Genomic DNA, 45,402 nt, shown 5'->3' with positions numbered 1-45,402 from the left:
ACGATTCATTATCCCTCAACTGGGACAAACCGACTCTTTAAATGCATCGGTAGCGGCGGGGGTTGTGTTGTATGAGGCAACGAGACAACGAATAGCGAATAGCAAATAGCGAAAAACAAATATTAGGATCAAGAGGTTAAGAGCGAAAAATGAAGGCCTCGAGAGTGCTTTTCGTTTTTCGCTCTTCGCTTTTCGCTAATCCAGCTCACTTATCTTACGAATCACTTGATATAAACGAGTATGTTCGTTCACATCTTCAGTGAATGGATCATGCTCGAGGTGATTGGCAGAAATCATTTTCAGGCGAGTCACACGGCCATTGCGATCGGTGATTTTTTGTACGTGTTTGACCCAGATGCTGCCATTGTGTTTCACGGCGTAAATCTTGTTGTCCCGCACTTCACTCATGCTTTGAATTTCGCGACAGATCACTACATCGCCATTGGCAATGATGGGTTCCATACTGTTTCCTTTGATGGGAAAAGCAACCAAACCACCGCCAGCCAGGCCTGGAATATTGAAATAATCGATATCTTCAACGGCCCAACCATCCTTCCCTACAGTAGATCCTGCAAAAGCTTCCTCGGATGTAAACAAAATATTGCCTATCTTTAGGTTTGCCTCATCAGAAGGGGAAGGTTTTGGCAAATCGAACCCAAAAGGAGTACCTACCCCGTCGATGAGGTAAGATTCATTTACTCCGTATTCACGGCATAATGTTCGGGCATGACGATAATCCAGGCAACGTTTGTCATCAGGATTGAGGAAAGCCCGGATGATGTGGCCATAAGCCCGATTGCCGAGGATTTTGAGGGCAAAGTCGCCGATACCTTTGCCACTCCGGTCGTTGGGTTGAATGTCGCCACGTTCTACCAGCAAGTCAAAAACCTTGCGGAAGCGCTCATTCAACGATATACGATCTTCACGAATCATGGAGTGTGATTTAAATTCTAAAAATAATAGTGCCGAATTGTACGCAAGGTAAACAAAAAATTGTTACCAACAAATATTTGCAAGACATTTTTTTTTGTTGAAATAGGATTATTTTTGCGTTTACGCTGCTTGGCAGCACACAACAGTTATTCATTATGGCGGCAAAAAAGAAAAAAGGACAACTTTCACTCCGGTTCACTGAAGATGAACGCATCCCTAAGTTGATGGGAGTGCTATTGTTGTTTTTTGCCCTTTACCTATTCATTGCGTTTACTTCCTACCTGTTCACCTGGCAAATAGATCAGGACCGGGTTTTTCACTTTTCCTGGGAGCGTTTGTTGGACAGCCGTTACGAAATGGCCAACTGGCTGGGACGGCTGGGTGCGATTTTATCCAACTTTTTCTTTTACTACCTATTTGGTTTACCTTCTTTTTTGTTGGTGTACCTGCTTGTCCTGATGGGCACCGCCCTGATTCGGCGCATTTCTCTGTACCGATTCACTAGTCGAATTCGCTACACCGTTATATTAATGGTCTTTTTATCAGTGATTTTTGAGTTTTTGTTTGGCACCTTTGGTTTTCCCTGGGGTGGCGCTTTAGGAGACACCATCAATCAGTGGTTGTACCGTTTTGTGGGTACAGCAGGTCAGCTTGTTTTGTTTGGTAGCATTGCATTTAGTTTGGTCGTTTGGCGGTTTAACCCCAATTTTGATCAGTTGTCCTTTGGGCAGGCCATGCAGGAAATTTACTTTTACTTTGAAGCCCTGATCCAGGGGAAATTGTTTCGGCGGGCCAAACCTGGCAACCTGCAAGAAGCACAAGCAAAGTTGCGCCCTGGCCTAAAAGCCCAAAAACGCGTCAATACCAATACGGGTACAACAGAAGGCCAAGACGAAGCGGAAGATTTTGATGAGGAAGAAGATATGCCGCTTCCCGATGTGGAAATGCCACCAGTTCCTGCCCTGAAAGGCGGCCAGTTGGCTTTTGACCTGAACAAAGCAGCCAATCGACCACCTGTAGCCAATAGTCCCGCTGACCTGGAACTGGAAATGGGCTTTACGGAGCCGCAGGAACGCCAACCTATTGTGGAAAACGCCCCAGACCTGAACCTGCAACCACTGGATCTGGCCCAGGAAGAAAACCCGGACCACAGTGAACCCTACGATCCTACGCTCGAGTTGTCCTCTTACGAGCACCCCGTACTGGCCCTGCTCAATGACTATTCAGATCAAAAAGTAGAAATAGACCGCGAAGAACTGGAAGCAAACAAGGACCAGATCATTGAAACCTTGTTGCACTACAAAATCGAGATCACCAAAATCCGCGCCACCATTGGGCCAACGGTTACTTTATACGAAATCATTCCTGCACCAGGGGTGCGCATTTCACGCATCAAAAACCTGGAAGACGATATTGCCCTGAGCCTTTCGGCCCTGGGTATCCGCATCATTGCACCGATTCCCGGCAAGGGCACCATCGGGATTGAAGTACCCAACAAAAAGAAACAGATCGTTTCGATGAAAGAGGTACTCATGCACGAGAAGTTCAAAAAGGCCAAAATGGACTTACCCATCGCCCTTGGTAAAACCATTTCCAACGAAGTTTTTGTAGCTGACCTGGCCAAAATGCCCCACTTGCTGGTGGCCGGTGCCACTGGGCAAGGTAAGTCGGTAGGGATCAACTCCATTTTGATTTCCTTGTTGTACAAAAAGCACCCTTCACAAGTCAAACTGGTGCTGATCGACCCCAAAAAAGTGGAATTGTTCCCTTATGCCAAACTGGAGAACCACTTCCTGGCCTTTTTGCCCAATCAGGATGAACCCATCATTACGGATACCACCAAGGTGATCCACACCCTCAATTCCTTGTGCATTGAGATGGACAACCGTTATGATTTGTTGAAAAAGGCTTCGGCGCGGAACATCCGGGAATACAACGACAAGTTTGTACAACGCCGCCTGAATCCACAAAAAGGCCACAAGTTTTTGCCCTTTATCGTACTGGTTATCGACGAGTTTGCCGACCTGATCATGACGGCGGGCAAGGAAGTGGAATTGCCCATTGGCCGTCTTGCGCAACTGGCGCGCGCGGTGGGTATTCACCTGGTGATTGCCACGCAACGCCCTTCGGTGAACATCATCACCGGGGTGATCAAGGCGAACTTCCCGGCGCGGATTGGATACAAGGTAACTTCAAAAGTAGACTCCCGCACCATCCTGGACGCTGGTGGCGCCGAACAATTGATTGGTCGCGGCGACATGTTGCTCTCCGTAGGTGGTGAAATGATCCGCTTGCAAGGCGCCTTCATCGATACGCCCGAAGTGGAAGAAGCCATTGATTTTATTGCCAAACAACAGGGTTACCCTGAGCCTTACTTCTTGCCTGAATACTACGGCGACGACGAGCCACCAGGCCAAAGCGACTTGAAATACACCGATCTGGACGAAATGTTTGAGGATTCTGCCCGCCTGATCGTACAAAGCCAACACGGCTCTACTTCCATGATTCAACGCCGCCTGAAACTGGGCTACAACCGGGCAGGGCGGATTATGGATCAGTTGGAAGCCATGGGTATCGTGGGACCAAGTGAAGGCAGCAAGGCCAGAGAGGTGCTGTTTTTTGATGAGGGGGAATTGGAAAGGTTTTTGGCGGACTTGCGGGCGCGGAAATAAGCCGCGTCATGCAAATTAAGCGAACCATTTTTGTGGATGAAAAGGAGTTTAGGCGGTTTTTAGAAAGCCATCCTGAAGCTGGCTATTACGCATATAATGCACATTATCAAATGCTTGACGTAAGAGATGTCGAGTAATTTAATCTTGAACAAATCATCCTGGATTTTGAACCATTCAAACAGTTTTATTTATTGAGGAATCCCCTTGATAATCATTTGTATTTGGGGGATATCAATCTGGGTGGACATGGTGCAAGGTTCAGGATTATGAGAATAAGGAGGAAGGATTTATCTACAAATTTGGAAGAACTTAATTCTTGGTATGATAATTTTTCAGAAAGGATGTGGAGATAAATATGATAAAATTGTATCAACGGTTTTGTGCAAGTGGAGCCTACACTTTAAATTAGTTACACTGCAAAATCATCCACATCCGATCAAATCTTCGCGCCTTTAAATCTTCAGTTTTTATCCAAAAATAGAGTCTTCCTGAATCTCCCCACATCATCTCTGCTTCATCATTGCTATCAATTTGCAAGAGTAAACGCCAGTTTTTTGCGTTGGGTTCCAGGGTTTTAGCCAATGGGCTATTGTATCCAGAAGAATCGCCACAATACAGGCCATTGCTAACCAATTCACATTCCAATTCCATTTCATTTTGAATGACATCGGCATGACCTAGAACTTTATTGATGAAAGCATGTCCTTCGAAATGCTCGTAAAATTGAAAGTCTCTCTCGGCTTTAAAAATATTGTGTATGAGTTCAAGGGATGGTAAACTTGTTGCCTGGCTGGCTTCTACTCGACAAGGTTTGTATTTTCCAAAATCAGGTAGGTCGGGGGGAAAGTTTATCCGCTTTAAATTTGAGCTATCTCCATCATAAAACAAAACCCGGAATTTGTCCTTTTGTGCAGGGTCATAGCCCCAACTGTCTTGGTCGGAACAATAAAAAAAATAGGCTATGCCTCTACTTGGTAGCAAGTCATCGGTATCCAATCCTTTGATTTCAGCAAAATTGATCTGAGCGATGAAGGAAAGAGGTCTTACCTCGACTGAACTGACCTTTTTGCCAAAGAAGAAGAATTGCCTTTTCGCTTTTGTTCTCGTTTCGCTCGGCCAAGTCAGCGTATCTGGCAAGTCGGGCAGTCCACCAATTTTACTCACTCCAATTGGAATATCACTTTCCTGTTGCGCACTTATCTCAAGATGGATTGCATTGCGAAGATGGGGCTTTAATTGTTCAAAATAAGCGCCTAGACCCAAATGGGTCAGCTTTTCGATTAATTTTTGTTCGGTCATTCAATTAAATCTTGAACTTTTATTAATTCCTTGTCTCTTATCTTACTGACTAGCCCTGAAAGGGCGCCATCTCCCCAAGGAAGGGCAGCGCCCTTTCGGCCCCCATGCGCCATACACTCCTGTCCATACTGGGAGCCCTGAAGGGGCGGCATAATCCGCCGGATGATGTCGCCCCTTCAGGGCTGCTTAACTTATCAGAGGATGTACCGCTTAGAATGGGCACGGCCCATTCTTGGAGTGATGTCGCCCTTTCAGGGCTAGCTCATATTCCAAGCGCTGAGCCTATATCTGCTGACCTTCTCCGTGCTCATCACCCAAAGAAGGCCAACCCACTCTACCTACAAATTCCTTTTCTTCAACTCCCCCACCGCATAATCCGCCGCTCTCGCCGTAATCGCCATATACGTCAGCGAAGGATTCACACAAGAAGCCGACACCATACACGCGCCATCGGTCACAAACACGTTTTTGCAGGCATGCACCTGGTTGTACTTGTTCAGCACCGAGGTTTTGGGATCGTGGCCCATCCGTGCCGTACCCATCTCGTGGATACCCAGGCCCATGTGGGTATCGCGGTTGTAAGTGCTGATGTTTTTGAAACCTGCTGCTTCCAACATTTCAGCACCTGCCACCATGATGTCGCGGCGCATGGCCAGGTCATTTTCGCTAAAGGCCGCGTCGAACACGATCATCGGGATGCCCCATTGGTCTTTTTTCTCTGGGTCGAGGTAGATGCGGTTGTTGGGGTCGGGCAGGATTTCTCCGAAACCGCCAAAACCGAGGGTCCAGCCGCCGGGTTCGGTGAGGCTTTTTTTGAACTCAGCCCCAAAGCCATCCATACCTACTCCCCGGTTCCAACCACTACGGCTGGCCCCGCCCTGGTAACCAAAACCTCGCAGGTAGTCTTTCCGGTTGTCGCCGTCCCAGTTGCGGAAGCGTGGAATGTAAAGCCCCGTGGGCCGGGATCCAAAGTAATAATCATCCTCAAAACCCTCCACGGTGGCGGTAGCACCCGAGCCCAGGTGATGGTCCATCACGTTGCGGCCCAGTTGGTCGCTGTCGTTGCCGAAGCCATTGGGGAAGCGGCTGGATTTGGAATTGAGCATCAAGGCTGCTGAGTTCATAGCACCAGCCGTGACAAAGATGATTTTGGCAAAATAGTCGGTTACCGTTTTGTCCACCTGATCGATCACCCGTACCCCCGTAGCCTTTTGTTTCTTTTCGTCGTAAATCAAGGACTTCGCAATCGCGTTGTGCCGGATGGTCAGGCGTTTGGTTTGCGCCGCAGCGGGAATGGCCCCGGCCATCGAGCTGTAATAGCCACCGTGAGGGCAACCCCGCACGCATTTGTTGCGGTACTGGCAGGAAGCGCGGCCCAGAGCGGTATGGATGGGTTGCGCCTGCGAGAGGTTGGCAATCCGGCCAATGGTTACCTTGCGGTTCAGCTTTTTCATCACCGCATCCTTGAAGTGGATTTCGGGTGGCAGCATGGCCATGGGTGGCAGGAATTCGCTGTCGGGAATGATGTCCCAACCTTCCTTTTGGCCGCTGATGCCCACAAACTTTTCGATGTAGCTGTACCAGGGCGCAATGTCTTCGTAACGAATCGGCCAATCGATGCCAACTCCCTCCTTTGCGTTGGCCTCAAAATCGTGTTTGCCCCAACGGTAAGATTGGCGGCCCCAGTGCATGGATTTGCCGCCGGTATGGTAAGCCCGAATCCAGTCGAAAGGCCGTTTTTCGATGAAAGGGTTTTGTTTGTCATTGGTGAAAAAAGGGCCTGATTCTTCGTTGGCGAGGGTGCCAAAGCGGTTGTTTGACCAGTATTCTTCGGCAGAGTTGATGGGCACCTTGCCGCGGTGGTCGAACTCCCAGGGGGCTTTGTTGGCCGTATCGTAATCTTCGGGGTGTTTGATTTCGCGGCCACGCTCCAGCATGAGCACTTTGAGCCCCTTCTGGGTGAGCTCCTTGGCGGCGATTCCCCCGGTCATCCCGGAGCCAATGACGATGGCGTCGTATTTATTGGCTTTTTGGGTGTTTATGTTGCTTTGATTCATTGCGATGTGAATTGAGGAGGTCATGGATGAGGGTTCAAAAGCGGCATTTTTTCAGCACAAAGGACACAAGGGAGGGCACAAAGGGCACAAAGTTAGATGTTGACGAGGGCTTATGTTCAGAGGGCAAATACTTGCTGCGCTTTGAATGGTTTTTGGTGACCTTGGTTAATAGACAATGGTTTTTTGGCCCGGTTTGAGTTTGGTGAGTTCCAATTTGCCGGGTGAAGGCACGTATTCGAATGATGCTTTCATGCCCCCTTCGGAGGTGTAGTAGCCCAACAGCGTCAGTTCCTTCATCAAGCGCCAGAAGGGTAGACCCAGTTTGACCGCGTTCATGGATTCCAGGTCTTGGTTGTCGCCAAACTTGATGGTTTGAGCATTGTAGGCTTTCATTTCTTCTTTTGCCTTTTGCTCGATCTGTTTGAGGGTGTCCGTTTTTTGGGCGGCGCTCATTTGTAGGAATTTCAGGCCTTCCAATTCCGTCACCCCGGCCATAAAACTGCGGTGCTCGGGGGTGTAGTAACAATCGTTGATCATCATTTCGATGAAAGCCGGTACACCTACATCCTTGGCCCCAACTGTATCCGTGCGGGGAATGATCATTTCGGCCACTTCAGCAATGATTTGTTTTTGTTGGGCCGACAAATTGAGTTTGTCGCGCAGCGTAGCCGCAGCCGCAGGGTTGCCCAAGCGCCCCAGGGCCATTAGCGTGGGGCCGGAGAGAGCGCCTCCGAGCAGGAGACTTACTTTGGCTAATGCTTCTCGTCTTTGCATGATTATAGTTTGGGGTTGAGGGAGTTGAGAGAGGTTGAGGAGTTGAGCACCCGGCGCTTCGACTACGCTCAGCGGCCGGGTGCTCAACTCCTCAACCCTCTCAACTTCCTCAACCATTACAAATTCTTCTTCTTCATCTCCTTCACCGCGTAATCCGCCGCTCTGGCCGTCAGGGCCATATAAGTCAGCGATGGATTTTGGGTAGCGGTAGAAGTCATACAGGCCCCATCGGTCACAAACACGTTTTTGCACTGGTGTAGTTGATTCCAGGCGTTGAGCAAGGAGGTTTTGGGATCTTTGCCCATCCGAACGCCACCCATTTCGTGAATGTCCAAACCAGGAGTGCGGTTTGAGTCGTAGGTACGGATGTTTTTGAACCCAGCCTTGGTGTACATTTCAGTGAGTTGTTCAAAGAAGTCTTTGGTCATTTTGACGTCGTTGTCGTCGTAGTCCACCGAAATGCGCAACTGTGGAATGCCCCAGGGGTCGCGTTGGTCCTTGTCTAGCGCCACGTAGTTGCTTTCCTTCGGGATGGTTTCGCCCATCATATGGGAGCCGACGGACCAGAACTCGTCCAATTTGGGTTTGAGAATACCTGTTTTGAGCTCTTCGCCCCAGCCATTGCGGTCTTCCCGTTGGCCACGGTTGGCGCCAAAACCTGAGGCGTAGCCCCGCAAGAAGTCGGTTTCCTGCTTCTGGAGGTTGCGGAAACGCGGGATGTAACCCGAGTTAGGCCGGCGGCCATCCGTAGTTTTGTCCAGGTAACCTTCATACGTTGCATTGATTGTGGCGCGGTAGTTGTGAAACGCGATGTATTTGCCCAGCAAACCATTGTCGTTACCCAAGCCATTGGGGAACCGATTGGAGGTAGAATTCAGCAGGATCAAGTTGGTATTCAGGGCCGCCGCATTCACAAAAATGATTTTGGCGTAATATTCCTCCACCTGCTTGGTGTTGCTGTCGATGATGCGTACACCCGTCGCCTTTTGTTTTTTCTCGTCGTAAATGATGGAATGCACCACCGAATCCGGGCGGAAGGTCATTTTTCCGGTTTTGGCCGCCCAGGGCAAAGTGGAAGCATTGCTGCTGAAATAGCCCCCCAGCGGGCAGCCCCGCTCGCACAAGGTGCGGTGGGCACACTTGCTGCGGCCTTGTTCCAGGTGGATGGGTTGGGGCTGAGTGATGTGGGCACAACGACCAATGATCATGGGCCGCCCACCGCCGTATTCCTTGGCCATCGCTTGGCTGAAGTGCTGCTCCACACAGTTCATTTCGTGAGGGGGCAAAAACTCGCCGTCGGGCAATTGAGGCAAACCATCGCGGTTGCCACTGATGCCCGCAAATTTTTCTACGTAGCTGTACCAGGGCGCAATGTCGGTGTAGCGAATCGGCCAATCCACCGCGAAACCATCGCGGGCAGGGCCTTCAAAATCGAACTCTGACCAGCGTTGGGTTTGCCGGGCCCAAAGCAGGGACTTACCACCCATTTGGTAGCCCCGAATCCAATCAAATGGTTTCTCCTGGATGTAGGGATGCTCGGCATCTTTGACAAAAAACTGCTCAGTGGCTTCGCCAAAGGCGTAACATTTACTCACCACCGGATTGGCTTCGGCTACTCCGGCTTTGAGTTGGCCCCGATTGGGGAGTTCCCAAGGGTGTAATTGAGCAGTGGGGTAGTCAACTACATGTTTGACCTCGCGGCCGCGCTCCAAAACCAGGGTTTTTAGCCCCTTTCCAGTTAATTCTTTGGCTGCCCAGCCGCCGCTAATGCCCGAACCGATGACGATGGCATCGTAAGTGCGGCTTTTGATGGCGGATATATTGAGATTTGACATTGTTGAGTGGTTTGAAAGTTGAGGAGTTGAGGCGTTGAGGAGTTGAGGAGTTGAGGAGTTGAGAAGTTGAGGCTACCGCAGCAACATGCACACTTTCACACGCACACATCACACCCACACCCATTCGTGCGGTAGCCTCAACTTATCAACTCCTCAACTTCTCAACTAAAAAACTATGCTTTTACCGGCACACAGCCATGATACCGACCAGGTGCCATTTCGTACCCGGTTAGTTTGGTCATTACGTACTCTGAGCTGAGATAACCCCGAATGGTCAGGTTTTTGGCCAAACGGACGAAGCCCTGGTCGTCGGCATCGGAGGCCTTGGATAGGGTGGTGATGACTTCCAGTTTTTGTTTGGGAGTACAGGCCAGGTAGGATTTTCCATAGGATTGGCTGGCCATGGTTTCCACGCTTTTTAAACCTTTGCTAAAAAGGTCGCGGCTTTTTTGGTCAAAACAATCCGCCAACATTTTATCGATGAAGCGATGGACTTCCAGTTTTTTTGCACCTGGTGTGTCGGTTTCTGGAATGATGGCTTCTACGATCTCTGCCAATAGTGCCTCTTCCGGGCCAACAAAATTGCTTTGAAACCCCTGCAAGGATTCCGAATTCCAGGCACTGGCCCAGGCCGGCAGTACCAGCATGCCCCCTACGGTGGCGGCCATGCCCTTGACGATTTGTCTGCGGTTCATGATGATGTAACCTTAGTGTTTTGTCGAAATAGACTTAAACAAATTGGGAAGCCAACTATTCTAAGACGATCAAAGTGAGGGCTACCCTTTTGCAGCACTAAAGTAACATTCTTTTTCTTTTTGCCTTTTGCAAAAGTGATTTTATGGCGGGTGTGAGCAAAAACGAACAAATGATCGGATAAGGCTACAATTCGCCAATTTTAGGGCAGGAGTTCTTTCAACTTTTCCCGGAGCTTTTCGCCTCTTAGACCTCGGGCAACAATGTTGCCATTTTTATCGATCAAAAAATTGTCCGGAATGCCTGAAACACCATAAGTGAGTGCAGCACGGTTTTTGTCACCATTGTAATCGCTAACATTTACCCAAGGGAGTTTATCCTTGATCACGGCCTCCTCCAGGTGTTCTTTGCGCGTGTCGAGTGAAACGCCAAGCACTTCAAAACCCTTTTCATGAAATTCCTGGTAAGTCGCTACCAGTTTAGGATTATCTTCCCGGCATGGGCCGCACCAGGCTGCCCAAAAATCGAGCAATACCACTTTGCCCTTGTAATCCGAAAGTTTGACTGTTTTTCCTTGTAGGTTTTCCTGGTTAAAATCAACAAAAGGGCCACCTATTTTGATGTCCTGGTTTAAAGCGATGTACGCCCCTACATTTTGACCATAAGGGCTGTTTTTGAGCATAGGAGAAAGTGGAGCATACAGTTTTGCGCTCAACTCTCGTCCCCAGGTAGTTGCCCAAGTATTCATTTGGTAAATGCTGAGAATGGAATTGGGGTTGTTTTGAATGAATGCGACAACGTGCTGCTTTTTTTGTTCTTCCATCTGTTTGATTTGTTGTTTGAGCAAATTGCGCTGCACTTTTGAGGTATCTTTTTGCCGCAAGGTTTCCAGGCTATCGATTTTTTGGTCGTAAGGGGAGAGGCTGGCGTACAGTTGGGATTCGCTTGAATGAGTAGCAGAGCCCTTGATCTCCGCCTGGCGAAATTTCCCTTTTTGTGCCTGAAATTGAATGACCGAGTTTTCTAACCAAAAGGATTTGTAGTCACTGAAATCTTTGGTGCGCACCCATACTTTGCGCGCACCTTCAGGCAATTGCCCTTTGAACTGGAATTGGTCGTTTTTTACTTGGGTTGAATCCATCATTTGCCCCATGCCTGAAGTCACGTCCTCCAGATAAAGCTTGGTGCCATCCGCAAAACCACTTAAGTTCCCATTCAATGTAAACCCTTTTTCAGCCTCCGGGGAAAAAGGAGAAAAAGTACAAACCAGCATCACAAAAAAGGAAAAAACAGCTTTCATAACTTACGTTTGAAAGCAAAGATGACTACAGAATACAAAAAGTTGCTGCGATGCACAACTTTTTACATCACCTCCTCCACCTGGTTTTTAATCCCTTGTACAATCCGGGAAAGTGGCAAATCATTGTCGTCACCACCAAAGGGATCTTCAATCTCTTCGGCGATCAATTCCAAACTGGCCAGTACATAGAATACAAAAGCTACAATGGGCACAATGAGGTAACCCAGGTTGAACACATACCCAAAGGGAAGGGTCATGATGTAAAAAAAGATGAACTTCTTGAGAAAGCCGCTGTAGGAACGAGGAATGGGGGTATAGCGGATGCGCTCACAGCTGGCACAAATTTCTGTAAAAGCTTGCAGTTCCGCATTGACAAAAAGGACCTGGCCCCACTGCAGGCGCCCTTCGCGAAACATTCCCTGCAAATATTGGTGCATCAGGCTAATGTATTGGTTCGGGACGTGTTTTTTGAAATCCAATTGCGTTTTGATGTCCTGTGGAAGGTTATCCAAATCATCCATTTGTTCGGGTGCTTTTTTATTGAGGTGCCGCAGCAAAACCACCGCATAGGCTGGGATCAAAATGCGAAAGTACTTCCGTTCGGGCGCATCGAGCGGAAGCATGGCGGTTAGTTTGATGGCCAGATTTCGACTGTGTTGCACTTGCTGACTCCACAAGCGGCGGCCATCCCACCAACGTTCATAAGCAGTGTTGGTGCGAAAAACCAGCAGGAACGAGATCACAAACCCCAGCAGGGAGTGCATCACGGAAATATTGCGCACATGGCTGTTTTCGCTGAGTTGCCAAACCTCTATTTCCAGATAGGCAATCAGCGCAGAATAAGCACTGATGAGCAAAATCAGGGGGAATAGTTTGCGCACCGTATCCTGCGGATTGAAGCGGAATAAAAAAGAAAACCACGGATTGGGGCGGTTTACGTTCAGTGGGGCCGACAAGGCGTAATCACTTTTTAGGCTGGTGTTTTCCATAGTATGACAATTCTCCAGGTGTAAAAAACAGGGGACATTGTTGAGCTGCTTATACGAAAGAGTGGTTTAAAAGGTTTCAAAAAACGACCGCTCGTCTAAAAAAAAGCCCCGATGACCCAATTTTGTCATCCATTTACCCCACACCAAACATATCTAGACATTCACTATTCATCATTCATCATTAAATCTTTATCTTGTCGGGAAAAGTCTGCAACATCCATGGCCAAAAGTGCAATCATAATAGCTACAGAACAATTTGTCACCGAATTGCTGTCCAACAAATTGGATCCGAAGATTTGTTACCACAACCTTCAGCATACCCTTTCCGTGCGCAATTCTGCGGTGCAGATTGCCTCCTTGAGTGGAACCACTCCAGAGGAACTGGAGCTGGTTGAACTGGCTTGTTTGTTGCACGATGTGGGCATTACCGAGGTATACCACAACCATGAACCCGCCAGCGCCCGTATTGGAGCTGAGTTCTTGCGGACCCAGGGCTATCCGGAGGAGAAAATCAAGACCGTTGAAGCTTGTATTGCAGTGACCAATCCGGGTGCACGTCCCCAGGGGCTGTTGCAGGAAATTGTGCGGGATGCTGATTATGGCCATCTGGGCAGCGATAATTACAGCGAGCAATTGGACAACTTGCGTATGGAATGGCGGGATGTGCTGGGCCGTTGGGATGAAGACAAGGATTGGTACCAACTGAACCTCGATTTTGTCAAAAACCACGAATATTATACCCCCGCCGCCAAAATGATGTTTGTGGCGATGAAAGAACTGAACCGCAAAAAGTTGAAAAAATGGTTGAAAGAAGGGCGTAAATCGGGGGGGAACCCAAATCCTGAAGCAAGCAGGGTGTCAATTGTAGAAAGCCGCAGCTCACAAATGATGTTCAAAACCGCCCTGCGCAACCACATGGATCTGAGCAATCTGGCCGACAACAAAGCAAACATCATGCTTACGGTAAATGCCGGGATTATCACCATTGCTCTGCCCGTTTTGGTGAGTCAGTTGCGCCAACATCCGGAGTACATCATCCCTTTCATCATGATTTTGGGCACTTGTTTGTCCTCCATGGTATTTGCTACCCTGGCTACGGTTCCCATGAAAATGACCGGCTTCACCGACATGGCCAACATCAAGGCTGGCCGCTCCAATCTATTTTTCTTTGGTAATTTTTACAGCATGACTTATGCTGATTACAAGTTGGGCATTCAGGAAGTGACCTCCAAAGAAGAAAATCTGGAAGACTCGATCATGCGCGACTTGTTTTTTCTGGGCAAATCCCTGGGCCGCAAGTATCGCCAATTGCGGATTTGCTACATTATTTTTGTGATCGGTATGGTGGCTTCTGTGGGCGTTGCAGGTTTAGAATACTTGATTTTTCAATTGCAACGATAAGACCCGTAACTGGTAATAAATTTTTTTTCTGCACGAGTAAAAATGTTATTGTTTTATTAAGTCGCGAAAAAAAATGTCGCTTCGGCTTATTTTTTCGTCATAAAAAGGATTTTAATAAACCAAATGAACAACACCATGCAGATCAAGCTCATGTTTTTAACCACATTACGCAAAGCAGGGCCTATTTTTTTGCTGGCCTTACTCCTTCTCCATTCTTTTTCCTGCAACCGTACCGCTCAGGGCACAGCCATTGGAGCAGCCGCTGGCGCCCTCGTCGGGGTATTGATTGCCGACGGTGACGACAATGCCAAAGGTATACTTATTGGAGCCACTGTCGGTGGGATTGCCGGTGCTATCATTGGCAGCTACATGGACAAACACGCCAAAAAATTGAAGCAAGATCTAGGGAAAAGCGCGGAGGTAGAGCGGGTTGGAGAATCGATCCTGGTCACTTTTGACTCCGGCATCATGTTCGATGTAGACTCGTATGCCCTCAAGGCTTCCACAAAAGCCAATTTGGACAAAATGGCTGAAACGATGAAGGAATACGACAAAACCGAAATCATCGTCATGGGCCATACCGATGCTACGGGTAGTGATGAATACAACCAAAAATTGTCAGAAAATCGGGCCGCTTCGGTTTCGCGCTTTTTGCAGCAAAATGGCATAACCGCCAAGCGGGTAACCACCAAAGGTTTTGGCGAACAAAAACCCGTTGCTTCCAATAATACTGCCTCTGGCCGGGAGCAAAACCGTCGCGTGGAGATTGCCATCGTAGCCAGCAAAGCCTTGGTGGAATCGGCGAAGGCAGATGCGAAGAATAAGTAAAAAATGTAAAAAAATGCTGAGGAAGCCTTTAAACAGAGGGCTTCCTCACTCGTTTTTCACCAAATTTACCGTACATTAAATCTTAAAAAATAGTAGTTTTACGATACAGTATCATGCATTACCATCTTTATGACCCAAGCCCAACAAGAAAAAATCCGCAAACTGCTCGCCGAGGCCGAGCTGGAGAAAGCACTCGCGGAGTGGGTTCAAGGGGTAGACAATGCCGATGTAGAACTATTCAAAACCGCCACCGCTTTACAATCCCGTTACAGTAGGCTGGAAATCAGCAAAGCCAAGGGTATCCTTAGCCAGGATGCCTACAACCTGGAATTCAATCAAATTCAGGATTCCCTGTTGGACTTGCTCAACAACCAAAGCCAGTCCAACTTGTTGCACCTGCACCACAGCTATACCTGTGACCGCAGCCCGCAAACCCAGGCCATCAACGCCCAATTACAAGGCAAACCAGAAGCAAGAGTGCAGTTTTTTTACCTCTACGGCGGCGACTTGCATTTGCACGCCGGGATGTTTCGGCGCATTGTACTGGATCTGGAGGGCCGCAGCCTCGATTACCTCAACGCCAGCCTGGCCAGCGCCTGCAAGGTCAAAGCCATCGAGATTACTTTTGAAGGTTATGAACCCCTCGAAGATTACAAAACGGAATTGCTCAAAGGACTTTTTGCTGCTTTTGCACTCCAACCCAATCAATTGGGCCCGCTACTGAGCCGTCGATTGAGTGATATCCTGCAAGCCAGCCCACAACTGCGCGACCTGGGCGGCAATGACTACGTTTGTGTGTACATCAACATCGACAAATATTCCTGGTATTCCGATCATACGCCGGAGGCAGCCCGTTGGTTTATGGAGGAGTTTTGCAGCTCTCCACTTACGCCCAATCAACCGCGGTTGTTGTTTTTCTTTTCGGTGGAATTTGAAGAGGAAGACGCCGATCTGGCCAACGATGTACGCGACAAAGTAGACGATAACCCCAAGATTCAGGCCTTGCCTGAACTCAATAAGGTTGCCCTTGCTGACATTGACCGCTGGCTGGGCAAATACAAAAAAATTGAACCCGACCCACGCGAGCGCAAAAAGATCCTGCAAGAGCGTTTCCCGGGTTCGGAGCATTACATGATTGATGTACAGGAGGCTTTGCAGGAATTGATTAAAAAGTATAACGATTCGTTAAGTTGAGCATATGAAACTCAAAATCCAAGATTACCGCCGCAAACCCTTTCACCCCAGCCAATATGTACTGGACGAAGGTTTGCAGTATGCTGTGGAATTGGCCATTGCCCTTGGGCAGCCCCTTTTGTTGACGGGGGAGCCCGGTACCGGAAAAACCAAATTGGCCTACAAAGTAGCCTATGATTTGGCCCAGGATAAATCAGCTGGTGTGCAGTTTCTGGCGGAGCCTTTGAGTTTTTATACCAAAACGACCTCGGCAGCACGCGACCTGTTTTATACCTACGATGCCCTTGGACACTTTCAATCGGCCAATATCAAACGGGAAGATGGTGCGGCACTGGCCAAAACCGGAGACTTCATCGAGCTGCAAGCCCTGGGTAAAGCCATTGCCCTGAGTTACCCCAACCCCGATGAACACGGGCATTTGTTGGGTAGCCTGGTGGTGGATGGCCCCCGAAGTACGGTGGTGTTGATTGATGAAATCGACAAGGCGCCCCGCGACTTCCCCAACGACATCCTGAACGAGATTGAAAACCTCGATTTTCGCATCAAGGAACTCGACAACCGGGAATTCAGGCACCACGATAGTCAACGCATCGTCGTGATCATGACCAGTAATTCGGAAAAAAACCTGCCCGATGCCTTCCTGCGGCGTTGTGTGTTTTACCACATTCCTTTTCCACCTGCCGAACAATTGTTTGCCATCGCCAAAACCCAACTGGGGTTGGACGAAACCATTAGTCCACAACAGGAAAAAGTACTGAACAAACTCATCGAATACTTCTACAAGGTACGCGAAGTGGCCGTACGCAAACCACCCGCCACCGCTGAACTGATTGCCTGGCTCAACATGATGGGTATGCCCATGAATGTACCTACGGCTGATTTAAAAGACTTGCAGCCGCTTTTGTTGCGCAATTTGTCTTTATTGGTTAAAACCCGCGAGGATTTGAATGCGATTCGGAAATGGATGAATGAGGGTTTTGTCGATTGGGTGTGAGGAGCTTAATCAGGGTTGCTCTCCTGAATCTTAAACAGAACTGATTGGCCCTGCCCTTCAGGGACAGCAGGGTGGGCTGAAACTACGGCGAAACGCCCTATATCAACCATCAACCTAATTTAGAGGTTTTATGGGTAATCGACAGGCCTAAAAAGTTAAGGTGGAAAACATGGTAGACATTACACATGCTTTGTAATGTTGTTTGCTGGTGTTAAGCTCATTTATACTTTGATCCTCTTCTCTGCTTCAAATAAACTTTTGACAATGGGCTTGATCACTTCACTTAGCCTTTCCCGATTCTCACGCAACCAGCTATCCACCTCCAAATCGTTGGTAGTTATTTCCAGGGTCACTGGTTTTAAGTTGTTTTCGGCTCCTTCTTTGTTGGGCTTGCTGAATAATTTGGCTTTTTCCTCCCAAGAAAGGTTGAGGTATTCATTTGACCATTCTACCTCATCTATCTCTTCGTCATACGAAATGTCGGCATCGTCATAAAATACATTTTGCTCAGGAACAACAATGCCAGAACGTGCCAGGGATAAAGCGTCACGAGCACTCACTTGAACAGCATATAGGTCTTCAAGTACAACGCCTTTTAAACTTTCCCCATTCTTGATCATTGCCAAGGCTTGCTCAGTTTTCATCTTTTTGTTGTTTAAAACTATTCTCAAGATAAGCATTTCTTTCTTCTTTGCTCGCTTGCCGTGCAGAAATTAACCTCACTACCACATCCCGCATGGTGTAAACAACAACCAAGATGAACTTTGCTGTCGTTTTGCCTATTCTTATAATGCGGGGTTCATCTCGAAAAGTTCCAAGTTTTTCAATGGCATTTTTGTCATCATAGATTTCTTGTGCTTCACGGAAGTCAACGTTGTGCTTCGACAGGTTCTTTTTATTTTTTTCTGGATCCCATTCAAAGGTTGGCATACGGTTGTGTTTATTTAATCAGCGAGGTAATGTTTTGCAGGATGAAGAGTTTTCAATACTTTAGGATTTTAGAATGCTTAAAAATCCAATTTCAATCAAAAATACAGATTTATTCTGTATAAATACAAATTTTTTTTACTCCTTTTATGGAAAAAAATATTGTCCCGGCATTGGTAGCCAGCAAACTGAAAGCGCTCAACCTGTACTCTACCCAAGGAGAACTGGCCAACCTCATTGCCGCGTTTGACGGCGAACCCATGTACCAAAGCTGGGTTTCAATGGCCTTAAATGGCAAAAACAAAAAGACCCTGGGGCGGATCGTGACCTACCTGATGCAGGCGCATGGTGCCGAATTGACGGATTTTTTGCCGCAGGAGGAATTGCAAACGGAGATTCGGTTGTTGAAGGAAGCGGTACGGAGATTGGAGGAAAGGGTTGAGAAGTTGGAAGGGAGGGAGGCCTTGTGACACTCTAGGTTTTCTAGGAGAAGTATACCAAATGATCGTACTTTTTCAATAACTATAACTACACACATTTACAAATGGAGCAAAACGAAAAAAGTCTTCCTGGAAAAATATGGGATAAGTCTTGGTTCATTTTGTCTGCTCTAATGAATGCGGTTTCTCTTATTAATCTGGGGAGAGATTTGAAACCTGCCTTGTTACGTTGGTCTGAGTTGCTCTTGAAATCGTTAGAACTGTTTCGTGTTATTCGAGACTTTTTGCTTACGCCTTTAATTTCCCTGTTTAAGTATTTTGATGCCTACCTCCCTTCCTATGTAAAAGATTTATCGCTGATCGTTTTCATATACTTCTCGATTTGGTATAAATCAAAGCTTTCAAGCTCAAGAGACGACTATTCCAGCATATTTACTTGGGTTGCTACTTTTTTTATTGCATCGTTATTTACTGTAGCGATTTCTATAGGTGCTTTAGCTTTTTCTTCCGCAGGAAGCTATGGAAAGATAATTTTTATATCAATGTTGATAATAGCATGTTTCATTGATGTTTCTGCAATGCTTTTCCGGCCAAATAAAAATGAATTTCAAGAATTAAGGAGTAAAATATTCAAGGAATTTGTATTGGTAACTTTTATAACGATATTTATCATCATTATAACCAACTACATAATCATAACCTTTGGGAAGTAAATGATCCCGCTCGTTTAATTCCTTTTTCAATATTTTCTATTGATTGGGTGTGAGCACTTTGGATCATAAAGATTAAAAGTTGAAATAGGAAAAGGATTCTCATTTTCGTTTATGTTTGCTGAGTGATTAATTGCATGTATGCATACTGACACCTATAATTGTTTGGACTAAGGATTCCTGTTGCTGTTTCAAGCAGGTGCATGGTGGTTTTTTACAAATTAAGAGATTTTGATTAAAAAACAAAACCACAACTTGATTGGAACACTTTTTTAGGGTAACTTCAATCCACTTTATGCACAAAAAATATGAAACCAATTTCGCCATGTTGCTTTATCTGTAGCGGAAAGGTGGAGAAAGGGACAACTACTTTTGCCCTTGACCTGAAATCTAGTCTAATCGTCGTCCGAAACGTCCCCGCCTTAGTATGTACACAATGTGGTGAGGAATGGATTGAAGATTCCACTGCCATTGAATTGGAACAGATTACGGAACGAGCAAAAGCACAAAACACCCAATTGGAGGTCGTTTCCATGTAAGACGGTTACCTCAGCGCCCCCCACAGCACCTCCCCAGGATGCAACACCTTCCTTCCCGTCCCATCCAAAATCTGATGCCGACAACTCGTCCCCGGTGCCGCAATAATCTCTTCTGCCCCCGCAGCCCTTACCGCTGGAAACAACACCAATTCCCCCACCTGCATGCTCACCTCGTAATGCTCTTTTTCGTAGCCAAAAGAGCCCGCCATGCCGCAGCAGCCCGATGGGATCAGCTCCACCGAATAATTGCGGGGCAAAGCCAAAATTTGCGCGGTCGCCTCCGCGCCTACAATAGCCTTTTGGTGGCAATGCGCGTGCACTTTTACCACTTTGGCCTCATTGGTAAAATCATCCGGGCCAATGCGGCCAGCCTGGGCTTCGCGCAAGAGGAAATTTTCGAGTAAAAAGACATGTTGCCCCAAGGCTTGGGCGCCTTCCCGCTCGGCAGCGGGCACCAGTTTGGGGAATTCATCGCGGAAACCCAAAATCGCCGAGGGCTCAATGCCAATCAAAGGTGTTTCGGCGCTCAGCAAAGGAGTGAACAAACGTACATTGGCAATGGCCAACTCCCGCGCTTCTTTTAAGAGGCCCTTGGAAAAATAAGCCCGCCCAGAATCGGGATGTTGCGGCATTTCGACCTGATAACCCAATCGGAGCAAGAGTTTGATGGCCGTTTCACCGATGTGCGGGTCATTGTAATTCGTGAATTCGTCGCAGAACAGGTAAATTTTGCCTTTCGGCCTGCCGTTTACCGCCAACTTTTTACCCTCACGGTTCCACCAACTGCGCAGGCTGCGACCTACGGGTGGCAAGGAGCGCTCAGGAGCCACACCCAGTACTTTTTTGACCAAACCTCCTAATGCTTTGCTGCCCAACACCGCATTGCTCAAGCCCGGCATCCTGGCCGCCAGCTTGTTGATTTTGCCGATGTTGCCAAAAACGCGGCTGCGCAGCGGCGTACCATTGGCCTTTTGGTAGTGGTACAAAAACTCCGCTTTGAGGGTAGCCATGTCCACACTGGAAGGGCATTCCGACTTACAACCCTTACAAGACAGGCACAAATCCATCGCCTCGTAAATCTCGGGGTGATCGAAGGGATTCGCCTTGGTATTCATGGTCAAAAACTCGCGCAAGGCGTTGGCGCGGGCACGGGTAGTGTCCTTTTCGTTGCGGGTAGCCATGTAGCTGGGGCACATCGTGCCACCGGAGAAGGACAACTTGCGGCAATCGCCAGAACCATTGCATTTCTCCACCGCATCCAACAAACTGCCCGGATCGCTGTAATCAAACATGGTCTCGATGTGCCGCTCGGGCTCATCCTGCTCGTGCCGCAGGGAGGTATCCATCGGCGGCGCATCGACTATTTTGCCGGGATTAAAAATGTGCTGGGGGTCCCAGGTTTGTTTGATGCGGCGCAGGATCTGGTAATTGTTTTCGCCAATCATCAGCGGGATGAACTCGCCGCGCACCCGGCCATCGCCGTGTTCCCCGCTGAGCGAGCCTCGGTATTTCTTGACCAAATGAGCGGATGCTTCCGCAATGGCGCGCATTTCGGCTACACCCTCTTTGCTTTTGAGGTTCACCGAAGGACGCAGGTGCAATTCGCCAGCCCCAGCGTGGGCGTAGTACACGACCTTTTGGTCAAACTGCTTCATCACCTCCGCAAATTCGGAGATGTAGGCGGGCAGGTCGGGCAGGTCGACGGCGGTATCTTCTACAAATTCAATGGTTTTTTTCACGCCCTTCAGGTTGGACAAAACCCCAAAACCAGCGGCGCGCAAAGCCCACACACTTTTGCTGCGGGGCGCGTACACTTTGGGGTAATGGTAGGCCAGGCCCTGCTGCTGCATGTCCAGGATCATCGCGTCGGCTTTGGCTTCGGCCTCCTGGAGGGTTTTGCCCCTAAACTCGATCATCAACACCGCCTCGGGATCACCTTCGATGAAAAAGCGGTTTTTTTCCTGCTCGATGTTGTCTTTGGTACAATCCAGGATCATTTTGTCCATCAACTCGCAGGCCGTAGGCTGGTGCGACATGGCCACCAAAACCGCCCGCATACTTTCGTCCAGATTGGTAAAGTGAGGGGCAACAACTACATCGATCGGGTCGGGCAAGGGGTCGAGTTTCAGTTTGATCTCAGTAGTCAGCGCCAAAGTGCCTTCCGAGCCACAGAGCATCGTGGCAAAATTGAAGGGTTTACCCTCGGGGCTGAAGGGCTGCTGGCGCAACAACAAGTCGATGGCATAGCCCGTATTGCGGCGGTGGATGCTTGGCTTGGGGTATTGGGCGCGGATTTCTTCCTGCACTTCACTGGGGCTCAACTCGGCGAGCATTTGGCGGTACACCTGGCCTTCCAGGGTATCCAGTTGAAGTTTGGCTTCCAGTTCAGCAGCGCTCAATGGGCCAAATACAGCTTCCGAGCCGTCGCTTAACACACAACGCAATTCCACCACATGATCCCGCGTAGAGCCGTACACAATGGAAGTGGTACCACAGGAGTTGTTGCCCACCATGCCACCCAACATGCAGCGGTTGGCGGTAGAGGTATTGGGGCCAAAATAGAGACCGAAGTCTTGCAGGTGCCGATTGAGTTCGTCGCGGATCACACCGGGTTGCAGGCGCACCGTTTGTTCGGCTGTATCCACTTCCAGAATTTGGTTGAAATACCTGGACACATCCACCACAATGCCTTCACCCACACATTGCCCGGCCAGGGAGGTACCCGCCGTGCGGGGGATGAGCGAAGTTTGGTGCTCACGCGCAAAAGCGACCAGTTTTTTGAGGTCAGCAACCGAGCGCGGCAAGGCCACCGCCAGGGGGTAAGCTTTGTAAATAGAGCCATCGGTAGCATAAAGGGCGCGGAGCAGGCTGTCGTAATAGAGCTCTCCTTCCAGTTGTGTAGCCAGTTGGGCGAGTGCTTGTTGCATGAGTCGTGAATTGTGGGTAGAAAGATAGTCCACACTCGGGATGGGCAGGTGAAATTTTGGCGAATTTATTTAAAAAGCTCAAAAGAGACTCCAAGATCGACAAGTCCTAAGCTAAATTAACATCAGTATTCGAAATAACATACTTTAATCCGTCCTTTCACATTTACTTCAGCAACCCCAAATCAAACTCAAACCCTTCCAGAACCCCTTCACCACTCAGGCTCTGCTCAAAACCATCAACTTTTTCCACGGTACCATCCATTCTGAAAATTAGTACCTGTGCCTGAGCGCGATTGATCAACCAAGCCAATTGCACCCCATTGTCGATGTATTCTCCCATTTTTTGCCGAGCCTCGCGCAGGTCGTCGCTTTCGGACATCAGTTCAACCACAAAATCAGGAGCCAGTGGTGGGTGTTTGCGTTGTTGTTCTGCACTCAAACTCTGCCAACGTTCGGAGCTGACCCATGCCGCATCAGGTGAACGAACTGCTCCATTGGGCAACCGAAACCCTGTAGAAGAATCAAAGGTATGACCACCGTGTTTGCGCTTCCAGAGGGTGAGCTCGGTGGTCAGTTCGGAGTTGTATTCTCCAGTTTTTCCTCCCGTTAAGGACATAACAGTAATGGTTCCATCTGCGTTGCGCTCCAACTTGAGGTGCCGATTGTCCATACAAAAGCTATAAAACTCATCGTCGCTTAAAGCTAAGCGCGACAAGTCGAGAGTTCGACTCAATCGTTCGGCAGAAATGTAAGTTGGGCTGCTTGGAGCAGGATAAGTCATTGAAAAAGATTTTAAAGCAATTTACAGAAAAAAATCGAAATGATTCAAGCGAGGTGTTAAAACAAGTGGTTTGACCTTAAATAGGGCAATGAGGTTTTGCGTCCGAAAGCGCACAAAAAATGTCCAATCTCGAACAACCTATTTTGTTTTTTCTTTTTCAATCAATTCAAAACCAAATTTTTATGCTATTGGCACGCCATTTGCTCAGCAAAAATAGATATAATACCCTTGCATGAAAAGAACCTACCTGGGCGAGTTTGAAGAATTGGTACTCCTGACTGTCGCAGTGCTGGAAGGTGAAGCCTACGGCGTGATACTCCTCCACGAGCTCATTGCCCAAACCGGGCGCTCCCTCCGGCTCAATCAGGTGCATTCTGCCCTGCAACGCCTGGAGGACAAGGGCATGCTCAGCTCCGAAATGGGCGAACCCACCGCCGAACGTGGGGGCCGCCGCAAGCGCCTCTTCAAAGTCAGCGCTTACGGCATCCGCACCCTGGAAGAGATCCAGGCCGTACGCAGCAGTTTATGGAATCGTATTAAGCAGCCCAAAACCGACCCAAGTCTATGAGTCAGCTCAAACAACCTACGCCGCAACCACCCCGTTGGGCCGATCGCCTGTTGGAGTGGTTTTGTGCTCCACACCTGCTGGAAAACGTGCAAGGTGATTTGCACGAGGAGTTCTTTTATCAGGTAGAAAAAAATGGGGTACAACACGCAAAATTTCAATACATCCTCGAAGTATTGGGTTTCATCAAACCCTTTGCCATCAAGCGCAAACCCAGTCCATATCCATCATCCACCACGACATTTCATCCGACCATGATCCGCAATTATTTCAACATCGCCATCCGCAATTTGGCCAAAAACCGCCTCTACGCTGCGCTCAATATTTTTGGGCTCACCATTGGTACACTCTGTTGTTTGTACATCCTGCTGTATGTGCAGGACGAGCGCAGTTACGACAAACACCACAGTGCTGCCAAACGCCTGTACCGGGTAACTACAGAACTGGAATTTCCCGACACCAAGGACCCTCGGCGGATGTCGACCTGCTCACCTCCGATTATTCCCGCCATGCAAGCAGAATTCCCCGAGATAGAAAATTCCACTAGGGTCGTTGATCCGGCACCTTTTGGGGTAGAGCGCTACCTGTTCAAGGTGGGCGACAAGGTTTTTTATCAAAATACCGGCTATGTAGTGGACAGTACTTTTTTTGAAACCTTTGACTACCATTTTTTGGCCGGAAACCCCAAAAAAGCGCTGAATGCACCCCAGTCGATCGTCATTTCGGAAGCCCTAGCCATCAAACTTTTCAACACCACCGATGCACTGAACAAAACCTTGCAGGTCACTGGCCAAGTGGAAGAGGAAACCTACAAAGTCACCGGGGTATTCAACAGCACCCTTGGCAGGAGCCACTTGATGCCCGATTTTTTTACCCCCATGAACTCCCGGGGCATCGGTGAATACGTGCGCAGCGACAACACCTGGAGTGGAAACAACTTCTTGTACGGTTACCTCAAATTTAAACCAGGCACCGATGTTCAGGCTTTTGAAGCAAAACTGGCTGCCTTTGTTGAACGGAATGGTGGTGATCAATTGCGCCAAATGAAGATGAAGAAAAAACTCTTTCTACAACCTGTACGGGCCATCCACACCAGCGCAGAAGACTTGGCCATGTCCAAAGGCACCAGCGAGCGCTTCCTGAATATGTTGCTTTTGATTGCTGGATTTATTCAACTGGTGGCCTGCATCAATTTTATGAACCTGAGCACGGCCCGCAGTACCCGCAGAGCCAAAGAAGTAGGGGTTCGCAAGGCGGTTGGTGCCGGTCGCTCCTCACTAATGGGGCAGTTTTTGAGCGAAAGTATGTTGATGACCCTGATCGCAGTAGGTTTGGCTGTGCCACTGATGTGGCTTTTGTTGCCTTTGCTCAACCAGATCACAGGAGCATCCCTGAGTTTGCAATTGACGCAGGATTGGTCTACCTGGGGCATTATCCTGGGTTTGGTGTTGCTGACCGGGGCGGTTGCGGGCAGTTACCCGGCTTTTTACCTTTCTTCTTTTAATCCCTTGAGCATTTTTAGAGGCATGCGGGATACCAAGGCATCCAGAGGGGCCATCAATTTTCGCAAGGTATTGGTAGTGAGTCAATTTGTAATTTCTTCGGTTTTGATCATTGGAGCGGTCATCATCCAGCGGCAGTTGAATTACCTACTGGCAGAGGACATGGGTTTTGAAAAAAACCAAAAAGTTGTCTTCCCCATTCGGGCCAATGATAAACGTCCGCAATTGGGAGCCTTCCGCAATCGATTGGCGGCGCTGCCCGAAGTTGCAGGCGTAACTGGCATGTCGGCTTATCCAGGGCAGTTTGTGCCCAACGACATCTCAATGTACAAGGATGGAGAAGACATGAACAGCACAACGGTCATCCGTTTTGCTTTTACCGATGAAAAATTCCTGAGCACCTTGAAGGTAAAACTATTGGCCGGTCGCAATTTTACCGCCAGAGATACTTCCCGCGATCAAACTACCGCCAAAGTCATCGTGAATGAAACGGTACTCAAAACGATGAATATTCCCATGGAAAAAGCCCCCGGTATGGTTTTGCGCAGCGATCGGGGGGATGGCGAACAGTTTCAGTTTACCATCATCGGAGTAATGCAAGACATCAACTTTGAGCGGATGTCTGAAAAGGTGGTTCCTTACATGGTATTGGTGTCTCCGCCCGAATCTTTGCCCCAGGTCATTACCGATGTTACTAGCACGAATTACCCCGATTTTATACAAAAAGCTCAACAAATCTGGAGTGATTTGTTTCCAGGAATTCCTTTTGAATATACCTTTTTGGACCAGGAAGTAGCCAAGCTCTATCAGGCAGAACAGACTTTCTCCGACATCATCGGTACCTTTACCCTGGTGGCTATTTTCATTTCTTGTCTGGGCTTATTTGGTTTGTCGGTTTTTGCGGCGGAACAACGCATGAAGGAGATTGGGATTCGCAAGGTATTGGGGGCAAGTGTGGGCAGTTTGACGGGCTTGCTGGCCAAAGATTTTATCATCCTGGTGGTGCTTTCCATTTGTATTGCTTCCCCTATCGCCTGGTATTTGATGAATCAATGGCTGAAGGATTTCGCCTATAGAATTGAAATTCAGTGGTGGGTTTTTGTGCTGGCAGGGCTGATTGCGGTGACTGTTGCCTTTTTGACCGTGAGTGTGCAGAGTGTGCGCTCAGCACTAGCCAATCCGGTGAAGTCGTTGCGGAGTGAGTAGCGTGGTGAATATTTGGAAATAGGAGTCATTCCGAATTTTTGGGATGACTCCTATTCTGCCGAAGAACGGCCAATAGCCCTTTTACCTTACTTCTCCAATTCTTCCACGGCTTTGCGCACCTTTGCAGTATACGCACTCAAATAAGCGGGAATGCGGCTGTCATCCGTATCGATGCGCCAAACCCGCGGGGCACTTTTGCCAATCTGGATCTCCAGGTAAAAGCCACCTTGATCTGCACAATCCGGGCAACCCAGGATTTCGCCCTCTTCCTTATACAGCTCCTCCGGGAAATCTTTCAATAATTTGGTAGCCAGCTCAATGTCTTCTTTGGACAGAGACTTGTCTTCAAATTCCATACCCGGCTCTGGGTAACCCCGATCTACTTTGTCGGCAAATAAGCCATCCGCTTTCAGCATAAAAGTGTGGGTACAATTCCCCAGGCAATGTCCATAATAAGTGCCGAATACAAAGTGGTCTATATCCCCTAATTCTGCCAACCCAGGAGTAGACAAATCATCACCTTTTTGCTCGGAACAGGAAAAAGCACCCAGCAAAAGGCAAAGGATGCTCAACAAGCTCAATTGTTTCATATCGGATTTTTTTTATAGCTAGACGGATATACCTAACGTAAAGGTTTGGAAAAAATTAAAACTTTAATCGCATGGCCCCAATCGAAAGCCCGGCTGCGGTGCCAATAAGCAGTACATCCTTCCCTTTTTGCAATTTGTTTTGCGCATACAACTCATACAAACCCAGGGGTATGGATGCGGAAACACAGTTGCCATAAAGGTTTAGGGTGTTCACCACCTGAGCCTCGGTCAAACCATAGCGTTGCATGAAATATTCGTTGCCAAATTTACTGGCCTGATGGGGTACGATGTAATCATAGTGTGGAAGGGCTTGTGCCGTTTGTTGCTCCAGGTTGATCAAAAAATCATCCAGGTAACGCAGCGTCATTGAAATCAGTTGGCGGCCATTCATTTGAAAAAAGAAAGAATTGGGATCGGTGTCAGGTTCTGAGCCCCGCCGCTTGCTGCCCCCGGTTGGGACGATGGCCAATTGGGCACCCGCAGATTGGTTGATGAAATAGGCTGGCGCCGGCAGGTAACCTATGGCATCATTGGCTTCCAGGATAACCGCTACGGCCGCATCTCCAAACAAGGTGTACGTTTTTGCATCAGCGGGATTGAGTGCTCTGGAGGGTATTTCGGCGGAAACAATGGCCACCCGCTTTAAGCCCCGGTGCTGAAGGTAAAGGTGCGCAATGTCCAGGGCGTGCAAAAAGCTCAAACAAGTGGCATCCACGTCAAAACAGGGAAAATCAGCCTCATTTTGATCCAATGCCTGTTTGATCAGACAGGCATTGTGAGGGATGGGGTGATCGAAGGAAGCACCGGCAAAAAGCAACAAATCTAGCTCCGCACTAGTCATTTCCGCTTCATCGAGCGCCTGCTGGAGTGCCGCTGCCGCTATTGAGGTGATGTTGTCCGTAGGATTGGCCCAATAGCGGGACTGCACTCCGGTATTTTTTTCAGCCCAGCCTTGAGCAAGGCCACTTCGTTTTTCCAAATCTTGAGATAAAACGGCTAAACCAGGGAGAATGCGTGAACAGGCTTTTAGGTGTATTTTCATTTGCGGTTTATTTTTGCCTATTGAGTTTTTTGCCACAAAGGCACGGAGACACTAAGCAAGAGCATTCTTAGTGTCTTAGTGTCTTTGTGGCAGTACAATATTCCGCAATATTTTTTACAGCTCGCAGTAAATCAGGTCTTCCGTTAGATTGCTACAAGGATAACGCCAGGTGATGTTTTCCCCGTCGATCAAGTCATCGGCATGTTCCGGGCCCCAGGTGCCAGCGGGATAGCCGTATATTTTGATGTCGGGATTGCTTTCCCAGGCTTTCAGGATCGGATCAACAAATTCCCAGGCCGCTTCCACAGCGTCACCCCGTGCGTAAAGAGTAGCATCCCCCTGGATGCAGTCGAGCAACAAACGCTCGTAGGCTTCCGGAATGTAGGCATCGGTGAGGTCGCTGTAATGGAAGTCCATGTTGACATCCGTAGCTTGCAATCCTGCCCCGGGAATTTTCATGGCAAACTTGAGCAGAATCCCTTCGTTGGGCTGGATCCGGATGACCAGAATATTTTCTGTATTGGGCAAACCATTGCCCTTGTTGAACAAGTGATGTGGAGTAGGTTTGAAATGGATCACGATTTCGGTGACCCGGGTCGGCAGGCGTTTGCCTGTACGAATGTAAAATGGAACCCCCGACCAGCGCCAGTTGTCGATGAAAAACTTCATGGCAAAATAGGTCTCGGTACGGGAATCTGGCGCAACCCCCTCTTCATCCCGGTAACCCGGCACCAACTCTTCGTTGATGTGCGATCCGGTGTATTGCCCCCGAATGACATTTTTCAGAATGTCTTCATTGGATAAGGGGCGGAGCGATTGGAACAATTTCATCCGCTCATTGCGAATACTGGCTTCAGAAGATTGCACCGGAGGCTCCATGGCCACCAATGCCACCAATTGCAGCAGGTGATTCTGGACCATATCGCGCATCGCTCCGGAGCCGTCGTAATACCCACCACGTTTTTCAACCCCTACTGTTTCCGCTGCAGTTACCTCAATGTGGTGAATGTAGTTGCGGTTCCAGATGGGTTCAAAAATGCTATTGCCAAACCGGGTGATCAGCAAATTCTGAACCGTTTCTTTGCCCAGGTAATGGTCGATGCGGTAGAGTTGGGACTCTTTGAAATATTGCAGTAATTTTTGATTGAGATCGAGCGCTGTCTCCAGATTGTACCCAAAAGGTTTTTCAATGATCAATCTTTTCCAGCCATCAGCCTCCTCGTTCAGGCCTACTTCGGCCAGGCTCCGCGGAATAACTTCGTACAAACTGGGCGGAGTAGAAAGGTAAAAAATGTAGTTGTCATCCGTGTTGCACTCCGCATTGAGCTGTTGAAGGTGCTCCTTGAAGGCAGGATAATCAGCAGGGTTGTTGGTTTGCATCGCGTGGTAGAAGATGCGCTTGGCAAACTTGGCCCGGTCGCCGTTTCCACCTACGTCCTTGAGGTGTTCATTGTCAAAAACGACCTTTTGCCGGTAAGCCTCATCCGTAAATGCCGAGCGGCTTACCCCTACCACCGCAAAGTTTTCGGGTAAAAAACCGCGGCAATGTAAATTGAATACGGCGGGGATGAGTTTTCGTTCGGTCAAATCGCCAGAGGCACCGAAAATCACCAAAATATGATTATCCGTTTTTTTCATGTCAATTCGCTTGGGTGAAACACAGGTTAAAACTGCTACAAAGATACGGCAGCAGAAGCAAATATTTTGAGCCAACATCTTTGATTGAGAGATTGTTTCTTCTAATCTAGGGACAATGTAGTATCTTGCCCGCCTAAAATCATTCCATATTTTATGTCACAGCAATTCGACTTCGGCATGGTAGGCCTGGGAGTAATGGGCCGCAATTTTATCCTCAACGTAGCAGATCATGGGTTTTCAGCCATCGGCCTCGACACCGATATGGCCAAAGCCAATGCCCTTGAGGAAGAAGGTGCTGGTAAGCCCGTCAAAGGGACCACGGCCAAAGAGGAATTTGTCGCTGGGCTAAAAAAGCCCCGGAAAGTCATGTTGCTGGTTCCGGCAGGTGGCCCCGTTGATGCAGTGATCGACAGTTTGTTGCCTTTGCTGGAAAGGGGCGACCTGATCATTGATGGTGGCAACTCTTTTTTCGCCGACACCAATCGCCGCGAGACCTACCTGAGTGCCAAAGGCATTCATTTTATGGGAATTGGTGTATCGGGGGGCTCTCATGGCGCCCGTTTTGGTCCCAGCATCATGCCAGGTGGCGACGCTGAGGCTTACGAAATGGTAAAACCAATTTTAGAAGCCGTTTCTGCCAAAGTAAAGGGTGATCCCTGTGTCGCTTACCTGGGGGCAAGCTCTTCGGGCAACTATGTAAAAATGGTGCACAATGGCATTGAATATGGCCTGATGCAAATCATTTCGGAAGCTTACGATGTACTCAAACGGGGGGCAGGCCTGAGCAACGATGCCTTGCACGAGCTTTTTTCAGGCTGGAATGCCGGGCGTTTGCAATCTTTTTTGATCGAAATTACTGCCCATATCTTTTCCGTCGATGATCATTTGAGCGACCAAAAACTGGTGGACATGATCCTCGATCAAGCCAAACAAAAGGGGACTGGCAAATGGACTTCCCAAAACGCCATGGACCTGGGCATCCCTGTGCCAACCATCGATATGGCGGTAACCCTGCGCGAGCTCTCCGCACTAAAACCAGAGCGGGTAACTGCTGAACAAATTTACGGCCCGGCACAAGCCATCAATGAAGATGCAGCCTCCCTGGCTGCTGCCGTAGAACAGGCCTTGTACTTCAGCTTCATGGTCACTTATGCCCAAGGCATGGCGCAATTGACCGATGCTTCCAATGAATACAAATATGGCCTGAACCTGGAAACCGTGGCCCGCATCTGGCGCGGTGGTTGTATCATTCGGGCTGCCATGTTGGAGGATTTCCGCAAGGCTTACCAAAACAATCCGGCACTGCCCAATTTGTTGCTCGATGCTGAATTGGCCAAGGCATTACAAATAGCTCAAACGGGCATCCGCAAAGTGGTAGCTGCTGCCGTCAGCAGTGGCATCCCAGTGCCTGCCATGTCAGCCAGTTTGGCTTATTTTGATGCCTACCGCAGTGCTCGTTTGCCACTGAATTTGGTCCAGGCGCAACGCGACTTTTTTGGTTCACACACCTACGAACGCACCGACCGGGCGGGTATTTTCCACACCGATTGGGCTGAATAATTCTCTTTGTCATGATCGAAATTGCATCTAATCAAGACATTCCAGCCTTGGTAGCACTGATCAACAGTGCCTACCGGGGTGAGGGTTCTAAACAGGGTTGGACGACCGAGGCAGACCTGATCCAAGGGCTGCGCACAGATGAAGACAACCTCGCGGAGGTCATCAACGATCCTGCAACCACTTTTCTGAAATACACCAACGAAGAAGGTCAAATAATCGGCTGCATGCGTTTGCAACAGCAGCAAGATCGGCTTTACCTGGGAATGTTGACGGTATCGCCGGCTTTACAGGCACAAGGATTGGGAAAAAAATTGTTGAAAGCGGCCGATGAATTGGCTTTGGCCAAAAATTGTCGCAGCATTTTTATGACCGTGTTTTCGGTGAGGCCAGAACTGATCGCTTGGTACGAGCGGCATGGTTATCAAAAAACGGGGAAGGTGATCCCGTTCAAACACAATGAAAAATTTGAAGTGGTGGCCCAGGAATTGGAGTTTTTTGAGTTGGAAAAGATGATAGGGTAGATTAGAGGCTTGTTTAGGTTTTGGGGCTCAGGTGGAAGGGATTAGGTTGCCTGGGGCCAGTAAACTTAAACAAGCTTGCTGGCCTATTCCTCTTCACTACTCAAATGGGGAATATTGCCTTCCGCAATTTCGGCGGCTACTTCCTTTACCTTTTCGAGGGTCACGCTCAACAATTCGGCTGTTTGCTCCTCGGAGAAACCCTTTAGGAGCAACTGTGCGATTGCAAATTTCAGTCCTTTTTCTTCGCCAAGTGCTTCGCCAATCTCAATGCCTTCGGCTTTGCCAACTTCAATGCCTTCGGCTTTGCCAATTTTCAATAACTCAGTTCTAATTGCTTCCTGGATGCCCATTGGTTCGTTTGCTTGAGTCAATGAATCAATTTCCTCTTCAAATTTACTGGAAAATTCTGAATTTGTAAAGTTCACATAGTACCGAATAAACATGAGTCATCCCGAATTTTTGAAAAGTCAAAATCGGGCATAAATCTAATCGCTCCGCGGTTTGTCATCCCAAAAATTCGGGATGACTCATGTTTTTTATTTAAAACTTCACAACTCTTTCCACTCGTTGCCTACCACCTGCCTCCAAACGTACAAAGTACATCCCGGCGGGCAATTGCGCCAGATTGATCGGCACATCGGCCTGCTGCACACTGCTCAATTGAACTTGCCGCAGCACTTGCCCAATCGGACTGATCAGCTGTATTTTCAAATCTGCTCTTTCCCGGAGTTGCACCCGCAGCAGCGTTTGATCGTAAGTTGGATTGGGGGCCAGGCTCAGTTTTTCTATGGGCAGTTCCTGATCACGAGCAGAAACCGTAAAGTTCACCGTTAGGTCCAGCGCAGAGCTACAACCAAAACGATCCGTCACAGTGACGCTGTAGAGCCCGGGTGGCACCTGGGTAATCTGGGAAGCCGTTGAACCAGTGGCCCATTTGTATTTGTAAGGTGCTCCATTGGCATCCCCGCGTACCACAATCGAGCCATTGCGCATGGTTGCCCCAGTGGCATTGCGGATGGTGGTGCTCAGATTCAGTTTGGCTGCACAACGCAGCATATTGATGTTGTCCAGGTCAATCCAGTAATTGCCCCCGCCCCAGGTTGCAGCAATGCGAATCTGGATGTACCGGTTGGCATATGCCCCCAGTTTCACCGTCACTCGCTTCAGTTGTGTTGAGGCCACATGGTTGGCAGCCGTGATGGACTGCAACAACACAAAGGTACGACCACAATCGGTGGATATGAACACGTCCAGGCGATCATTGCCCGTCAATGTGGTCGCAGTGATGTCATTTCCGGAAATGTTTACATAGCGGTAGTCAAAAGTAAGGCTGTCGTTGGCAGCGATCGGGCCAAAGGTGGGCGTAGTAGCCCGCAAGCTGGCATCGCCACTGAATAGGTTGTCCGACAAAGTAAAACTACTGTTGCCCCGATCCTGGACCACCACTGCATCCGCATCGATGCTCCAATCCTGCGGAATACCGCCCCTTTCAAAGTCTTCTCCAAAAGGTACCGGATAAGCCGAATTGAAGGTAAAATAAGCGGTATCATTGGCTGCTTGTACATCCCCCACAATCCAGGCCTTGATGTTGTATGTACCAGGAGTAGCCGAGTTGAACGTACCCCGGAAAGTATAAGCATTTTTGGCATTGGGCAGCAGGGTAAAGCCCCCTACGCTTTCAGTCACCACTGGGCCATTGTTGATGCGGTAGGCCACACTGAAGTTGGTTGCATTGTTGCGGCTCAGGTTGCCAATGGAAAAGGACAATTGATCGGCAGCATTGCCACAAGGATCCGCACTGGTATTGCGCACACTCAGGGCCAACAAATCCCGGGTAGGAACATGCACTTGAATGTTGTCAATCAGGGCACCTTCCAGGTTGTTGGCAAAATCAGACAAGAAAGCAAAACGGATACGTACATCGGGTGCCGTAGCCGTACCAGGTAGCGGATGTGAAGCCGTAAACCAACCCCGCGTACCACCATTGTTGCTCCAGATTTGACGGGTAACGTTGTTGTACCAATTGATGCCACTGGTATTGTCGCCCAGTTTGGCCCAGGATTGCCCACCATCGGTACTGAGTTCCACCCAGAGCCCGTCGCAACAACCCTCCATGTCCAGCTGAAGGGCAAAAGTCAGGACTGGATCAGCAGTCAGGCGGGAAAAATTGAAGCAGGGAGAAGACAAGTAAGACACTTCGCTGCTATTGTAACTGCCACTCAGTTTGGTGGCCCACACCTGCGAACCACTGAAAGCCTGATTGAGTTGGCGTTTGTTGGGGGTACCCAATTGCCAGCTGGCATTGACGCTGCTTTGATCCACGGTCCAGCCCGTGAAGCGGTCTTCCAACAAATTGGAATAAGGATAAGTGTTGATGGTAGGCAAACTTGTAAAAGTATACCGCAGGGTATCGTTGTCGATCACACTATCCCCTTTCATCTCGGTCCAGGCATCGATCACGTAGTCGCCCGGAGGAAAAGAGTAGGGATTGTCAAATTCGGCTACATCCGAACTGTCGCGGCCAACCACCCCGGTATATACCCCATCTTTGGGCATACTAATCGGTACAGGCATGCCATTTACCGCATATTTAAAGGGGACCAGAGACTGTGGCTCGCCACCATAATTGTGGATCAGGACCCTCACGGTATCTCCAGATTCCAGGCCACAATCGGTAATGGGATCTTCGATGCCAGAAATGCCCAAATCGACCGCCCAACGGGTTTTGAAGGCAAAAGGCCCAAGTACCAGACTGGTATCGGCAGGGTTGCTACAAATCCCACTCAGGTACAAATCGTAGCTGGTGTTTTCCTTGAGGTTGCGCAAAATGGTACGGGTTGCGGTCGTCCGTACCACGGTACCCAGCCCTTTATTTGGCGCAAATCCTTTCAGGCCGTACTCCAGCAAATAAGACCTTCCGGCCACGTTGCCCACCCAGCTCAACTGGCTGGTAAAAGCACGTACATCTTCAAAGGTGACACTGGGTCCTGGTGGAGGCGCACAAGTAGGACAAGCCACCGTATCGCGCAAAACCACACCCGCAAGCGGGTTGGCGGTGCCAGTGGTGTACACTACTTTTCCTTCCTGATTCAGCAGGGAGTACCCTACTTCCAGATCAAAAGGGCCAGGCTTGTAGGTAAGCCGCAAGCTGTCGCCATTGTTCAAGGTCAAAAAGTGGCGGGCAGCGCCCCCGTTGGTCAGGGTATATACTGTGGCCTTGGCGTTGATGCGTACCTCAAGTTGGGCACCGTTCCAGCCATCGCCAAGTTGATCTTTTAAGTCCAGCGTATAAATACAGGGATTAGCTTGAGCGTAAACCTGCTGGGCAAGGCAAGCCATGAACGAGAAAAAAAGTAGAGTCTTAATCCACTTCATAATGATTGTTTTGGATAATTTTTTAAACCTGCTAAAGTTAGTAATTTAATCCATATTGCACTCTCTTTAACGCAGGAGTGAAAACAGACGACAGTAATTTGTCAAAATCCTAAACATTTTAAGCGTTCTGATGTTAGCTAATTTGTAAAATAAAAAATGCATTCAAACGCTTTATCTATTTTGTAATTCACTGAAAAAAAACGCCTTAACAAGTGGCTGTATATTCGATTCGCGACTTGGAAAAACTCTCAGGGATCAAAGCGCACACGATCCGCATCTGGGAGCAACGTTATGGAGTCATAGCTCCTAAGCGCACCAAAACGAATATCCGCTACTATCAGGATGAAGACCTCAAGTTTTTGCTCAATGTTTCCCTGCTCAATAAAAACGGGATCAAAATTTCCAAGATTGCCAAAATGTCGCGGCAAGCGGTAGCGGAAAAGGTGGCAGCCATCGCCGAAATCAACTTTGAGTACAGCACCCAACTCGACGCCCTCACCCTTTCGATGATCGAAATGGATGAGCAAAAGTTCGACCGCATTGTCACGATGAACATCCAGCAACTGGGTTTCGAACGAACCATGCTGGAGGTGATATACCCTTTTTTGGATAAGTTGGGCGTACTTTGGCTAACTGGTTCCATCAACCCGGTACAGGAAAATTTCATCAGTTACCTCATCCGCCAAAAAATCATTGTCGCCATAGATCAGGAGCCGTTCCCACAGGGCAAACAAACCAAAAAATTCATCATCTATTTGCCTGAAGGGGAAAAGCAGGAATTGACTTTGCTTTTTATGCATTATATCCTCAAGTCGCGCCGGAATCAGGTACTCTACCTGGGGCAGGACATTTCCGTGACCGACCTGCGTGATGCCTGCAAGGTCCATAAGCCGGATTTTATTTTTACCATGATCAGCGAAACCTTCGCCAAAGAACCCGTGCAAAAATACGTAGACAAGCTGGCGGAAACCTTCCCCGATTGCCAGGTCTTGCTTTCAGGTTATCAAGTAGTAGCACAAAAAGTGACCGCACCACAAAATGTACGGGTACTGCGCAGCCTCGATCACACGCTGGAGTTTTTAGAGCTGCTAAAAGAGCCTTTGTTGAAAAAGGAAAATGGCCAATCGCTCAAGCAGTATTGATTGAGCGATAGCCGTGGCTCCCCTGAGGTGCCTCTTCGGTGCTTTCAGTTTTTTAGGTGCTGAAAAACTTGACAGAGATTCAAACCTGATAAAAATCATCCCCCCTTTTCGCAAACAGAAAGTAACCTCGGCAGGTTTATTAAGGGTTAACTCAGTCCTTTTAAATTTTTTTAGTCCTTTTTAACTCTGCCACGATGAAACCAACACACCTGGCAATGCTGCTGGCATTGTCCCTGAACTTCGTCTCTTGCGCTGAACAGTACGAGTCCATTTACCTCAATGCTCAACAAGGAGAATTGCGCGTACAGTTGCAAAATTTGCACCCTGCCGCCATCGATTCCGCCATTTTCCGGCTTACTGGCACGGGGCCGCTGGTCAAAAATGAGTTGCAGGACCAGGAACTTGTGCTCGATTTGGCCCAGGTACCCATGGGACAACACCTGACCGAGGTGGAAGTCCACAGCCACATGTTGGAGGCCACTCCCGACAAAAGCCTGGCCCTGAAGCGGCACGACATCCTGAATACCTACATCCTCCTGCATACCGCCGAGGTAGGGATTGCCATTCCTGGCCCGGGCGACAAAGACGAACTATGGACCACAACGGTAGAAGCCTATTACCAGCAGCACCCGGAAGGCCTGGAAGTACAAGCCTTGCCCCAGTCGGCTTTTGTAGGGGCCAGGGTGGATTCCAGTAAAACGGTACAGCAACTGACTTTGTCCAGAATCGCCACCTTGGCAGGGCGCAAAGCCGAGCCTGTTTATATGAAATTCGAAAAAACCTACACGGCAGCGGAATTTTACCAAATGTCCTCGGATGGCCGCAGAATGTACGATTACGAAGGATTTGAGGCATTTCAGAAAAAGCTGAAAGGCAAGGACCTACGGAAAATGGCCTATAAGTACAAGGTGCAGTATACGGATGGCACTACGCGGGAATTCGAGTTTTCCGTCCGCTTGTAATCTCCCTACTTAGGTTCCTTAGGTGGTGAAGATTTTTCTTTTTCACCACCTAAGAAACCTAAGGCACTAAAGATTCACCTCAGTATGCGATTCACTCCGAGCGCAAACTCTTCACCGGGTTCGCCAAGGCTGCTTTGAGGCTCCGAAAACCAATCGTCAAAAAAGCAATACCCACCGCCAACACTCCCGCCAGCAAGAACATCCACCAACGAATTTCGATCCGGTAGGCAAAATCCTCCAGCCATTGGCTCAAACCATACCAGGCCAGAGGAGTGGCCACAACAATGCTCAGCAAAATCAGCTTGAGGAAATCTCGCGAAATCAAAGCCACCACACTCGTCACACTCGCCCCGAGCACTTTGCGGATGCCAATTTCTTTGGTGCGGGTTTCGGCGGTAAAAGTGGCCAGACCAAAGAGTCCCAAACAAGCAATAAAAATGGCCAGCCCAGCAAAAATGCTGATCACCTTCAACAAACGGATGTCGGACACGTAATACTCCCGGAGTCGTTCGTCCAAAAAATAATACCCAAAGGGATGTTTGCTTTCAAAACGTTTCCAGGTGTTTTCTGCAAAAGCCAGGGTTTCTTTGATTTTTCCCGTTTTTATTTTGATGGTCAAATACAAGGGGTTGTCTTTCAAAATAAAAGCAGCAGGTTGAATACTTTCCCGCAGAGAAGCCACATTGTAATCTTTCATCACTCCGATCACAATCCCTTTGCGCTCACCCATGATTTCAAACTTTTTCCCCAGCGGCTGATCCCAGTTCAGGTAGCGCACCATGGCCTCGTTGATCACGATAGAGTTGAAGGTATCGGAGGGGAAATCTTTGGAAAAAAAGCGCCCCTGAACCATTGGGATGTTGTACGTGGAGGTGTAATTGGCGTCCGATTGCCCGATTCCGGCCATCAAATTGTCCTTTTCGCTGAAACCTTCCGGAATGATGCCAAAGCCCATGTAGCCTTGCCCGGGAACGCGGGCACTCAGGCTCAATTTTTCGATTCCTTCAAAGTTTTCCAGCTCCGACACAAAAGCTTTGGCCTTGGGCTCCATGCCAGTGTCGGTCAATTGAATGATGACCTGTTGCTCCTGGTCAAAACCCAGGTCTTTTTCCACCAAAAAATTGATCTGGCCATTGATGACAATCATCCCGATGATCAACATGGTAGACAAAGTAAATTGAGTCACAACGAGGGTTTGGCGCAGCCAGACACTTTTGCCCATTTTGCTGCCACTTTTAAATACCTCAAGGGCTTGAAAACGGGTCAGGAAAAAGGCCGGGTACAGGCCTGCCATCAGGCTGACCAGCGCAAAAAAAGCAAACAAGGCCCCCAAAATTTGGGGATCAAAAAGTTGGGACAAGGCCAGTTGCGCGTGCGCAAGCTGATTGAAAGCGGGCATCAACCAGGAAATCAGCAGCAGAGCCAGTACAAAAGCGGCTGCACAGACCAGAGAGGATTCCGTAAAATATTTGACAATCAATTGCTGCCGGGCTGCCCCCAGCACTTTTTGCATGCCAATTTCCTTGATTCTTTTTAATGCGGCTACAGTAGACAAATTGATAAAATTGAAACAGGCGATCAGCAAAATAAAAATGGAAATCCCGATCAGGACATACACGATTTTATCGCTGTTCGATTTAAAACTCTCCGTAAACTTCACATCCGCCGAGCCGAGATATGCCTGATCAATTGGCTGAAGGTAATGCTTGTATTGCTCTTTTCTTTCTGGCAAATTTTTATTAAAAACAGCGGCAATTTTGGACTCCAACAATGGCAGGTCAGCATCTTTACGTGCCATAACATAAGTGTGCACCACCTGGGTAATCCAGTTGTTCATCCAGCTGAAATAGTCCAGGTTTGTACCGGTGGTGGTGGTTCCCCAGGAGACCAGTAACTCATATTTGAGGTGAGAATTGTAAGGGGCATCTTCTACGACCCCCGTGATGGTGACCGGCGTTTCGTTGAGCACTACCAGGGTTTTGCCCAGGGGGTCGGCGTCACCAAAGAACAATTTGGCTTTTGCCTCGGTGATGACCGCCGTATTGGGTTCGGACAAAGCCCTTTTTCGATCTCCACGCAGGAGTTTAAACCCAAAGACCTGGAAAAAATCAGCATCCGCGTACACCACATCGTTGAATTTTTGCTGGGTGTTTTCGTGGCGCACCACCATCTCATTGAACCAGGGCCGCAAACGTACCGCGTACTCAATTTCCGGTACCTCTTTCAACAATTCGGGGGCAAGGCTCCCCGAGGTGATGCTGTGTTTTTCCGGCGTTTTATTGGTTTCGGTGACCATTTTGTTGATCCGAAAAATTTGATCGTGTTTCGGATGGAACTGATCATAGGTCATCTCTGCATAGGCGTACAAGCCCAATAAGATGCAACAAACCAAACTAAGCGCAAGCCCCGCCAGGTTGATCAACGTAAAAATTTTGTTCTTGGCCAGGTTGCGCAAGGCAAATTTGAAGTCGTTTTTCAACATCGTCTTAAGTTTATATTCAAAAGTAGAGGCCAATTTCCATGCCAATTGTATAATTGATTAATTATTAGCTATTTAAAAAACAAACGCAAGCGCAAAATCGTCCAGCATTGAACACTGTTGTCCGTTTTTAGCTAGTCACCACCTACCTAATCCTAGGTAAACGCTACCTAACATTTACAGCCCCAAACCGCAACTTCGGTATTGTACAGCTTGTCTCATGCTTTTACATTTGCGTCATTATTTATGATTGGTCTAAATAAATAAAAGACTCGACATGAGAACAGCATTTGTACTTGCCATATCCTTTTTGTTTTTGTCCACTTTCCTTGGTGCCCAAAGCGGGGAAATTCGTGGCACGGTTACCGACAGTGAAGGCAAAGCATCGGCCTTTGTCAACATTCAACTCCGCGAAATCCAGCAGGGGGTATCCTCGGATTTGAACGGCAGTTTTGTTTTTCCCGAAGTGAAAGCGGGTGCGTATACCTTGGTTGCTTCCTACATTGGGTACAAAACCCTGACCCAAAGCGTAGACGTGGAAGCCGGTAAAGTGCTCAACTTGTCGCTGGAGCTTTTTGAAAATGCCGAAACCCTCAAGGAAATTGTCATCAAGGGGTATGTGACGCAAAACGAAAGAATCACCTCGATTGGTAAAATGGCCGCCCGGCAAATGGACCTGCCCATGAGTTTTCAAACCCTGGATCGCCAAACCCTGGAAAGCCAGCAGGCCTTGACCATGCAGGATGTATTGATGAACACCAATGGGGTATACGTGATGGGCGCAACCGGAGGCTACCAGGAAGAAATCGCGGGCCGCGGCTTTGCCTATGGCAGCAACAATACCTTCAAAAATGGCACCCGCTTTGTCAATTCCATGTTGCCGGAATTGAGCAGCCTGGAACGGGTCGAAATATTAAAAGGCAGCGCGGCCTTGTTGTTTGGCAACGTAGCCCCCGGTGGGGTGTTGAACCTGGTGACCAAAAAGCCCAAATTTGGCTTTGGAGGTGAAGTGGGGCTGCGCTTAGGGAGTTTTGGACTGCTCAAGCCCAACTTCGACATCTACGGCGGCATTGGTAAAGGCGAAAAAGTAGCTTTCCGCCTGAATGGTACCTACCAAAGCGCCAACAGCTTCCGGCAATACGTCAGCTCCGAACGGGTGTACATCAACCCTTCTTTGCTGTTTAAATTGGGCAAAAAGACCGAATTATTGCTGGAAGGGGATTACCTGGATGATCGCCGCACCCCCGATTTTGGCGCGGGGATCGTCAACTACGAAGTGATTCCCGATTATCCCCGCGACCGCTTCCTGGGCGTAAAATGGGGCTATGTCGATAGCAAACAATGGTCCAGCACGGCTACACTGACTCATCGCTTCAACGACAAGTGGAAATTGAATTTGTCTTCGGCTTACCGCGATACCGAACAAGAAGTTTTTGGTACTACTCGCCCCAATCAGGGAACTCTAATCAAGGCGGACGGACTCTGGACCCGCAACATCCAGCGCAATGCCTCTACCGACAACTATTTCATTGTTCAAGGTGATGTCAATGGAACTTTCAACACTGGCCGGATCAGCCATCAACTTCTGTTGGGTTTTGATACGGATCACTTTGTACAACAAACCCAACAATACGCCCAACTGAATGGCTACGATGTAGTCAATATTTTTGAAGATTTGCCTTCCAACAGCCGCAATGATATCCCTACCTTGAAGAAAGGGAATTTCTCGGATAACCCGACCAGCCGTTATGGCGTTTTTATCCAGGATTTGATTGCCTTGAGTACAAAATTTAAAGCATTAGCGGGCATCCGGTATTCCAGCCAAAAACTGGAAAGCAACGTAACCACTGCCGAAGGGCAATTAACCACCACTCCTTCGCCCAGAGAAGGAGCCTTTTCACCACGATTGGGTATTGTTTTTCAACCCAATTCCAATCAATCCGCCTTTGTCAGTTATTCCAATTCTTTCAGCTTCAATACCGGGGTTGATATTGAAGGAAAAGTCCTACCGCCTTCCATCATTGATCAGTATGAAGTTGGGGTAAAAAATGAATTGTTCAAAGGAAGAGCTTCTGCCAACATTACCCTTTACCGGATTGACAATGATAAATTGGCTCAAAATTCACTGGTCAACGGCAATACCTATACCTACATCAAGGAATTGGCCGGAGCGGTACGCAGCCGTGGTGTTGAAGTAGACTTTTCAGCCCGCTTAACCTCAAACCTGATCATCATCGCTGGGTATAGTTTTAATGAAACCAAATACATAAAAAGCAATACCTATGTGGTTGGCAGCCTCTTGCGCTACAATCCCAACCACACAGCCAATGCAAGTGTGCAGTACGCCGTGGGGGAGGGCAAGCTAAAAGGATTGAACCTCGGTTTTGTTTCTGCGTACATCGGCACACGGTATGCGGGCAGATCTACCCGGGTGCAGGTAGCCAACGATGCCTACCGCATTACCGAGATAGCCGATTACTTCCAGTTTGACGCCACCGCCGGGTACAATTTTTCCACATTTGCGCTGCGCGCCAAATTGGCGAACATTTTCAACGTCTTGTCGTACAATGTTCACGACGACAACAGCGTCAACCCCATTGCTCCACGCAACTTTTCGGTGAGCTTGACCTGGAAGTTTTAAGACTAAGGTGCCTCTTTGGTGCCTGAGGTTTCTAGGGTGGTGAAATAATATTTTTCTTTTCACCACCTTAGAAACCTCAGGCACCAAAGAGGCACCTTATAGAAGCCTACTCGCTCCGCAGCGACTTCACCGGATTGATCGTAGCCGCCCTGATCGCCTGAAAACTCACCGTCAACAAAGTAATCAGCAAAGCCCCTATCACCGCAGCTACAAAAATCCACCAGGAAATGCTCGTGCGGTATTCAAACTGCTGCAGCCAGCCGTGCAGGTAATACCAGGAAAGTGGGATGGCCAACACGCAGGAAAGCAGCACCAGGGCCACAAATTCTTTTGACAAAAGACCCCACACGCTGAGGATGCTTGCACCGAGCACCTTGCGCACGCCAATTTCCTTGGTGCGTTGTTCGGCCACAAAAGAGGCCAGACCAAACAAACCCAGGCAAGAAATGAAGATGGCCAGAATGGCAAAAAAAGTAGCCAGCTTGCCAGTTCTCACCTCGTCGCCAAACTTTTGGGCGTATTCCGCATCGATGAACTGGAAATCGAACACGGAGGCAGGGTCATTTTTGGCAAAAATGGCCTGGATTTTGCCCAATGCCTCTTTGGGACTGAGCTCGGGGTTGATCTTCATTATGGCAACATTGGGGCCTCCAGTTTGGATGTGAAAAAGGGAAGGCCGCACGGGTTGATAGGGCGACTGCACCAGCAAATCTTCCACTACCCCGATGACCCGAAATGGCTGATTGTTCCATTCCAGGATGCTACCAATGGGTTCTTTAAATCCGATGAACTTTACCGCCGCTTCATTCAAGATAAACGCCAAAGTATCGGAAGCAAATTCTTTGGAAAAATCCCGGCCCTCCTTGATCTTCCAACCCACCGTTTTGCCGTAATCATGCGTAACGGCATTATTGGGAAAATCTACGGCCAGATTGGGGTCTTTGCCCTCCCAATTGAAGCCGCCATTGGTATTCCATACTTCGGTGGTTGGGCTATCCGCCCCGGCCATGGCCAGGATGGCACCACTGCTTTGTAATTCTTGGTTGATGGCCTCAAAATGGGCGTGGATGGGGTCGGTAATCCCCGAATAAACCAAACCATCGCGCTCATAACCAATGGGCCGATTTTTGGCATAGTCAATTTGGCGAAAAACAATGATCGTGCCGATGATCAAAGCAATCGATACCGTAAATTGCAGCACGACCAATACTTTGCGCGGCACCGCAGCCCAGCGCCCTACCCGGAAAGTGCCTTTTAACACCTTGAGCGGTTGGAAGGAAGAGAGGTAAAAAGCCGGGTAAGTACCCGCAATCAAACCAGTCAGCAAACTGAAGACCATGCCGATGCCCCAAAACAGGGGATCGCTCCACAAAATGGCCATTTTTTTATCGGCCACTTCATTAAAAAAGGGCAACATCAGCAAAACCAGCAGGATGGAAAAAACAAAGGCAAACAGGGCTACGAGTAGGGATTCGCTGAAAAATTGAGTGACCAACTGGACGCGCAGCGAGCCAATCGACTTGCGAATGCCTACCTCCTTGGCCCGCTTTTCGGAACGAGCCGTGCTCAAATTCATAAAATTGATGCAGGCCAACAGCAATACAAAAACACCAATGATGCCAAACAACCAAACGGTTTGAATGCGCCCGCCAATGTTTTTGCCTTCCTTGAATTCTTCGTACAAGTGCCATTTCGACATGGGATGCAGGAACACCACGGGTTTGTAGCGCGCCTCCTCTTTACTGACCCGATTCAATTTGACATTTTTGATTTTGGCCGATACGGTGGCCATATCCGTATTGTTGGCAATTTGGGCGAAAGTTTGGGAAAAATTGCTGCCCCAGGGGTCTTCCATTTCTTTCACCCAAGGATTGCTGATCAGGTACAATTGCCAGGGCAGGATAAAGCTCATGTCGCGGAAAGTAGAGTTTAAAGGCAGGTCTTCGTACACGCCGGTCACTTTTACCTCCACCTGATTGTCCACTTTGAGCATTTTGCCCATTGGATCAGCATCGCCAAAAAAAGCCTTGGCTACAGTTTCTGACAGCAAAATCGTGTAAGGCTCTTTCAAACCATCACGGGTGCCCCTGAGCATTTTTAGTGAAAGCATCTCGGTCACCGAGGGTTCGAAATAGCTTCCGGGTTTGAGGAGTTTTTTGTCCTGGTGGGCCAGGGTATGGTCGAAATTCCAGGAGGATTGCAGGACGTATTTAAAATCACTCCCGTATTTGTCGCGAATTTCTTCCGCCATGACCGCCGGGTTTGAAACCTGCGTTTCTACTACGCCATTGTACACATTGTGCTGCATCACCTGGGCGATCTGCTCGTAGTTGGCGTGATAACGATCATAAGACAATTCGTCCCAGATCCATAATCCGATCAGCATGGCTACGGCCATACCCACGGCCAGCCCACCGATATTGATTAAAGTTGAAGCCTTGTTTTTGAGGAGATTGCGAAACGCAATTTTGAGATAGCTGCGGTACATGGTCGGATGTGTTTTTGATAATCCCACTCCAAATTTTGTACCAATAAAACAAGTGTTTTGTTGTCAGTTTTTTATGAATAATTTTTAAATAATCTTTGTTCAATTTTGAACAGCAGTGTACGGTGTTCAGGTAACGTAGGCTCTGGTATCTGCGATCCAAGCATTAAAAGATCGACGAGCGCCCACGAAGTGGTTGGTAAAATCTTAGACCGGATAGCAATTCTCCGCTAGGTTGAACACCCTACCAGCCACTGCGTGGCGCGCTCGTCGATCCCAAAATGCTCACTGCGTGAGCGGGCTCGACGATCGCAGGTTCCAGATCCTACCTCTGGTCGAGCAGGAGTAGGAAGTTCAAAGTGCGGCTTTATACCAAAGGTTCAATATCTGAGTCCTGATCC

Annotated in this window: 34 protein-coding genes; 15 read left to right on the top strand and 19 right to left on the bottom strand. The window is 48.5% G+C overall.

Features of this window, described 5'->3' with window-relative positions; translation table 11 throughout:
- Nucleotides 1-195: 195 nt before the first annotated feature.
- Nucleotides 196-933, bottom strand: a complete 738-nt coding sequence (locus SFV55_RS26380; RefSeq protein ID WP_320032581.1) for a helix-turn-helix transcriptional regulator — start codon at nucleotides 931-933, stop codon at nucleotides 196-198.
- A 155-nt stretch (nucleotides 934-1,088) separates the two neighbouring features.
- Here SFV55_RS26380 and SFV55_RS26375 point away from each other — a divergent pair, with 155 nt between their 5' ends.
- Nucleotides 1,089-3,605 (top strand): DNA translocase FtsK, encoded by a 2,517-nt coding sequence (locus SFV55_RS26375; protein ID WP_320032580.1) that lies wholly within the window; start codon nucleotides 1,089-1,091, stop codon nucleotides 3,603-3,605.
- A 405-nt stretch (nucleotides 3,606-4,010) separates the two neighbouring features.
- Here the strand turns inward: SFV55_RS26375 and SFV55_RS26370 are convergent, their stop codons facing one another.
- The 7 genes from SFV55_RS26370 to SFV55_RS26340 all read right to left on the bottom strand — a co-directional run bounded on the left by SFV55_RS26370 (nucleotide 4,011) and on the right by SFV55_RS26340 (nucleotide 12,552).
- Nucleotides 4,011-4,904, bottom strand: coding sequence for a YwqG family protein (locus tag SFV55_RS26370; RefSeq protein WP_320032579.1), 894 nt, complete (start codon nucleotides 4,902-4,904; stop codon nucleotides 4,011-4,013).
- A 338-nt stretch (nucleotides 4,905-5,242) separates the two neighbouring features.
- The gene (locus SFV55_RS26365) at nucleotides 5,243-6,961 is read right to left on the bottom strand and encodes a GMC family oxidoreductase (protein WP_320032578.1); all 1,719 of its coding nucleotides are present in this window, start codon (nucleotides 6,959-6,961) and stop codon (nucleotides 5,243-5,245) included.
- A 165-nt stretch (nucleotides 6,962-7,126) separates the two neighbouring features.
- Entirely contained in the window at nucleotides 7,127-7,735 is a 609-nt protein-coding gene (locus tag SFV55_RS26360; protein ID WP_320032577.1) for a gluconate 2-dehydrogenase subunit 3 family protein, read from the bottom strand.
- Between the two features lie 116 nt (nucleotides 7,736-7,851).
- Nucleotides 7,852-9,570: a GMC family oxidoreductase gene (locus SFV55_RS26355; protein WP_320032576.1), complete on the bottom strand. Its 1,719-nt coding sequence runs from the start codon at nucleotides 9,568-9,570 to the stop codon at nucleotides 7,852-7,854.
- A gap of 173 nt (nucleotides 9,571-9,743) precedes the next feature.
- Nucleotides 9,744-10,265, bottom strand: coding sequence for a gluconate 2-dehydrogenase subunit 3 family protein (locus SFV55_RS26350; RefSeq protein WP_320032575.1), 522 nt, complete (start codon nucleotides 10,263-10,265; stop codon nucleotides 9,744-9,746).
- A 200-nt stretch (nucleotides 10,266-10,465) separates the two neighbouring features.
- Nucleotides 10,466-11,563: a TlpA disulfide reductase family protein gene (locus SFV55_RS26345; protein WP_320032574.1), complete on the bottom strand. Its 1,098-nt coding sequence runs from the start codon at nucleotides 11,561-11,563 to the stop codon at nucleotides 10,466-10,468.
- A gap of 62 nt (nucleotides 11,564-11,625) precedes the next feature.
- Nucleotides 11,626-12,552 (bottom strand): bestrophin family protein, encoded by a 927-nt coding sequence (locus SFV55_RS26340; RefSeq protein WP_320032573.1) that lies wholly within the window; start codon nucleotides 12,550-12,552, stop codon nucleotides 11,626-11,628.
- 219 nt (nucleotides 12,553-12,771) lie between these two features.
- On the opposite strand from SFV55_RS26340, the gene SFV55_RS26335 reads away from it, so the two are divergent.
- From SFV55_RS26335 to SFV55_RS26320, 4 genes are all read left to right on the top strand, one after another.
- Entirely contained in the window at nucleotides 12,772-13,953 is a 1,182-nt protein-coding gene (locus SFV55_RS26335) for a Pycsar system effector family protein (RefSeq protein ID WP_320032572.1), read from the top strand.
- A gap of 135 nt (nucleotides 13,954-14,088) precedes the next feature.
- Nucleotides 14,089-14,781 carry an OmpA family protein gene (locus tag SFV55_RS26330; RefSeq protein WP_320032571.1) on the top strand — a complete coding sequence of 231 codons (693 nt, stop codon included), beginning with the start codon at nucleotides 14,089-14,091 and terminating at the stop codon, nucleotides 14,779-14,781.
- 129 nt (nucleotides 14,782-14,910) lie between these two features.
- Nucleotides 14,911-15,975 (top strand): hypothetical protein, encoded by a 1,065-nt coding sequence (locus tag SFV55_RS26325; protein WP_320032570.1) that lies wholly within the window; start codon nucleotides 14,911-14,913, stop codon nucleotides 15,973-15,975.
- 4 nt (nucleotides 15,976-15,979) lie between these two features.
- Nucleotides 15,980-16,969, top strand: coding sequence for a MoxR family ATPase (locus SFV55_RS26320; RefSeq protein WP_320032569.1), 990 nt, complete (start codon nucleotides 15,980-15,982; stop codon nucleotides 16,967-16,969).
- 221 nt (nucleotides 16,970-17,190) lie between these two features.
- On the opposite strand, the gene SFV55_RS26315 is transcribed toward SFV55_RS26320, so the two are convergent.
- Both SFV55_RS26315 and SFV55_RS26310 read right to left on the bottom strand, forming a co-directional pair.
- Nucleotides 17,191-17,613, bottom strand: coding sequence for a hypothetical protein (locus SFV55_RS26315; protein ID WP_320032568.1), 423 nt, complete (start codon nucleotides 17,611-17,613; stop codon nucleotides 17,191-17,193).
- On the bottom strand, nucleotides 17,603-17,899 hold the full coding sequence (locus SFV55_RS26310; RefSeq protein WP_320032567.1) for a BrnT family toxin: 297 nt from the start codon (nucleotides 17,897-17,899) through the stop codon (nucleotides 17,603-17,605). Before SFV55_RS26310 ends, SFV55_RS26315 begins: the two co-directional genes overlap by 11 nt.
- A 146-nt stretch (nucleotides 17,900-18,045) precedes the next feature.
- On the opposite strand from SFV55_RS26310, the gene SFV55_RS26305 reads away from it, so the two are divergent.
- The 3 genes from SFV55_RS26305 (at nucleotide 18,046) to SFV55_RS26295 (ending at nucleotide 19,585) form a co-directional block, all read left to right on the top strand.
- The gene (locus tag SFV55_RS26305; RefSeq protein WP_320032566.1) at nucleotides 18,046-18,366 is read left to right on the top strand and encodes a hypothetical protein; all 321 of its coding nucleotides are present in this window, start codon (nucleotides 18,046-18,048) and stop codon (nucleotides 18,364-18,366) included.
- A 74-nt stretch (nucleotides 18,367-18,440) separates the two neighbouring features.
- Entirely contained in the window at nucleotides 18,441-19,049 is a 609-nt protein-coding gene (locus SFV55_RS26300; RefSeq protein ID WP_320032565.1) for a hypothetical protein, read from the top strand.
- Between the two features lie 305 nt (nucleotides 19,050-19,354).
- The gene (locus SFV55_RS26295) at nucleotides 19,355-19,585 is read left to right on the top strand and encodes a type II toxin-antitoxin system MqsA family antitoxin (protein ID WP_320032564.1); all 231 of its coding nucleotides are present in this window, start codon (nucleotides 19,355-19,357) and stop codon (nucleotides 19,583-19,585) included.
- A gap of 5 nt (nucleotides 19,586-19,590) precedes the next feature.
- Here SFV55_RS26295 and SFV55_RS26290 read toward each other — a convergent pair whose 3' ends face one another.
- Nucleotides 19,591-22,512, bottom strand: a complete 2,922-nt coding sequence (locus SFV55_RS26290) for an FAD-binding and (Fe-S)-binding domain-containing protein (protein ID WP_320032563.1) — start codon at nucleotides 22,510-22,512, stop codon at nucleotides 19,591-19,593.
- Between the two features lie 163 nt (nucleotides 22,513-22,675).
- Nucleotides 22,676-23,293 carry a Uma2 family endonuclease gene (locus tag SFV55_RS26285; protein WP_320032562.1) on the bottom strand — a complete coding sequence of 206 codons (618 nt, stop codon included), beginning with the start codon at nucleotides 23,291-23,293 and terminating at the stop codon, nucleotides 22,676-22,678.
- 232 nt (nucleotides 23,294-23,525) lie between these two features.
- On the opposite strand from SFV55_RS26285, the gene SFV55_RS26280 reads away from it, so the two are divergent.
- Nucleotides 23,526-23,861 carry a PadR family transcriptional regulator gene (locus SFV55_RS26280; protein ID WP_320032561.1) on the top strand — a complete coding sequence of 112 codons (336 nt, stop codon included), beginning with the start codon at nucleotides 23,526-23,528 and terminating at the stop codon, nucleotides 23,859-23,861.
- Nucleotides 23,858-26,566, top strand: coding sequence for an ABC transporter permease (locus tag SFV55_RS26275; RefSeq protein ID WP_320032560.1), 2,709 nt, complete (start codon nucleotides 23,858-23,860; stop codon nucleotides 26,564-26,566). Before SFV55_RS26280 ends, SFV55_RS26275 begins: the two co-directional genes overlap by 4 nt.
- Nucleotides 26,567-26,652: 86 nt before the next feature.
- Here SFV55_RS26275 and SFV55_RS26270 read toward each other — a convergent pair whose 3' ends face one another.
- The 3 genes from SFV55_RS26270 to zwf form a co-directional block, all read right to left on the bottom strand.
- On the bottom strand, nucleotides 26,653-27,156 hold the full coding sequence (locus SFV55_RS26270; RefSeq protein WP_320032559.1) for a hypothetical protein: 504 nt from the start codon (nucleotides 27,154-27,156) through the stop codon (nucleotides 26,653-26,655).
- A 55-nt stretch (nucleotides 27,157-27,211) separates the two neighbouring features.
- Nucleotides 27,212-28,198, bottom strand: a complete 987-nt coding sequence (locus SFV55_RS26265; RefSeq protein WP_320032558.1) for a ketoacyl-ACP synthase III — start codon at nucleotides 28,196-28,198, stop codon at nucleotides 27,212-27,214.
- Between the two features lie 114 nt (nucleotides 28,199-28,312).
- Nucleotides 28,313-29,836 (bottom strand): glucose-6-phosphate dehydrogenase, encoded by a 1,524-nt coding sequence (zwf, locus tag SFV55_RS26260; protein WP_320032557.1) that lies wholly within the window; start codon nucleotides 29,834-29,836, stop codon nucleotides 28,313-28,315.
- 153 nt (nucleotides 29,837-29,989) lie between these two features.
- Here zwf and gndA point away from each other — a divergent pair, with 153 nt between their 5' ends.
- Both gndA and SFV55_RS26250 read left to right on the top strand, forming a co-directional pair.
- The gene (gene gndA, locus SFV55_RS26255) at nucleotides 29,990-31,396 is read left to right on the top strand and encodes an NADP-dependent phosphogluconate dehydrogenase (RefSeq protein WP_320032556.1); all 1,407 of its coding nucleotides are present in this window, start codon (nucleotides 29,990-29,992) and stop codon (nucleotides 31,394-31,396) included.
- A gap of 11 nt (nucleotides 31,397-31,407) precedes the next feature.
- Nucleotides 31,408-31,917, top strand: coding sequence for a GNAT family N-acetyltransferase (locus SFV55_RS26250; protein WP_320032555.1), 510 nt, complete (start codon nucleotides 31,408-31,410; stop codon nucleotides 31,915-31,917).
- Nucleotides 31,918-32,000: 83 nt separating this feature from the next.
- Here SFV55_RS26250 and SFV55_RS26245 read toward each other — a convergent pair whose 3' ends face one another.
- Together SFV55_RS26245 and SFV55_RS26240 are read right to left on the bottom strand one after the other, a co-directional pair.
- Nucleotides 32,001-32,360 (bottom strand): hypothetical protein, encoded by a 360-nt coding sequence (locus tag SFV55_RS26245; RefSeq protein ID WP_320032554.1) that lies wholly within the window; start codon nucleotides 32,358-32,360, stop codon nucleotides 32,001-32,003.
- A 97-nt stretch (nucleotides 32,361-32,457) separates the two neighbouring features.
- The gene (locus tag SFV55_RS26240) at nucleotides 32,458-35,292 is read right to left on the bottom strand and encodes a T9SS type A sorting domain-containing protein (protein ID WP_320032553.1); all 2,835 of its coding nucleotides are present in this window, start codon (nucleotides 35,290-35,292) and stop codon (nucleotides 32,458-32,460) included.
- A gap of 212 nt (nucleotides 35,293-35,504) precedes the next feature.
- On the opposite strand from SFV55_RS26240, the gene SFV55_RS26235 reads away from it, so the two are divergent.
- Together SFV55_RS26235 and SFV55_RS26230 are read left to right on the top strand one after the other, a co-directional pair.
- Nucleotides 35,505-36,434, top strand: a complete 930-nt coding sequence (locus tag SFV55_RS26235) for a MerR family transcriptional regulator (protein WP_320032552.1) — start codon at nucleotides 35,505-35,507, stop codon at nucleotides 36,432-36,434.
- 194 nt (nucleotides 36,435-36,628) lie between these two features.
- Entirely contained in the window at nucleotides 36,629-37,396 is a 768-nt protein-coding gene (locus SFV55_RS26230; protein ID WP_320032551.1) for a hypothetical protein, read from the top strand.
- A 91-nt stretch (nucleotides 37,397-37,487) separates the two neighbouring features.
- Here SFV55_RS26230 and SFV55_RS26225 read toward each other — a convergent pair whose 3' ends face one another.
- The gene (locus SFV55_RS26225; RefSeq protein ID WP_320032550.1) at nucleotides 37,488-39,878 is read right to left on the bottom strand and encodes an ABC transporter permease; all 2,391 of its coding nucleotides are present in this window, start codon (nucleotides 39,876-39,878) and stop codon (nucleotides 37,488-37,490) included.
- A gap of 274 nt (nucleotides 39,879-40,152) precedes the next feature.
- Between SFV55_RS26225 and SFV55_RS26220 the strand changes: the two genes are divergently transcribed.
- Nucleotides 40,153-42,516 (top strand): TonB-dependent receptor, encoded by a 2,364-nt coding sequence (locus SFV55_RS26220; protein ID WP_320032549.1) that lies wholly within the window; start codon nucleotides 40,153-40,155, stop codon nucleotides 42,514-42,516.
- Between the two features lie 106 nt (nucleotides 42,517-42,622).
- On the opposite strand, the gene SFV55_RS26215 is transcribed toward SFV55_RS26220, so the two are convergent.
- Nucleotides 42,623-45,004, bottom strand: coding sequence for an ABC transporter permease (locus SFV55_RS26215; RefSeq protein ID WP_320032548.1), 2,382 nt, complete (start codon nucleotides 45,002-45,004; stop codon nucleotides 42,623-42,625).
- Nucleotides 45,005-45,402: the final 398 nt, after the last annotated feature.

Origin of the sequence: Haliscomenobacter sp. (assembly GCF_033763495.1) — a bacterium.
Lineage (GTDB): Bacteria > Bacteroidota > Bacteroidia > Chitinophagales > Saprospiraceae > Haliscomenobacter.
The sequence above is the reverse complement of the archived record's forward strand: the minus strand, read 5'-3'. Positions and strand labels throughout refer to the sequence as shown.

Excerpts from the sequence above, each read along its gene's own strand:
- SFV55_RS26380 (WP_320032581.1), bottom strand. The coding sequence starts at position 933 with ATGATTCGTGAAGATCGTATATCGTTGAATGAGCGCTTCCGCAAGGTT.
- SFV55_RS26375 (WP_320032580.1), top strand. The coding sequence starts at position 1,089 with ATGGCGGCAAAAAAGAAAAAAGGACAACTTTCACTCCGGTTCACTGAA.
- SFV55_RS26370 (WP_320032579.1), bottom strand. The coding sequence starts at position 4,904 with ATGACCGAACAAAAATTAATCGAAAAGCTGACCCATTTGGGTCTAGGC.
- SFV55_RS26365 (WP_320032578.1), bottom strand. The coding sequence starts at position 6,961 with ATGAATCAAAGCAACATAAACACCCAAAAAGCCAATAAATACGACGCC.
- SFV55_RS26360 (WP_320032577.1), bottom strand. The coding sequence starts at position 7,735 with ATGCAAAGACGAGAAGCATTAGCCAAAGTAAGTCTCCTGCTCGGAGGC.
- SFV55_RS26355 (WP_320032576.1), bottom strand. The coding sequence starts at position 9,570 with ATGTCAAATCTCAATATATCCGCCATCAAAAGCCGCACTTACGATGCC.
- SFV55_RS26350 (WP_320032575.1), bottom strand. The coding sequence starts at position 10,265 with ATGAACCGCAGACAAATCGTCAAGGGCATGGCCGCCACCGTAGGGGGC.
- SFV55_RS26345 (WP_320032574.1), bottom strand. The coding sequence starts at position 11,563 with ATGAAAGCTGTTTTTTCCTTTTTTGTGATGCTGGTTTGTACTTTTTCT.
- SFV55_RS26340 (WP_320032573.1), bottom strand. The coding sequence starts at position 12,552 with ATGGAAAACACCAGCCTAAAAAGTGATTACGCCTTGTCGGCCCCACTG.
- SFV55_RS26335 (WP_320032572.1), top strand. The coding sequence starts at position 12,772 with ATGGCCAAAAGTGCAATCATAATAGCTACAGAACAATTTGTCACCGAA.
- SFV55_RS26330 (WP_320032571.1), top strand. The coding sequence starts at position 14,089 with ATGCAGATCAAGCTCATGTTTTTAACCACATTACGCAAAGCAGGGCCT.
- SFV55_RS26325 (WP_320032570.1), top strand. The coding sequence starts at position 14,911 with ATGACCCAAGCCCAACAAGAAAAAATCCGCAAACTGCTCGCCGAGGCC.
- SFV55_RS26320 (WP_320032569.1), top strand. The coding sequence starts at position 15,980 with ATGAAACTCAAAATCCAAGATTACCGCCGCAAACCCTTTCACCCCAGC.
- SFV55_RS26315 (WP_320032568.1), bottom strand. The coding sequence starts at position 17,613 with ATGAAAACTGAGCAAGCCTTGGCAATGATCAAGAATGGGGAAAGTTTA.
- SFV55_RS26310 (WP_320032567.1), bottom strand. The coding sequence starts at position 17,899 with ATGCCAACCTTTGAATGGGATCCAGAAAAAAATAAAAAGAACCTGTCG.
- SFV55_RS26305 (WP_320032566.1), top strand. The coding sequence starts at position 18,046 with ATGGAAAAAAATATTGTCCCGGCATTGGTAGCCAGCAAACTGAAAGCG.
- SFV55_RS26300 (WP_320032565.1), top strand. The coding sequence starts at position 18,441 with ATGGAGCAAAACGAAAAAAGTCTTCCTGGAAAAATATGGGATAAGTCT.
- SFV55_RS26295 (WP_320032564.1), top strand. The coding sequence starts at position 19,355 with ATGAAACCAATTTCGCCATGTTGCTTTATCTGTAGCGGAAAGGTGGAG.
- SFV55_RS26290 (WP_320032563.1), bottom strand. The coding sequence starts at position 22,512 with ATGCAACAAGCACTCGCCCAACTGGCTACACAACTGGAAGGAGAGCTC.
- SFV55_RS26285 (WP_320032562.1), bottom strand. The coding sequence starts at position 23,293 with ATGACTTATCCTGCTCCAAGCAGCCCAACTTACATTTCTGCCGAACGA.
- SFV55_RS26280 (WP_320032561.1), top strand. The coding sequence starts at position 23,526 with ATGAAAAGAACCTACCTGGGCGAGTTTGAAGAATTGGTACTCCTGACT.
- SFV55_RS26275 (WP_320032560.1), top strand. The coding sequence starts at position 23,858 with ATGAGTCAGCTCAAACAACCTACGCCGCAACCACCCCGTTGGGCCGAT.
- SFV55_RS26270 (WP_320032559.1), bottom strand. The coding sequence starts at position 27,156 with ATGAAACAATTGAGCTTGTTGAGCATCCTTTGCCTTTTGCTGGGTGCT.
- SFV55_RS26265 (WP_320032558.1), bottom strand. The coding sequence starts at position 28,198 with ATGAAAATACACCTAAAAGCCTGTTCACGCATTCTCCCTGGTTTAGCC.
- zwf (WP_320032557.1), bottom strand. The coding sequence starts at position 29,836 with ATGAAAAAAACGGATAATCATATTTTGGTGATTTTCGGTGCCTCTGGC.
- gndA (WP_320032556.1), top strand. The coding sequence starts at position 29,990 with ATGTCACAGCAATTCGACTTCGGCATGGTAGGCCTGGGAGTAATGGGC.
- SFV55_RS26250 (WP_320032555.1), top strand. The coding sequence starts at position 31,408 with ATGATCGAAATTGCATCTAATCAAGACATTCCAGCCTTGGTAGCACTG.
- SFV55_RS26245 (WP_320032554.1), bottom strand. The coding sequence starts at position 32,360 with ATGTTTATTCGGTACTATGTGAACTTTACAAATTCAGAATTTTCCAGT.
- SFV55_RS26240 (WP_320032553.1), bottom strand. The coding sequence starts at position 35,292 with ATGAAGTGGATTAAGACTCTACTTTTTTTCTCGTTCATGGCTTGCCTT.
- SFV55_RS26230 (WP_320032551.1), top strand. The coding sequence starts at position 36,629 with ATGAAACCAACACACCTGGCAATGCTGCTGGCATTGTCCCTGAACTTC.
- SFV55_RS26225 (WP_320032550.1), bottom strand. The coding sequence starts at position 39,878 with ATGTTGAAAAACGACTTCAAATTTGCCTTGCGCAACCTGGCCAAGAAC.
- SFV55_RS26220 (WP_320032549.1), top strand. The coding sequence starts at position 40,153 with ATGAGAACAGCATTTGTACTTGCCATATCCTTTTTGTTTTTGTCCACT.
- SFV55_RS26215 (WP_320032548.1), bottom strand. The coding sequence starts at position 45,004 with ATGTACCGCAGCTATCTCAAAATTGCGTTTCGCAATCTCCTCAAAAAC.